The organism is Variovorax sp. Soil_C_19, assembly GCF_057657255.1.
Genome location: NZ_JBDGIV010000006.1, coordinates 226,124 through 271,007, shown reverse-complemented (window position 1 = coordinate 271,007; position 44,884 = coordinate 226,124). Strand labels below are relative to the sequence as shown.

At 70.7% G+C, this 44,884-nt stretch carries 38 protein-coding genes (1 of these 38 only partly in view); 11 read left to right on the top strand and 27 right to left on the bottom strand.

All coding sequences use genetic code 11. From position 1 onward, the window contains the following. Positions 1 to 70: 70 nt before the first annotated feature. From AC3A6R_RS15565 to AC3A6R_RS15535, 7 genes are all read right to left on the bottom strand, one after another. Positions 71 to 466, bottom strand: a complete 396-nt coding sequence (locus tag AC3A6R_RS15565) for a DUF4150 domain-containing protein (protein ID WP_487860368.1) — start codon at positions 464 to 466, stop codon at positions 71 to 73. Positions 467 to 474: 8 nt separating this feature from the next. Next, positions 475 to 1,116 (bottom strand): DUF3540 domain-containing protein, encoded by a 642-nt coding sequence (locus AC3A6R_RS15560; protein ID WP_487864812.1) that lies wholly within the window; start codon positions 1,114 to 1,116, stop codon positions 475 to 477. Between the two features lie 34 nt (positions 1,117 to 1,150). Continuing rightward, positions 1,151 to 2,203 (bottom strand): pentapeptide repeat-containing protein, encoded by a 1,053-nt coding sequence (locus tag AC3A6R_RS15555; protein WP_487860370.1) that lies wholly within the window; start codon positions 2,201 to 2,203, stop codon positions 1,151 to 1,153. Further along, positions 2,200 to 4,860, bottom strand: coding sequence for a DUF2169 family type VI secretion system accessory protein (locus AC3A6R_RS15550; protein WP_487860371.1), 2,661 nt, complete (start codon positions 4,858 to 4,860; stop codon positions 2,200 to 2,202). Before AC3A6R_RS15550 ends, AC3A6R_RS15555 begins: the two co-directional genes overlap by 4 nt. Positions 4,861 to 4,897: 37 nt before the next feature. Further along, entirely contained in the window at positions 4,898 to 7,909 is a 3,012-nt protein-coding gene (locus AC3A6R_RS15545; protein ID WP_487860372.1) for a type VI secretion system Vgr family protein, read from the bottom strand. Positions 7,910 to 7,994: 85 nt separating this feature from the next. Next, entirely contained in the window at positions 7,995 to 10,922 is a 2,928-nt protein-coding gene (locus AC3A6R_RS15540; RefSeq protein ID WP_487860373.1) for an ATP-binding protein, read from the bottom strand. Positions 10,923 to 11,114: 192 nt separating this feature from the next. Beyond that, positions 11,115 to 12,215, bottom strand: coding sequence for a helix-turn-helix transcriptional regulator (locus AC3A6R_RS15535; RefSeq protein ID WP_487860374.1), 1,101 nt, complete (start codon positions 12,213 to 12,215; stop codon positions 11,115 to 11,117). A 44-nt stretch (positions 12,216 to 12,259) separates the two neighbouring features. On the opposite strand from AC3A6R_RS15535, the gene AC3A6R_RS15530 reads away from it, so the two are divergent. Genes AC3A6R_RS15530 through AC3A6R_RS15515 form a run of 4 tightly spaced genes read left to right on the top strand, consistent with a single transcriptional unit; the run spans position 12,260 to position 16,729 of the window. Next, entirely contained in the window at positions 12,260 to 13,249 is a 990-nt protein-coding gene (locus AC3A6R_RS15530) for a Bug family tripartite tricarboxylate transporter substrate binding protein (RefSeq protein WP_487860375.1), read from the top strand. A 13-nt stretch (positions 13,250 to 13,262) separates the two neighbouring features. Then, a complete protein-coding gene (locus AC3A6R_RS15525; RefSeq protein ID WP_487860376.1) occupies positions 13,263 to 13,964 on the top strand; it encodes an aspartate/glutamate racemase family protein in 702 nt (233 codons plus the stop codon). Between the two features lie 42 nt (positions 13,965 to 14,006). Further along, positions 14,007 to 14,399, top strand: coding sequence for a Rid family hydrolase (locus AC3A6R_RS15520; RefSeq protein ID WP_487860377.1), 393 nt, complete (start codon positions 14,007 to 14,009; stop codon positions 14,397 to 14,399). Beyond that, positions 14,396 to 16,729 (top strand): penicillin acylase family protein, encoded by a 2,334-nt coding sequence (locus AC3A6R_RS15515; protein ID WP_487860378.1) that lies wholly within the window; start codon positions 14,396 to 14,398, stop codon positions 16,727 to 16,729. The genes AC3A6R_RS15520 and AC3A6R_RS15515 overlap by 4 nt, the downstream gene beginning before the upstream one ends. Positions 16,730 to 16,764: 35 nt before the next feature. Here the strand turns inward: AC3A6R_RS15515 and AC3A6R_RS15510 are convergent, their stop codons facing one another. The 8 genes from AC3A6R_RS15510 to AC3A6R_RS15475 all read right to left on the bottom strand — a co-directional run bounded on the left by AC3A6R_RS15510 (position 16,765) and on the right by AC3A6R_RS15475 (position 26,034). After that, on the bottom strand, positions 16,765 to 17,382 hold the full coding sequence (locus AC3A6R_RS15510) for a TetR/AcrR family transcriptional regulator (protein ID WP_487860379.1): 618 nt from the start codon (positions 17,380 to 17,382) through the stop codon (positions 16,765 to 16,767). Beyond that, positions 17,379 to 18,692 (bottom strand): flavin-containing monooxygenase, encoded by a 1,314-nt coding sequence (locus tag AC3A6R_RS15505; protein ID WP_487860380.1) that lies wholly within the window; start codon positions 18,690 to 18,692, stop codon positions 17,379 to 17,381. Before AC3A6R_RS15505 ends, AC3A6R_RS15510 begins: the two co-directional genes overlap by 4 nt. Next, positions 18,689 to 19,657, bottom strand: coding sequence for an NAD-dependent epimerase/dehydratase family protein (locus AC3A6R_RS15500; protein WP_487860381.1), 969 nt, complete (start codon positions 19,655 to 19,657; stop codon positions 18,689 to 18,691). The genes AC3A6R_RS15505 and AC3A6R_RS15500 overlap by 4 nt, the downstream gene beginning before the upstream one ends. A 113-nt stretch (positions 19,658 to 19,770) precedes the next feature. After that, positions 19,771 to 20,271 (bottom strand): pyridoxamine 5'-phosphate oxidase family protein, encoded by a 501-nt coding sequence (locus AC3A6R_RS15495; protein ID WP_487860382.1) that lies wholly within the window; start codon positions 20,269 to 20,271, stop codon positions 19,771 to 19,773. Positions 20,272 to 20,373: 102 nt separating this feature from the next. Continuing rightward, a complete protein-coding gene (locus tag AC3A6R_RS15490) occupies positions 20,374 to 21,768 on the bottom strand; it encodes a DUF3526 domain-containing protein (protein WP_487860383.1) in 1,395 nt (464 codons plus the stop codon). Next, positions 21,765 to 23,189: an ABC transporter permease gene (locus tag AC3A6R_RS15485; protein WP_487864811.1), complete on the bottom strand. Its 1,425-nt coding sequence runs from the start codon at positions 23,187 to 23,189 to the stop codon at positions 21,765 to 21,767. Before AC3A6R_RS15485 ends, AC3A6R_RS15490 begins: the two co-directional genes overlap by 4 nt. Then, the gene (locus tag AC3A6R_RS15480; RefSeq protein ID WP_487860385.1) at positions 23,186 to 23,923 is read right to left on the bottom strand and encodes an ABC transporter ATP-binding protein; all 738 of its coding nucleotides are present in this window, start codon (positions 23,921 to 23,923) and stop codon (positions 23,186 to 23,188) included. Before AC3A6R_RS15480 ends, AC3A6R_RS15485 begins: the two co-directional genes overlap by 4 nt. Positions 23,924 to 23,931: 8 nt before the next feature. Further along, positions 23,932 to 26,034 carry a TonB-dependent receptor gene (locus tag AC3A6R_RS15475; RefSeq protein WP_487860386.1) on the bottom strand — a complete coding sequence of 701 codons (2,103 nt, stop codon included), beginning with the start codon at positions 26,032 to 26,034 and terminating at the stop codon, positions 23,932 to 23,934. A gap of 124 nt (positions 26,035 to 26,158) precedes the next feature. Here AC3A6R_RS15475 and AC3A6R_RS15470 point away from each other — a divergent pair, with 124 nt between their 5' ends. Then, positions 26,159 to 26,662 (top strand): Fur family transcriptional regulator, encoded by a 504-nt coding sequence (locus AC3A6R_RS15470; RefSeq protein ID WP_487860387.1) that lies wholly within the window; start codon positions 26,159 to 26,161, stop codon positions 26,660 to 26,662. 48 nt (positions 26,663 to 26,710) lie between these two features. Here the strand turns inward: AC3A6R_RS15470 and AC3A6R_RS15465 are convergent, their stop codons facing one another. Then, on the bottom strand, positions 26,711 to 27,631 hold the full coding sequence (locus AC3A6R_RS15465) for an NADP-dependent oxidoreductase (protein WP_487860388.1): 921 nt from the start codon (positions 27,629 to 27,631) through the stop codon (positions 26,711 to 26,713). 8 nt (positions 27,632 to 27,639) lie between these two features. Then, a complete protein-coding gene (locus tag AC3A6R_RS15460) occupies positions 27,640 to 28,095 on the bottom strand; it encodes an ester cyclase (RefSeq protein ID WP_487860389.1) in 456 nt (151 codons plus the stop codon). A 98-nt stretch (positions 28,096 to 28,193) separates the two neighbouring features. Here AC3A6R_RS15460 and AC3A6R_RS15455 point away from each other — a divergent pair, with 98 nt between their 5' ends. After that, positions 28,194 to 29,120: a LysR family transcriptional regulator gene (locus tag AC3A6R_RS15455; RefSeq protein WP_487860390.1), complete on the top strand. Its 927-nt coding sequence runs from the start codon at positions 28,194 to 28,196 to the stop codon at positions 29,118 to 29,120. 13 nt (positions 29,121 to 29,133) lie between these two features. Here AC3A6R_RS15455 and AC3A6R_RS15450 read toward each other — a convergent pair whose 3' ends face one another. Then, positions 29,134 to 29,466 carry a hypothetical protein gene (locus AC3A6R_RS15450; protein WP_487860391.1) on the bottom strand — a complete coding sequence of 111 codons (333 nt, stop codon included), beginning with the start codon at positions 29,464 to 29,466 and terminating at the stop codon, positions 29,134 to 29,136. Positions 29,467 to 29,723: 257 nt separating this feature from the next. Here AC3A6R_RS15450 and AC3A6R_RS15445 point away from each other — a divergent pair, with 257 nt between their 5' ends. After that, positions 29,724 to 30,860, top strand: coding sequence for an AI-2E family transporter (locus tag AC3A6R_RS15445; protein WP_487860392.1), 1,137 nt, complete (start codon positions 29,724 to 29,726; stop codon positions 30,858 to 30,860). On the opposite strand, the gene AC3A6R_RS15440 is transcribed toward AC3A6R_RS15445, so the two are convergent. The 4 genes from AC3A6R_RS15440 to AC3A6R_RS15425 form a co-directional block, all read right to left on the bottom strand. Beyond that, positions 30,857 to 31,129, bottom strand: a complete 273-nt coding sequence (locus tag AC3A6R_RS15440; RefSeq protein WP_487860393.1) for a hypothetical protein — start codon at positions 31,127 to 31,129, stop codon at positions 30,857 to 30,859. The two genes, AC3A6R_RS15445 and AC3A6R_RS15440, sit on opposite strands and share 4 nt — an antisense overlap. A 106-nt stretch (positions 31,130 to 31,235) precedes the next feature. Beyond that, the gene (locus tag AC3A6R_RS15435) at positions 31,236 to 32,345 is read right to left on the bottom strand and encodes an FAD-dependent oxidoreductase (RefSeq protein WP_487864810.1); all 1,110 of its coding nucleotides are present in this window, start codon (positions 32,343 to 32,345) and stop codon (positions 31,236 to 31,238) included. Then, positions 32,342 to 33,109 carry a DUF3047 domain-containing protein gene (locus AC3A6R_RS15430; protein ID WP_487860395.1) on the bottom strand — a complete coding sequence of 256 codons (768 nt, stop codon included), beginning with the start codon at positions 33,107 to 33,109 and terminating at the stop codon, positions 32,342 to 32,344. The genes AC3A6R_RS15435 and AC3A6R_RS15430 overlap by 4 nt, the downstream gene beginning before the upstream one ends. A 17-nt stretch (positions 33,110 to 33,126) precedes the next feature. Beyond that, the gene (locus AC3A6R_RS15425) at positions 33,127 to 35,292 is read right to left on the bottom strand and encodes a dihydrolipoyl dehydrogenase family protein (protein ID WP_487864809.1); all 2,166 of its coding nucleotides are present in this window, start codon (positions 35,290 to 35,292) and stop codon (positions 33,127 to 33,129) included. 126 nt (positions 35,293 to 35,418) lie between these two features. On the opposite strand from AC3A6R_RS15425, the gene AC3A6R_RS15420 reads away from it, so the two are divergent. Genes AC3A6R_RS15420 through AC3A6R_RS15410 form a run of 3 tightly spaced genes read left to right on the top strand, consistent with a single transcriptional unit; the run spans position 35,419 to position 38,793 of the window. Then, entirely contained in the window at positions 35,419 to 36,474 is a 1,056-nt protein-coding gene (locus tag AC3A6R_RS15420) for a hypothetical protein (protein WP_487860397.1), read from the top strand. Next, entirely contained in the window at positions 36,471 to 37,811 is a 1,341-nt protein-coding gene (locus AC3A6R_RS15415) for a TIGR04283 family arsenosugar biosynthesis glycosyltransferase (protein ID WP_487864808.1), read from the top strand. Before AC3A6R_RS15420 ends, AC3A6R_RS15415 begins: the two co-directional genes overlap by 4 nt. Continuing rightward, entirely contained in the window at positions 37,801 to 38,793 is a 993-nt protein-coding gene (locus tag AC3A6R_RS15410) for a nucleoside hydrolase (RefSeq protein ID WP_487864807.1), read from the top strand. Before AC3A6R_RS15415 ends, AC3A6R_RS15410 begins: the two co-directional genes overlap by 11 nt. Here AC3A6R_RS15410 and AC3A6R_RS15405 read toward each other — a convergent pair. From AC3A6R_RS15405 to AC3A6R_RS15385, 5 genes are all read right to left on the bottom strand, one after another. Then, a complete protein-coding gene (locus tag AC3A6R_RS15405; RefSeq protein ID WP_487864806.1) occupies positions 38,765 to 39,406 on the bottom strand; it encodes an ATP-binding cassette domain-containing protein in 642 nt (213 codons plus the stop codon). The genes AC3A6R_RS15410 and AC3A6R_RS15405 overlap by 29 nt on opposite strands. Then, positions 39,403 to 41,067 carry an ABC transporter permease gene (locus AC3A6R_RS15400; protein ID WP_487864805.1) on the bottom strand — a complete coding sequence of 555 codons (1,665 nt, stop codon included), beginning with the start codon at positions 41,065 to 41,067 and terminating at the stop codon, positions 39,403 to 39,405. Before AC3A6R_RS15400 ends, AC3A6R_RS15405 begins: the two co-directional genes overlap by 4 nt. Continuing rightward, on the bottom strand, positions 41,046 to 42,260 hold the full coding sequence (locus AC3A6R_RS15395; protein WP_487864804.1) for an ABC transporter substrate-binding protein: 1,215 nt from the start codon (positions 42,258 to 42,260) through the stop codon (positions 41,046 to 41,048). Before AC3A6R_RS15395 ends, AC3A6R_RS15400 begins: the two co-directional genes overlap by 22 nt. Before the next feature lie 63 nt (positions 42,261 to 42,323). After that, positions 42,324 to 43,091, bottom strand: coding sequence for an alpha/beta fold hydrolase (locus AC3A6R_RS15390; RefSeq protein ID WP_487864803.1), 768 nt, complete (start codon positions 43,089 to 43,091; stop codon positions 42,324 to 42,326). A gap of 57 nt (positions 43,092 to 43,148) precedes the next feature. Continuing rightward, on the bottom strand, positions 43,149 to 43,718 hold the full coding sequence (locus AC3A6R_RS15385) for a TetR/AcrR family transcriptional regulator (RefSeq protein WP_487864802.1): 570 nt from the start codon (positions 43,716 to 43,718) through the stop codon (positions 43,149 to 43,151). Positions 43,719 to 43,808: 90 nt separating this feature from the next. Here AC3A6R_RS15385 and AC3A6R_RS15380 point away from each other — a divergent pair, with 90 nt between their 5' ends. Then, positions 43,809 to 44,884 carry the 5' portion of an FAD-dependent monooxygenase gene (locus AC3A6R_RS15380; protein WP_487864801.1) on the top strand. Its footprint extends 94 nt past the window's final position, so the window shows 1,076 of its 1,170 coding nt (coding positions 1-1,076); its start codon is at positions 43,809 to 43,811; the stop codon falls past the right edge of the window.

Genomic DNA, 44,884 nt, shown 5'->3' with positions numbered 1-44,884 from the left:
CGGTAAACATCCCCACGAACCACGTCGCCAGTACCAGCATCGGCGTCCAAGGCCGAAATTCAACAGCCTGCTAGGGCGCGAGGATCAGCACCAGCGTCTGGCTCGGCACGATGCGCGCGCCCATCGCGTTGGTGCTGTTCTGCAGCGTCGTGCTGGTGAGCCGCGTCGCGGGCATGCCGTGGAACAGCACGGTGTTCGCGCCCGTCGTGTGGCGGCTCGGGCCCATCACCGTGCCGGAGGCCACGCCCAGCAGCACGCCGGCGTTGTCGCCGTTGGTCATCGGGATGGTGGTGGCGAGGTTGTGCACCGGGCCGCCCATGATGAGCACGGTCGGGCAGTTGGGGATGGCCATGGGCCCCATCGCGATGTTGGGATAGGGCACCGGAATCGGCGATGGCGCGGCCGGCGTCATGCAGACGTCGGGAAACGCCATGTCGGTGCCCATCAACTGGCAGTTGGCAAACATGGGCGCTCTCAGCCGAAATGGATCTGGCCGCCGCGCGCCTTGACCAGCTTCTCGCCGTCGATCAGCGTGTGCTCGGCGCTCATGCGCAGCACGTGCGTCGCCTCCTGCTCGAAGTGGTCCGCATGCACGCGGTCCAGGCCTTCGGTGCGGCGCAGGTGGCTGCGGCTGAAGTGGCTGACCCGCTCGAACACGGTCTGCAGTGCTTCGCCCACCAGCTGTACCTGCCGGCCGAAGAACTTCATGCGTTCTCCGACGAAGCGCGTCTCGTCGGCAGTGAACGCCACGTTCTCGGCGCTGACCGCAAACGCCGCGCTCCGGACGTCCACTGCTTTGCTCGTCACCGTCAGATCGCCCTCCACCTCGAGGCGGACCGGGCCATCGCAGTGCCAGGTCTGCGGCGTGTCCGCCGCGCGTTCGAGCACGGCGGTGATCCATTGCTCGCCATCCGCGCCGCGCAGGCCAGCGACGGTGTCGCCGGCCTCGGGCTTCAGAAGGCAACTGGCGGCGCGGCGCGCTGCACGGCGCGCGCCGTCTTCCGCCACCGTCCATTGGTGGCCATGCACGCCGACGACCACGCCCACGAACGTGGCGGCGGTCTCCTTCTGGCGCGCGGCCGAGGAGGGACTTTCGAGGGTCAGTGAATTCAGCATCGCAGGGTTCCGTCTTTCATCGCGTGTCATTCGTTCAAGCGGCCATGGGCATCCAGGCATCGGCTCGGGCGCGGGCCTCGTCGATCTCGATGGCGCGCACCCGGTCCGGCAGCCGTGCCTCCTCGGTGCGCGCGCCATGCAGCAGGGTGCGCACGAGTGTTGCTTCCCGTCCGTCGGCGCCCCGCAGGTCCGCACCGCTGAGGTCGGCGTAGCTCAGGTCGGCAGCGCGCAGCGATGCGCCCGGTAAAGCGGCATCGGCGAAATGGCATTGGTAAAGGTTGGCCCGCTCGAAACGCGCGCCCGGCAGCGTTGCGCCCGTGAACAGCGCCTGCGCCAGGTTCGCGCTCGCAAAGCCCACGCCGGAGCCTGAAGCGCCGCAGAAGATCGCGCCGGTTGCCTGTGCGCCGGAGAAGTCGGCCCCTTCGATCTGGGCGCGCAAGAAGCTGCATTGCTTCAGCGGCACCTCGCGAAAGTCAGCGTTCGACAGCGCGGCCCCGCTGAACTGGCAGGCCTCGAGCGAGAGACCGCGAAACGACCTGCCGACGAGCGAGGTCTTGTCGAAAACGACCCGGCGCAGCGTCGCCCGGTGCCAGGTCAGGCGCGTCACGTCGCATTCGATCACCGCAGCGTGCGCCCAGTGCGTGTCGTCCGCGTTCACGTCGACAAGACTGCAGGTGCTGAAGCTGCTCGACTGCAGCTGCGCGCCCGCCATGCCGGCGTGGTCGAGCGTGCTCCCCGTGAATGCGGCCATCGACAGTGCGCTGCCGGCGAACTGCGCGTGGGTGGCGCGGCAACCCGAGAACACGGCGCCTTCCAGGTTGGCATCGCGCAGGTCCGCATGGTCGAGTTCACACTGGTTGAAGACCGCGCGTCGCAGGTTGGCGCCGGAGAAGAGAACGCCGCGCAGGTCGCAGCGTTCGAAAACGCATTCGCGCGCATCGGCGCCGCGCAGGTCCGCTTCGTTCAGCCGGGTGCGCGAGAAAACGCCGCCCCCGATGCGGGCGCCCGCGTAGTCGCCCTTGCGAAAGTCCTTGCCGTCCAGCGCCTCGCCGAGCAGGACCGCGAGCATCAGGAGGGTGGCGTTCATGCCGGCTGCTCTCCCGGCTGCACCGAAGCCCGCTCGGCCTCAAGGGCTGCGGCCGCCTGCTGCTCGGGCGTGAGGCGTGGATGCGTGCGGGCGCGCTCGAGCAGGGCGCCATCGAAGCGCGCGCTGCCATCGAGCAGGACGCGCGAGAGATCGGCACCAAACAGATTGGCGTTGCGGAAATCGCAGCCGCGAAGATCGGCATGCTGCAGGATCGCTTCGCGCAGGTTGGCGCCCGACAGCGCGGCGCCGGACCAGTGCGAATGCGACAGCTGGGTGCCGCGTGCACTCGCGAGCCTGGCGTCGCATTGGTCGAAGCGCGCGTGCGCAAGGTGCGCGCCGTCGAGCACCGCGCGGGTCAGCCTTGCGGTGCCGAGGTCGCACCCGGCAAGGTTGGCGCCGACCAACTGGGCGCCCGACATGTCGGCTCCGCGCAAAGTGCATGCATCGACGAAGGTGCTCCCGCACAGGTTCGCGCCGGCCAGGCCTGCGCCGTCGATCCGGCATCCCACGAAGGTGGTGCCGCTGAAGTCCGCGCCATGCGCGCGCACGCCCTCGAGGCGACATTCGAGGAACTGGCAGCCGGTCAGATGCGCGCCGTCGAGCACCAGCCCGCGCAGGTCGAGCTTGTGGAACAGCAGGCCGGCGCCGCGCACGCCGCTCCAGTCGGCCGGGCCCCAGGTCGTGTCCATCGACTGCAGCTTGTCGATGACGGCTTCGCGCAGCTGCGTGGAGACGAGCGCGGTACCGCCGAGCTGCGCTCCCGTGAGATCGGCACGGTCGAACACCGCGTTCGCGAGCCGCGTACCGCCGAGGTTGCTGCCTTGCAGTTGCGCCTCGATGGCCACGGCGCCTTCCAGGCAGGCGTGCGCGAGCACGCAGAAGCGCAGCACCGCGCCCGTCAGGTTGGTGTTCGTGAGGTTCGCGCTTTCGAGCCAGGAACCCGTCATGTCCACGCCGCGCAGGTCGAGATTGGACAGGTCGACACCGGTCAGATCGAAGCCGAGCCAGCGTCGAAAGCCGTGGGCCAGCATCCATTGCATTTCGCGACGGCGCTCGGCGGCCTGCGCCGCAGGCAGCGGATCCGCCGGCGGCTGGCGATGCGCCGATTGCAGATAGTTCGAGCGGTGAGCAGCTTCGGCCTGCTGCAGCTGGGGCAGGAAGTCCGCGCTCTCGAAGGGCTTTCCAGCGCGTGCATGCGCGGCCTCGAGCCGGGCGATCTCGTCGCGCGCACTGAACAGGGGCGGCCCGCGGTGTTGCGACTGCTTCAGATCGACCTTGTGCTTCCGTGCGAATTCCTTGGCGTTCTCTAGCAGCGTGACGGTGTCCTCCAAGGCGGCCCACTCCTGGGCCTCGATGTTCTTGATGGTGCGTGCGATGAACGCGGGCATCTCCTCGGGCTTGGGCGGCGGCTGGCGCGGCGGCAGCCGAAGCCCCAGCGCATCGGGATCCTTGCCCTGGGCGCGCACCTGGTCGCGCGCCATGTCCACGTCGATCGCGGCGCGGCGGTACTGCGCATCCTCCTGGAGGCCGTCGGTGCGCAGCGCGGCCTGCGCAGCTTCGGTGGCGGGATCGGTTGTGTGGATGCCGGGTGGCAGGAGTGCGCTGTCGTCGAGCGCATGGAGCGCGGCATGCCGGCCGGTCGACCGCTTGTCCAGCGTGTCGAGGTAGTGCTGCGGATCACGCGGTTCGCCGATGCGCTCGACCGCACCGACCAGTCGGGTGATGTCGGCGGCATCGTCGTGCGCGATCTGTGCCAGTCCGTGGAACACGAGCACAAGGCGCTCGGCGTGCGGGAAGCACCACACGGTCGTCAGCTGCATCGGAACTTCTTCGAGCGCCGCCGATCCGTCCGCGGCCGGTGCTTCATGCGAGGCGCGGCGTCCTGCGAACACCCGCACGCGCAGGCCCGGCAAGCGGCCTTCGAGATGCGGCGTGTCGGGATGCATGTGGTCGAAGGCGAAGTCCTCGTCGCCCACGAGCGGCGCGTCGAACCATTGGTCCTGGCTCGTGAGGTTGAAGAAGCGCCAGTCGGTGTCGGGCGCGAAGCCGGGCGCATGCTGTGTGAGCCAGTCTTCATCGTAGGTGCCGCGCCAGGCGGCACGCTGCGGATGATCGAGGTCGAGCGGGCCGAAGCCTGCGGGCGCAATCGCCTGGTCTCTTTCCAGCAGGCGGTCGCTGGGCAGTTCGAGATGGGGAAGAACCTGAATGCCGTCGACGACGGTACGGCCTCGGCCATAGGGATTCGCGGCAAAGTCGGGCCCGCCGTAGGCATTCGCCCAGTCGAACGCGATCTTGGAGAACGGCTGCGGCACAGTCGGGTCGCGCCCGTCCCATTGGCGATCGCCGAAGACCAGCACGGTCTTGCTGCGCGTGCCGATGCGCGCGCGGACGGCGACCGCGCGCGTGTCCGCCGCGGGCGAGTAGGCATGGCCGTGCACGAGGAACTCGGGGTGCAGCTTGACGATGCCTTCGTCGATGACGGGTTGGGCCATCTCCTTTGCAAGAAAGTCCCACATCGACTGCTCGGCCCAAAGCGTGCCGCGCGCGGCCTGGGCGAAGGGGACGTGGAGGTAGCCGGAGACGCACAGGCCGAAGCGCTTGCGGAACTCCATGGGGCGGAAGGAGAGGCCGAGGGCCTGGGGTTTGATGACCTGCATGGTGTTTGTCAGGGCCACATGGCCATGTTGGCACGTCTCATGGCGACACCCCACCTTCCGGCTCCTCGTCGGGCGGGGGCGTGGACGAAATGTTGCCTTCTGAACTCTGGAGCGGCGACTCCGATTCGGCGGCGCGCAGCGCGGCCTCATGCGCTTCGTATTCTTCCCGCAGCGCGGCGTCATAGTCGTCCTTTTGGTCCAGCATGAATAGCTTCTCTTCTTCGGCGTATGTCGCGATGCCGTCGTCGTATTCGATATCGATGCGCCTGGGTTCCTCGCCGGGCTCCCTGAGCTTGACCTCGTAGCGTTTGTAGTCGTCGGTGAAGTCATCCCCACGGGTTGCCCTGGTACTTGTGGGAGCCTTGCCGTCAGTCAACGGATCGACGCTGTGCCCAGGCATCGCCAGACGCCGAAGTCGTGCCGCCAAGCCAGGATGGCCGGCGCGGGCTGCCGCGACGGCTGCTTCCCGCAGTTCTTTCGTGGCCTCGTGGTTCTGGCTTGAGACTTCCCCACCACCGTAAGTGGTCGTGAAGATTCCGAGTCCGCTGCCGATGACCACACCAGCGATGGAGCTCTGAGTCCACCCGGGTGTCATCAGGTCCTTCGGGTTGGCGTTCGCCGTTCCCGCAGGAAGGTAGAGCTTCATCGCGTTCAGTTCCACGTTGGCACCAGCGCTGGCAGACATCTTCAGCCCTGCGAATGCCTCATAGACAAGGCCGAGGGTGTTGCTCACGACGGGCGCGATCGTCGACTCCATGACCAGCCCCAACGTGGTGCTGCGGCTCATTCCGATGGTCGTCTCGCTCGCGTTGCCGATGTAGCCGCTGCTGTTCGACCCGTAGACCGTCGTGTTGTTCTCGATCGAGGTCTGGTTGATCTTGCCGACCGCCAGGATGGAAGCATCCGTGTTGCTCATCAGCGTGAACTTGTTCGCCATGATGGTGTACGGCCCATCGGGTGACTCCAGCACCATCGAGTTCGCACCCGTGACCTTGAAATCGATGTGCTCGGCTTCGAAGGTCATGTTCGTGGCCTTGTAGCCCAGGTCGCCGTCGACCACGATGGTCTGGTTGCCCTTCACAAGACGCCGTTCGTCACCGTCCGTCATGTCCTGCCGCGACGACTGCGTATGGGTGAACAAGTTGCCCTTGACCACCGTCGACTGCTCGCCGTCCACCTGCGTCATCTGGTTCGACACCACGTGAACATGCTGCTCTTCGCCGATCTTCGTGCGCTGCGTCAGGTCGACCTGGTGCGACTCGTTCTTGCGAATATGCAGTTGGCGGTCGTTGTCCACCCGCAGGGTCTGGTCGTGCTGCACGTGAGTATGCTGGTCGCGATCAACCCGCAGCCGCTGGTCGCGCCCGATGCCCGTGGTGTCGTCGCGCTCGACCACGCGCCGCATGTCCCGCTCCGCATGCACCGACAGCAGCTCCTCGCCCTTGCGGTCCTCGAACTGGATCTCGTTGTAGTTGCTCGCGTCGCCACCGGGCGTGGAGCGCGTGCGAAAGCCGCTCTGCGTCGGCGACTTGTACGGGATCGGCTGGTCGTCGTTGTAGACGCGGCCCACGATCACCGGGCGGTCGGGGTCGCCGTTGAGAAAATCGACGATCACCTCCTGGCCGATGCGCGGCGCGAAGTAGCCGCCCCAGCCCTTGCCGGCCCAAGGCTGCGACACGCGCACCCAGCAGGTCGATGTCTCATTGCTCTGGTCGTAGCGGTCCCAATGGAAGTGCACCTTCACCCGGCCGTGCTCGTCCACATGCAGCTCGTCGCCGGCGGGGCCGACCACGATGGCGGTCTGTGGTCCGGGCATGGCCACGCGCGGCGTGAGCCGCGGTGGCCGGAACGGCAGCTGCATCGGCAGCGTCGTCAAGAAGAAGATGCAGAGGCCGCGCCCGGTGCGCTGCAGCGAGGGATCGCTGCGGATCAGCTCGGCGAGCGTGCCGCCGGCGCCTTCGTTCACCGCGTCGCCGGCGGCCAGCGCGCACAGGCGCTCGGCATGCGAAGTGCCGAAGTGCGGGTCGCCGATGCCCTCGTAGCCCGGGTGGCTCACGACGAAGCTGCACGCGCCGATCAGATGCTCGCCGCGCGGGAGCTCCGGCGCATCGCCTTCGAGCACGAAGCTGCGGCCCGCGGCCACGTCGGGCCAGTGCGTGACGGCCCAGTGGCGATCGCGGCGCGCGATCAGTTCCTCGCCCCGGATCCGGGCCATCGTCTCGGCGTCCTCGGCGTTGAAGTAGTCGCCGGGATACTCGAACTCCTCGAAGTCGGCCAGCGCGTGCGCGTCGGTGGCGTCGATCGCCGCGCCGAGGTTCTTGCGGATGGCCTTGAAGTCGCTGTCGCGTGCGGCGTGCCGGCCCGCGTCGAGGCGCTGCGCCGAAACCCATTGCGCGATCTCGTTGAAGCGCGCTTCGCCGGACTCGCTCGCGAAGCGCAGCACCGGCGACCCCGGCAGGCGCTTGTGGGCGACGAAGCTGGCGTCGGCCAGGTGCATGCGGCCGGGTTCGTCGTGCGCATCGAACCAGTAGTAGACACCTTCGGCTTCAAGCAGCCGCGAAACGAAATCGTGATCGCTCTCCTGGAACTGAACGCAATAGCGGTGCGGCGCGTGCGTGCCGATGACGCCATGCGCGTCCGTGCGCCGGATACCGCGCACCGCGCTGTCTTCGAGCACGCTGCCGATCACCTCGAGCAGGGGCTGGTCCTGGAAGATGCGCGAGTTGCGGCGCTTGGTCAGCAGCCAGAACCACGACGTGAGCGTCAGGCGGTATCGGTGGTAGCGGCCGATGCGGCCTTCGCGCGCGAAGCGCACGGCGTGCCCGTGGCAATGGCGCGCGTGCGGGCGATCGTCGGCATCGACGAAGTCGATGCGGACATCGAAGGCACGGCCCAGAACGTCCTTCGGCTGCACCTGGCCGTTCTTCGACAGCACCGTGAGCTCGTAGACAGCGGCCCGCGACAGCCCCTCATGCCCCACGATGCTCCAGAACATGAGCTCGCTGGCTACGGGGGCATCACTGTCGATGCGGATGTCGGGGGTCTGCATGGCGTGTTCGAGGTTCGGAGTGGCTTGGCCGCCGCGCGGTGCGCGCGAAAAGATCGAGCCTAGGCGGGCGCGAGCGCCTGAGCGGTCAGCGAACGGTAAGCGTGTGGGCGCTGCCGTCGCCCCGCAGCAGGGCCTTGGCGCGCAACACCCGCTCGAGCCCGTCGCCGCCGCGCACGAGCGCGAGCGCCTGCGCCAGTGCGTTCCGGTCCGACGCCGTGGCATCGTGCCGTTCGCAGGCATCGATCCACACCGCGAGCGCGGCCCAGGCGTTGTGCGATGCCTCCGCGTGGCGAAGCGCGCGTGCGAACGCGTGCCGCACGCAGGCGTCGTGCCGGTGCGCGGCGTGCCAGCGGGCATCGAGGCGATGGAGATCGGCAAGGTAGCCGTACTCGCCGAGTTGTTCGGCGCAGTGCAGGCCGGCATCGATCTCGGCACGGGCCTCGTCGAGCCGCCCTGCGCACAGTGCCAGGTCGGCCGCATAGAAGTGCACCTGGCTCGCACCTGCGCGCATCCCGCGTTCCTGGTGCCGGGCGAGCGCGGACCGCACCTCCTGCAGCGCACTTGCAGAGGGCCGGCGCGATTTCCCGGCGACCCAGGCTGCGAACCAGAGGGCGGGCCCTTCGGCCTGCCCGATGTCGTCGGCGCCCGCCGCCGCCTTCAGCGTGGGCAGCATGCGCGCCACGCGTACGGTGTCGTCCATGGCGGCGGCCGCGGTCGCTTCGCCCCAGGCAGCGACCATGCTGGCCATCGGCGCACCGAGCCGGGCGGCGCGCTCGCGCGCCCGTTCGAGGTGACGCAGTGCGGTGCCGATGTCGCCGGTCGCGACCAGCGGATGCGCCGAGTTGGCGAGCAGCGAAACCATCGGATCGACCGGCAGCGGCGCTCCGGCAATGCGCGCTTCCTGCGACGCGCAGATCGCCAGCCCTTCGCGCATGCAGTCCACGGCTTCGGCGTAGGCGCCCTGGAACGACAATGCGACGCCGCGCAGGTTCATCGCGCACACCACCACCGCAGGCTCGTCGAAGCGCTGCCCGATCTCCTTCACGCGCTCGGCCATTCGAAGCGCCAGCGCATGGTCGCCACGCGCCAGATGAACCCATCCGAGGCCGCCATGGGGCCAGCCATGCGCAGCCGCCGGGGCACCACGTTCGCAGAGCGCGAGTGCGCGCGTCAGCGACCGCTCGCGCTCCGGTGCCGCAAAGCCCAGGTACTGCGCGAAGGCGACGGCCTGATGGCCGTTCAGCGCAAGTTCGAGCGCGTCGCGTTCGGCGGAGGGCAGAGTGTTGCAGTGCTCGAGCAGTGCCAGCGCTCGCCGTGAGAGGCGGACGGCCTCCTGCGGCGCGAAGCGCGAGAGTGCCAGTGCCGCCGCCTCGGCGCTGTAGCGGACGGCGGCGGCCGGATCGTGGCTGCGTTCGTGGTGGTCGGCCAGTTCCGCCGGCGCCGTCGGGATGCCGATCCTTCCCGCTTCCTCGAGTGCCCGCGCGGCGCGCCGGTGGAGCTCGGCCCGACGGGCTTCGCCGATGCGGCGATAGAGTACATGCCGGTGCAACGCGTGGCGAAAGCCGTGGCGCGCGTCGAAGCTGTCGTCGGCCAGGCGCTCGACCGACAACGGCACCAGCCAGTGACCCACCCGGGCGAGCCTGTCGGTTTGCGCGCGCACCGACAGGCGCGGGCGCTGGAGCATCGACGCCAGGGGAACGCTCCAGAACTCCACGCCCAGGACCGATGCAGCTTCGAGGAGCGACTGGTCCTCGGCATCGAGCAGGCCGAGCTGGCGCTCGATGAAGTGGGCCAGTCCGTCGGTCAACCGAGCGGGCGGTTCGGTGCCGGCATCCAGCGGGTGCAGGCCCCGGTCGCGCGCGTGCTCGCGGTCGGCGGCCTCCAGCCAGCTGGCAAGGTAGAGCGGCAGGCCGCCGGTCTGCGCGTGCAGCCGCAGTGCCACATCCCGCGCTACGGCTCGCGGCGCATAGCGCGCGGCCATGTACGCGGCCACGTCGTCGGCGGAAAAGGGCGCCAGTTCGATGCCGCGCGCCAGGCCGCGCAGGCGCAGGCGCGCGTGCAGGTCGGCGGCTGCCATCGGACCGCCCGGCGCATCGGCCGGACGCAGCGTGGCCAGCAGCATCCATCGCGCGTGCTCGCGCTGGCTTCCGAGCTGCTCGAGCAGCTGCAGCGTGGGCAGGTCGCTCCACTGCAGGTCTTCGAGGATGAACAGGACCGGACCGGAACCTGCGAGGCGGTTCAGCAATTCGCGAAACTCGCGCAGCACGCGCCCCATGCCGACCCCTTCGATCTCCTGCCGCAACGCGAGCCGTTCGGCCTCGCTCGCGTGCCACGGCATCTGGGCCAGCCAGGTCGGCGCGATGCGGCGGATCTGCGGGATGGCGCGGGGGTGCTCGCGGCACAGTCCGCTGAGCGCATCGAGCACCGGCATGTGCGGTTCGTCCCGTCCGCCCTGTTCGACGCACTGGCCGCGGGCCACCATGGCCGCGCCGGCCCGCCGCGCGAAATGGTCGATCAGCGTCGTCTTGCCGATGCCGGCCTCGCCGACCACGAACACCACCTGCGCGATGCCGCCTTGCGCCGATCGCCAGGCCGAGCAAAGCGCCTCGCGCGCCGCTTCCCTGCCGATCAGACCGTCGGCCGCATGGCGCTCGCCGGCAGGCATGCCCGCGAGCGCGGCCGAAGGCATGCCCTCGATCGCGGCGATGAAGCGGTAGCCCCGGCGCGGCACCGTCTCGACATAGCCCGGCTTCGAGGGATCGTCGTCGAGCGCGCTGCGCAACTGGTTGATGGCCGTCTTCACCACGGCGTCGCCCACGGCCTGCCCGGGCCAGACCTCCTGCAGCAGCGTCTTCTTGGCCACCAGGCTGCCGGGACGCGTCGCGAGCGCGCACAGCAGCGTGAACACCTTGGGCTGCAAGGCCACCGGGTCGGGGCCGCGCATGAGCTGGCCGCCCGCCATGTCCAGGACGAAGGGGCCGAAGCACAGGGCGGACCGGTGAAGGTTCGCCATGGGTTTGGGCGATGGTGTTTGCGCCGGGGCGGCGGCGAGGCGGTGCGTGGTCGGCGAATGCTCTTTCGGCATCGGTGGCAGCTGGGTCGGGTCGGTGAAACTCCAGGACGAATCAGACGGGCGATTTTCGAAGAAAGAACAGCAAAATAATCGCTGGCGCTGCGCCTTGCCAAAGTCGGCAGCCGCGATGGCTCAGGGCGCGGCCGCTTCGGCGGTCTCCGCGGACCCCAGCCGGAACGCGCGCGGCGCCACGCCGTGCTGGCGCTTGAACGCGGCGGTGAACCGGCCGTGGCAATCCCAGCCGGCTTCGGCCGCGATCGCCTTCACGTCGAGCCGGGTCTCACGCAGCAGCCGCGCCGCAAGCAAGAGCCGCTCTTGCACCACCAGTCCATGCACCGTGCGCTCCGCGGCCGCGCGTACCAGCGCCTGGAGCCGGGTGGCGCGCATGTCCAGGCGGCGCGCCAGCGCGTCCACGGTCCAGGCGCGCGAAGGCGCCTCGGCCACCAGGTCGCGCAGCCGCTGCACCGTCCGCGCAGCCTCGTCGCCGCCATCGCCCGAGACCGCGCCCGAGCGCGCCGGCCGCAGCAGCTGCTGCAGGTCGAGCAGCACGCAGGTCAGCAGCTCGGTGGCGCGCGCATGGAACAGCGGCACGAAGGCCGCATGGTCGGCCGGTTCGTCGCGGATGCGCGCCAGGCAGTCGCGCACGCGTGGCGTGAGCGCCGCATTGCACAGCACGCGGCCGTCGTCGCGCTCGACCAGCTCGGCCAGCTGCCGTGCCCCGAGCCGCACGCCGAACGCCTGCAGCCAGCGCGGCAGCAGGCTGCGGCGCAGCCGGAACTGCACGAAGTTGTTGTGGCAGGCGCCGGGCACGTGGATGAGGTAGCCGCCATCGCGGTTGGGCGTGCGTAGAAGCGCGCGGTCGACGCGGAACTCGAGCGCCCGTCCCTGCGCGCTGCCGATCTGGCCCGTGACATGGCCCGCTAGAAAGAAGGTGAGCAGCAGTTCGTCGCCGGGCGGCAGCTGCACGTCGAGGTCTTGGTTGAGGCGGAAGTCGAAGTACAGCGCGCTCGCGCCTTCCCAGGGCGTGGTGCGCAGCCGCAGGATGCGCCCGCCGTCGCGCGGCCAGCGCACCGCGCGGCTGGCGCCGTCGTGCAGGCCGGGCAGCGCGAGCGGGCGCTCGACCGGCAGGCGCAGTAGCGCGGCGTTGAAGTCGTCCTCGCGCAGCGCATGGCCCGCGGCCGGCGAAGGAATCGGCACAGTCTGCGAACGGATCGGCATAGAAAACCCGGCCATCGGGCGTTAGCGTTGCAACACTTTGGTTTTCGCGGAGTTTAGGCATGAATGTTCGATGTGTCTGCCGTTTCCTGGCATTGGCTGCAACCGCCGCAGCGGCGCTGCTCGCAACGCCGCTTCGCGCGGCCGAGGCCTGGCCCGCGCGGCCCGTCCGGCTGGTGGTGCCTTTCGTCGCGGGCGGCGGCGCCGACGTGACGGCGCGCCTCATCGCCGCGAAGCTGCAGGTGCACCTGGGCCAGCAGGTGGTGGTCGACAACAAGCCGGGCGGCAACACGCTGATCGGCGCGAACGACCTCATCAAGGCGGCGCCCGACGGCTACACGCTGATGTGGTCCATCGACCAGACCTTCGTGCTCAACCCGACGCTCTACAACCGCCTGCCCTACGATCCGCGGCGCGACTTCACGCCGGTGGCGCTGGCGATCACCTCGCCCAACGCGCTGATCGTGCGTGCGGGCGCGCCGGGGTCGGTGGCCGACGTGCATGCGCTCGTGAAGCGCGCGAAGGCCGAGCCCGGCAAGACGAACATCGGCGCGGCCGCGATCCTCTCGCAGATGGCGCTCGAGGAGTTCAAGCACGCTGCCGGCATCGAGGCCACGCGCGTGCCCTACAAGGGCAGCGCCGAGGTCGCGCAGGCCACGATCGCGGGCGACATCGACGCGGCCTTCGACGGCATCGCCCCCTATGTGCAGTTCGTGCAGGGCGGCCGCGCGAAGATCCTTGCCTTCACCTCGCTGAAGCGCTTCTCGGGCCAGCCCGACGTGCCCACGCTCGACGAACTGGGCTACAAGGGCGTGGACTTCTCGGTGTGGTTCGGCATCGTCGGCCCCGCGGGGCTTCCGCCCGAGATCGTGCAGCGCGTGAGCGAAGGCGTGGACCGCGCGCTGCGCGACCCCGAGGTGGTGCAGAAGCTGCTGGTGTTCGGCTTCGAGCCCGCCGCCGAGACCAGTGCGCAGGCGCTCGCGCGCCGCATCGACGGCGACATCGTGCGCTACGCGCCGGTGATCCGTCGACTCGGCTTCAAGCTCGATTGAGGGCGCGGTGCGCATGAAAACCGCGGGCCTGATCGGAGGCGTCGCGTGGCCTTCCACGCTCAGCTACTACCGGCTTTTGAACGAAGGGGTGCAGCGGCAGCTCGGCGGGCTGCATTCGGCACGCTGCGTGATCGTGACGCTCGACTTCGCGCCGGTGCACGCGGCCATGGCGGCCGGGCGGCCGGGCGAGGCGAGGGCGCAGATGGAGGCCGCGGCGCAGCAGGCACGCGCCGCGGGCGCCGAGCTGATCGCCATCCTGGCGAACACGGGCCACTTCGCCGCCGACGAGGTCGAGGCCGCGGCCGGCGTGCCGCTGGTGCACGTGGCGCGCGAGACCGCCGCGGCCATCGCCGCCGCGCACCCCAAGCTGCGCCGCCTGGGCCTGTTGGCCACGAGCTTCGCGCTCGATGCGCCTTTCTTCGGCCAGATGCTCGCCAAGGACGCCGGCTTCGAACTCGTGCTGCCCGACGCGGACGAACGCCGCACGCTCGACGCCGCCATTTTCGGCCCGCTGGCGCACGGCCAGGCCACGCCGGAAGAAGGCCGGACCGTCTCGGCCCTTTGCCAGGCGCTGATCGCACGCGGTGCCGAGGGCGTGGTGCTGGGCTGCACCGAGCTGAGCGGCACGCGGCCCTGGCTGCACTGCGACGTGCCGCTCTTCGACACCACCGAGATTCATGCCCACGCCATCGTGCGTGAGATGACGCGCGCCTGAATCCTCGCCCATCCCCTTCATCGACCGAAAGAGAGACACCGCATGCAGACCGCCGAATTCCCGCTGCCTTTCGTGAACGCGCCCTACACCCGCGCGATGTTCGACGACGACTGGATCTTCGTCTCGGGCACCATCGGCATGGACTACGACACCCAGCAGCTCGCCGAGAGCGCCGAAGACCAGACCCGGCTGATGGTGCGCAACATCGCGCGCTACCTCGAGGCCTGCGGAGGCCGGCTGGAGCAGATCGTCAACTACACGCTGATCGTCGCGGGCGCCGAGCACCTCGGCGCGGTGGTGGCGACCCTGTCCGACGTGCTGCCCTGCAAGCCCACCGGCACCGCAATGCTCGCGGGCATCGCGGTGCCGAAGGCCTGGGTCGAGATGCAGGTGATCGCGCGCAAGAGCCATGCGCCGTCGGGGGGCGCGCAGTGAAAGCGGGCTGGCTGCGTGTGGCGGCATGCGCCCTCGCCGTCACAGGCGCGATCGCGGCATGCGGCGGCGGCAATGACGGCGGCGGGCGCGGCGGCTCTTTCCCTGTCGCACCGCCCGCGCCCGAAGACAGGTTCAGCGCCGAGGTGCGCTGGACGCAATACGGCCTGCCGCACGTGAAGGCCGCGGACCACGGCGGGCTCGGCTATGGCTACGGCTACGCGGTCGCACGCGACCAGCTGTGCCTGTTGGCCGAACGCGTGCTGACGCTGCGCGGCGAGCGTTCGGAGCGCTTCGGGCCCGACGGCATGGCGCTGGTGGCGTTCCTGCAGGCGCCGAATCTGGACAGCGACCTGTTCTATCGTGTGCAGCTGTCCGACGAAGAGGTCGAGGCGGCATGGCAGGGACTGTCGGCCGATGCCCGCGCGCTCGCCGAGGGCTATGCGGCCGGCTTCAACCGCCGGCTGCGCGACATCGGCATCGAGGCGGCCGCAACCGCCTGCAAGGGCATGGCGCCGCCGCCGATGAAGGCCAGCGACGTGGTGCGGGCCGTGATGCAGGTCAACTCGCTCTGGAAAGCGCTGGCGGTGGCGCCGTATGCGTCGGCGTCGACGTGGGATCAGCTGGGCGCGCCGCCGCTCGCGAAGGCCGCCGCAGACCGCCCCCCCGCGCAGCGCATGGCCAGCAACGCCTGGGCCTTCGGCGCCGACGCCACCGGCACCGGCAGCGCGATCATGGTCGCCAACCCGCACACGGTGTGGCAGGACCATTGGCTCCTGATGCACCAAATGCATCTCACGATTCCGGGCGAGCTCGACGTGATGGGCGCCGATTTCCTCGGACTGCCGCTGCCGCTCTCGGGCTTCACGCAGCACCTGGCGTGGAGCATCGAGGCACCGTCGACCGTGACCTACCCGCTGCTCGTCGCGCTCGACGTGCAGGACGGCGCGGCGCCGGGGTACACGGTCGACGGGCAGCGCCGCGCGCTCGTTGCCAAGACCATCGCGCTGCGCGTGCGGCAGGACGACGGCAGCGTGCGCCTGCAGCACTACCGCGTGCCGGTGTCGCATCTCGGGCCGCTGTACCGGCTGCCGGCCGCGCCCGGCCGCTCGGCCGGCTGGCATGCCATCACCGATCCGGGCACCGCGAATGCGCGCGCCCTCGACCAGATGCTCACGGCGGCCAAGGCGCGCGACGTCGCTGGGTTTGCGCAGGCGGTGGCGGCCAACCGAGGGATCACCGCGCACCTGATCGCCGGCGACAGCCAGGGCGGCGCGCTGTACATCGAATCGGGGCCGCTGCTGGACATCGACGATGCGACGCTCCGCGGCTGCGCCACCATGCCGCCGCCCGACGAGACGGCCGTGCCGGCCGCTCTCGACGGCAGCCGCAGTGCCTGCGCGGTGCGCGACACCGAGGGCCGCGCGAGGCTGGCACCCGCGGATCGGATTCCCGCCCTCGCCACGCGCGGCATCGTGCAGAACGCCAACGACAGCTACAGCCTCTCGGTGGTGGGCCGGCAACTCGACGGCTACTCGCTGCTGCTCGGCAGCCCGAAGTTGCCGCCAGGGCCGCGCACGCTGATGTCGCAGCGCCAGATCGATGACGGCCTGGCCGACGGCCGCATCGACAGCGCCGAAGCGCTGGACATGGTGTTCGGCAACCGCAGCTACATGGCCGAGACCCTGCTCGACGCGGTGCTCGCTGCCTGTGGCACCGCCATGGGCGACGCGCAGGTGCAGTCGGCCTGCGCCATCCTGTCGGCATGGGACCGGCGCCACAATGCGGAAAGCCGCGGGGCGCTGCTGTTCCACGAACTCGCGCCGCGGCTCGCCGCCGTGCCGGGGCTGCATGCGGAGCCCTACGACTCCGCGCAACCGTTTCGCGTTCGACCGGTATCGACGGCGCCCGGCGTGCGTGCGGCCATCGTGGCGGCGCTGCGCGAGGCGGCGCAGTCGCTCGATGCGCTCGGCCTCCGCGGCGACGAACTCTGGGGTCGCATGCTCGCGCGGCCTGCGTCGCAGGGCCGCGTGCCGCTGCACGGCGGCTCGGGCGAGCAGGGTGTGCTCAACGCGCTGCAGGGTGCGCCGCTCACGAAAGAGGGCTTCGGCGACATCGTGGCCGGTACCGCGTACATGCATGTCGTCACCTGGCAGGAGGGCCGGCTCGATGCGCGCGTGATGCTGGCATCCGGCCAGTCGGGCGATCCGGCATCGCCGCACCGGGATGACCAGTTGGCGCTGTTCTCGCGCAAACAGCTGGTGGTCCCGCCGTTCAGCGATGCGGAAATCGCCGCCGATCCGGCGCTCGAGACGATGGTGCTGCGCGAATGAGGTACGGGTGGCCGGCTCGGGCGGCCCTTGGGCCGCTACCGGGCGGCCAGCCCCAGCACCAGCGTGTCGACCATGCGCTGCGCGAGCCGGTCGAGCGCGACCTCGTCGTCGTCGTCGCGGCGCCGATACCAGATCAGCGACCACTGCAATCCGCCGAGCAGCGTCTTGACCGCGATCGACACGTCGAGGTCGCCGTCGACGCGCCCCGCCTTCTTCGCCGCGGCGAGCTGCTTCTTGAAGAGCTTCTCGAAGCGGTCGCGCGACGCGATCAGCGCGTCGAGCTCCTCGCGCTGGCGTGGCGTGAGCGCGCCGAAGCGGTGCAGCTGCACGCCTTGCACCACCACGCTGGCGAAGGTGTGATGCACGAACAGCGCCAGCGCATGCGCCTTCATCATCGCCGCGAGCACCTCGAGCGGGTCGCCACCGGCGCCCTGCGCGGGTTCGACCGCGTGGAAGAGCAGGTCCATCCCGAGCCGGTGCACGTCGAAGAACAGATCGACCTTCGACTGGTAGTGGTGGTACACGCGTCCCTTGGTCGCGCCCATGCGCCGTGCGACCACGTCGATGCTGGTCGCGTGGAAGCCCTGCGCCATGAAGCACTCGGCCGCGGCCTCGAGGATCTCGAGCCGGGCGGCGGTGAGTTCCGTCGTCATGCCGCCGCCTCGCCGCGCGCCATGTCGCGTGCGAGCTGCTTCGCGTAGCTGCGGGCATCGACCTCGAGCGCATAGCGTGCGGTGCCCACGTAGCGCCGCCGCACGGCCGCGGCATGGTGCTCGATCTCGCGCGCCATGGCCGCTTCGGCCGGCAGCCGCATCGCGCCGCCGAGCAGCGCGGCGAGCCAGCGCGACTGCACCTCGACCAGCGGAATGGTCGGCCCCACCGGCTGCACCAGCCCGAGGAAGAACAGGCCCGGCAAGTGCGGTGGCGCCATGCGGCGGTAGAGGGGAGGTACGTCTTCGCCCACCTCGAACAGCGCGGGGTCGAGGAAGGCGAAGCTGGGGCGGTAGCCGGTCGCGAGGATGATGGCATCGACGGGTTCGCTGCTGCCGTCGTCGAATGCGACGCGCTCGCCCTGCAGCGCCTGCACGTTCGGCTTCATGCGGATCCAGCCGTGGCCGCAGTAGGGCAGCAGCTCCTGGCTCAGCGTGGCGTGCTCGCGCCAGACCGCATGCGCGGGCCGCGGCACGCCGAAGCGCGCCTGGTCGCCCACCACGAGGTACGAGAGCCAGCGCACGAGCGTGCGCGTGACCGGCGTGGGCAGGCGCAGCGTGCGCGCGAAGAGAGCCGACCACCGGTCCACGGGCCGGCCCATGATGTACTTCGGCAGGATCCAGGCACTGCGCCGCGTCGACAGGAAGGTGCGGCGCGCGTTCTTGCAGACGTCCACCGCGATGTCGACCGCGGAGTTGCCGATGCCCACCACGAGCACGTTCTTGCCCGCATAGGCTTCTGCCGTGCGGTAGTGGTGCGAATGCAGCTGCTCGCCGTCGAAGTGCCCGGGAAAGGCCGCCATGCGCGGGTCCCAGAGATGCCCGCTCGCGACGATCACCGCGCGATAGCTGCGCGCTTCGCCGCCCGCCAGTTCGACGCGCCACAGGCCGTCGGGCGTGCGCGCCACGTTCGTCACGGTGGTGCGAAAGCGGAAGTGGCGCTTCAGGTCGAAGCGGCTGGCGTAGCTCTCGAGCCATTCGAGCACTTCGGCATGCGAGAGAAAGTCGGGATAGCTCTCGGGGATCGGATGATCGGGGTAGCCGAGATTGCCGCGGCTGGTGTCGATGTGCAGGCTGCGGTAGGCCGACGAGAGCCCGTTGTCGTTCTCGTAGCGCCACATGCCACCGATGTCGGAGCCTATCTCGAAGCCTTCGAACGGCACGCCGCGCGCATGCAATGCCTTCGCGGCGGCCATGCCCGAGGAGCCGGCGCCGATGATGCAGACCGGGTGTTGGTCAGGTGCGGCGCTCATGCTTGTACGCCTTCGTGTGCGAGAAAGGCCGCGACCAGCGCATCCGCCGAGTCGTCGGGCTTGAAACCGAGCGCCAGCGCACGCTCCGACGTGAAGCCCGCGGGCCAGCCGTCGACGATGCGCTGGACCTGCGCATCGGGCTGCCATGCGACGCGGTCGCCGATGCCGCCGGAGAGCCGGCGCGAGACCGCCTCCACGAGCTGCGCGGGTGTCACCGACAGGCCCGGTAGGTTCATCGTGCGGTGGCCGGCGATCGCCTCGGCCGGCAGCGCGGCCAGCCGCAGAAAGCCCTCGATGACCTTGTCGACCGAGGCCAGCGCGAGCGCACTGTCCGGCGCCATGCGGCAGGTGGTGCGCTGGCCGCGCAGCGGCTCGCGCACCAGCGACGCGACCTGGTCGGAGATGCTGCCGCTCGGCGGCCCGGGGTGCGTAACCACGATCGGCAGCCGCAGCGCGCGGCCGTCGACGAAGCCATGCCGGCTGTAGTCGGCCAGCAGCAGTTCGGTGACGGCCTTGTGCGTGCCGTAGGAGGTGCTCGGCGCCTGGCGCACCTCGTCGCCCACCACCGGCGGGAGCGTGCCGCCGAAGGTGGCGATCGAACTCGCGAACAGCAGCAGGGGCGCGGCGGGCTGCACGCGGCAGCGCTCGAGCAGTTCAATGAGCGAGAGCAGGTTGGTCTCGAGGCCGCGGCGGAAATCGGTCTCGGCGTCCACGGTCAGCGTGGCGGCGAGGTGGAAGATCGCGTCGGGCGGGCGCGCGAACAGGCTGTCGAGCAGCGCGCTGTCGCGCAGGTCGCCGTGCACCGTCACGATCTTGCAGGCGGCATCGGCCGGCGCGGGCACCGGACGCAGGTCGGACAGCACGAGTTCGTCGATCGGCTGCGTGCCGAGCCGCGCATCGCTTGCGAGCCGGCGCGCGAGCCTTGCGCCGAGAAATCCGCCCGCACCGAGGATCAGTACGCGCATGCCAGGGCGTGCTCAGGCGGGCGGCGGGCGAATCGGTTCATCGGCGGGCATCTCCATAAAAAGATACCCGGTAGTATGTCGACGAAAGATCGGCGCGTCAACGCGCCGCAGGTTCAGCGCATGTCGAGCTTCTTGTGTTCGCCGAGCGACGGCGTCTCGTTGCCGGTAATGGCCGCCTTAGCCATCTTCAGCAGCTGCACCATCTTGCTTTCCTTCACGTCCCAGTATTCGGCGCCGACGATCTCGACCGCGAGCAGGCCCAGGTTCGGGTCGGTCACACCGCCCGGGAACCAAGCCTTGGCTGCGGGGTTGAAGAGCTTCTCCTTGAGGGCCTGGTCGTCGCGCAGCATGGCGCGGCCCACTACCGAGACGTAGTGGTCGTCGTCGGTGTTGGCATACGCGATGTTCACGCTGGGGTCGCTGGCCACATGGCGCGCGATGTCGCCGTTCTTCGGCACGAAGAAGTAGAGCGTCGAGGCTTCGTCGATGCCCTTGCTTTGCGTGGTCAGCGGATGGCTGTGCAGCTGGCCATCGCCATGGCGATGGGTCAGCATGCCGTAGCGCGTGTCCTTGATCATGTCCCAGAGCCTGGCGTGTTCGTCGTTGGTGGTCATGTGTGTGCACTCCTTGAAGAAGAGACCACCGTAGCCAGCCGCGTGCGTTCGCCATGCGGCGTTTGGGCGCATGCGCGTGTCATCCGATGCCGACGACGGCTGCTAGGGTTTTTCGAGCGACCGGCGTGCGAGCGCGATGCAGCCGCACAGTGCCAGCGCCAGCAGCCCGAGCCACAGGATCGGCCGGTACATGCCGGCAGGCCGGCCGTCCGCCACTGGCTCGAAGCGCGGCAGCCGGTCGAAGTCGCCGGCCGAGAGCCCGCGGTAGGCCATGACGCGCGGCACGAAGAAGTCGCGCCAGTCGTCCTCGTAGGCATTCACGCGCTCGACGTGCTGCAGGTGGCGCGGCGCGTCGATGCCGGCGAGTCGGTCGGCGAGCACCGCGAGCGCGAGGCTCGGGGAGAGCCAGCTCCGGTCGGCGAGCCACGCGAAGCGGCGCGCGCGCACCGTATCGAAGTGCAGCATCAGCGGCCGGACCATGCGCTCCTGCGCCAGATAGCGCGGCAGGAAAGACACCGGCCAGGTGTGGCTCGTGCGCCCCGCCGGAACGGCTTCGGGGTGCGCGGCATACCAGTCGGCGAGATGCTCGTCCATATGGACTTCGGCCTCCTGCTGGGCCTGGCGCACGGCCGCGATGGCGGCCAGGCGCGAAGGCATCGGCGCCTCGCGGTCGGCCCATGCGGCCAGGGCCGCGGGCACCGCGAAGGTCGACATCAGCCAGCACGCGAGCAGCCCGAGCGCGGCCGAACCCGAGGACAGCGGCAGCAGGTTGAACAGGCCGGCCAGCGCGGTCCAGCAGGCGCAGAACATCGCCACGGCGGCGAGCCAGCCGAGCAGGGCCTGGGCCGTGGCACCGGGATCGAGCGCAAAAGCGAGCGCCGAAGCGGCTGCCGCCACGCACCATGCCGCGGCGCCGCGCAGGGCCAGCGCCACGGCCAGCACACGACCGGGGCGCGCGCACTGCGCCACCACGAGCCGCCATTGGCCGTGCTCGCGCTGCTCCTGCACCAGCCCGTGGCCGAGTGCGAGGATGGCGAGCGGCAGCAGCAGGGCGAGCACCGTGGAGAAATCGGGCAGGCCGAAGCCCTCGAGCAGCGGGTTGCCGAGGCGCTCGGCCTTGCGCGCGTCGGTGTGGCGGCTTTCCACCGTCACGCGGGCGTCGGGTGCGAGCAGTTCGAAGCCGCCAGTGCCGAGCGCGAGGCCGCCGAGCGCCGGCAGCGTGGCCGGCGGCGCGTCGCCGCGCGCGAACTGGAACGCGTCCATCATGGCCTTCGCGGCATCGCGCGAGGCCCCGGCCTGTGCCTGCACCGTCACGCGGCGCTGTTCCCAATGTGCCTGCTGCGCCGCGGCCGCTGCCCGATGCTCCCGTGCAGCGAGGCCGGACCACACCGCACTCGCGCCGAGCAGCAGCGCGAACACGGCGAGCACCCAGAGGTTGGAGCGCTGCCGAACCAGGCGGCGCCATTCGGCCCGCACGCATTGCATCGCGGCCTTCATGGCTTCAGCTTCCGCAGGCTCGCGATGCAGAGCGCACCGGCGGCCAGCGCCCAGGCCAGCAGCAGCGCGATGTCGGGCAGCGCGGCCTTCCAGGCGAAGCCGGTGGCCGGCGCCGCATAGCGAAAGGGCTCGACCGAGCGCCACAGCGAATCATCTGCGTAGCGGTCGTCGAACGAGGTGAGGCCGCGCGTGTGGTCGGCGTCCCAGCGGTCGATGGCCGTGTTGACGCGGCGGCGGTAGGCTTCGGCGGCCTCTTCGAAGTGGCGCTGGTGCGCGAGGTCGGTGCCTGCCATCTTCATCGAGATGGCGCGCATCGCGACCGCAGGACTCAGCGCCCCGGCCGCGCGCAGCCAGCGCTCCTGCAGCGCATAGCGCGCCCAGAGCGCGTCGAAGTGCAGCGCGTGCACGCGATCGGCATAGGCGTCGCGCGCCAGGCGCCGCACCGCCGCCACGCCGAACGGCAGGTCTTCGAGCCGCGTGGCGCCGTGGCGGCGCAGCAGCTCGGCTTCGAGCGCCTTGCCGCGCGCCGCCAGGTCGGCGTCGCCCGGCAGGCCCTGCGTGTAGTCGCGCTGGATGTCGCTCCAGAAGCGTTCGGCCGTGGGCAGCGGCACGGCCTGCGCGGCCGCTGCGGCGCCGAGGCGCGGCACGACGAAGACGAAGGCGACCCAGAGGCCCAGCAGCACGAACAGGCTGGCCCGGCGGGTCGGGAGCCAGGCCGACACCGCGAGCGCCAGCGCGGCGATCACGCCGTAGTAGACGAGGAACGAGCCGGCCAAGAGGGCGCCGCGGCCGAGCGCATCGATGCCGGGGACGGCAGCGCTGCCCGCCGCGAGCAGCAGCCCGCCGCCGAGTGCGGCCAGCAGCATCAGTGCCACCACCGCAAGCAGCGCGATGAGCTTGCCGGCGAGAAGCCGGCCACCGCGCAGGCCCGCGCTGTGCAGCATGCGCAGCGTGCCGCTCTCGCGTTCGGCGCTCACCGCGTCGTAGGCGAGCGCGATGATCAGCAGTGGCATCAGTGCCAGCAGTGCGAAGGCGGGCGTCATCTGCCCGAAGCGCACCGACGGCGCTTCGTCGGCCGCGGGCTGGAAGCGCGTGATGTTGCGGCGGTGGGGCTCGAGCCAGAGCGCCTGTCCGAGGTAGGGCTCCAGGCCGGGATCGATGCCCGCGAGCGGCGAGTCCGGCCGCAGTGCATAAAGCCCGAAATGCGCGCCGCGGTGCGGATGCTTCTCGCCCTGCGCATCCCATTGGCTGCGAACCACCGCGGCGATCTCGGCCTTCTCGGCGGCGAGCCGGCGGTGCTGCTGCGCGGACACGGCGAGCAGGCCGGCCAGCAACAGTCCCGTTGCGAGCGCCAGCACCGCGAAGCGTCCGTCGCGCAGCAGCGCCCGCAGCTCCTTTCGCACCACCGCGAGCAGCATCATGCGGGCACCCCTGCGCCGCGCGTGTGCGCAAGGTAGGCGCGCTCGAGTTCGGCATGGTTCACGGTGTGCGCGTCGAACTCGGCCACCAGCCTGCCTTCGCGCAGGATGCCGATTCGGTCGGCGACCTGACGCGCATTGAAGAGGTCGTGCGTGGCCATCAGCACCGCCATGCCGCCGTCGGCCGCGGCGCGCACGCGCTCGGCGAAATCGTTCGCGGCACCCGGGTCCAGGCCCGAGGTCGGCTCGTCGAGCAGCATCGCCCGCGCCGCCTTGGCATGGGCGATCGCGAGCCCGACCTTCTGCCGCATGCCCTTGGAATAGGTCGACACGCGCGCCCCGTGCGCCTGCAGCTGCAGGCCGGCCTGCGCCAGCAGCGCGCCCGCGGGTTCGCGCGCCAGTTCGATGCCTGCGAGGGTGCAGAAGTACTGCAGGTTCTCCACGCCGCTCAGGTACGGGTAGAGCGCCACGTTCTCGGGCAGGTAGGCAAGCCTGCGGCGCACCTCGGCCGCATCGCCGGTGGGCGAGAAGCCTGCGACGCGCGCCTCGCCCGAGGCCGGCACGACGAAGCCCAGCAGCACGTCGAGCGTGGTGGTCTTGCCCGCGCCGTTGCCGCCGAGCAGCGCAAAGACGCAACCCGAGGGCACATGGAGGTCAAGGCGGTCGATGGTGCGCCGGCCACCGCGCTCGACCGTGAGCGCGCGCAGCGCGAGGATGGGTTCGTCGCCGGCGGTCATCGCGGCCTTCAGAAGAAGTAGCGCACCGACGCGCCGAACTGCGTGCGCGGCTGCGGCGAAAGCAGCAGCCCCGCGGCCGACCCGTAGGCAATGTCGCTCGCGTAGCGGTGCGGCTGGAACACCGCGAACACGCTGAACTGGAACTGGTCGCGGTCGTAGGTGGCCTTGAGGTCGTAGCGCGTGTAGGTCGGCATCATGCGCAGCTGCGTCTGCGGCGTGCCGACGTAGTACGGATTTTTGGCCGTGAGGTAGGCGTCGGCATTGAGCGTGAGGCGCCCCGCCCCGAGGCGCTGGCGGTATTCGACCCCGAGCTTCACCTGGTGCTCGGGCACCGACAGGCGCGCCCCGGTGTTGGGCAGCGGGTTGTTCACGCGCGCCTCGATGATGCGGCCGTAGCTGCCGTAGGCCGACCAGCGCGGACCGAAGCGCAGCCGCGTTTCGAACTCGAAGCCCTTGCGCGTCGTCTCGCCGACCGACTTGAAGGAGCCGTCGGGCTGCGCCACGATCTCGTCCTGGTTGAGCGTGTGGTAGACCGCGCCCGAGGTGGTCCAGTCGGGCGAGGGGCTGAAGCTGAAGCCGAGGTCGCGCGACTTCACCTTCGACGGTGCCACGTCGAACACCGTGCCGCCGGCGGCACCGAGCGGGCCGGTCGCGCCGCTGCTGCTGATCTGCTCAGCGGCCGGCGAGCGGAAGCCTTCGGCCAGGTTGGCGAACACATCGAGCGTGGGCGTGATGCTCCAGACGGCGCCGAGCTTCGGCGTCGTCACTGCGTCGTCGTAGGACGTGGAGGCGCCCGGCAGCTTGCGGTTGCCGATGTCGTAGTCGAACGCATCGCGCCGCACGCCGCCGAGCAGCTTGAAGCCGGGAGCGAGCTGGTACTGGCCCTGGGCGAACAGGCCGTAGGTCAGCAGGTCGAGCTTCTGGGCGTTGATGTAGTTCGCTGTCGGCTGTCCGTTGCGCCAGATGCGGCGCTCGGCATCGCCGCTGTCGCGGCGCAGCTCGCCACCGACCACCAGTGAAGCGTGCTCGCCGAAGACGAAGTTCTGCGCCAGCCGGCCGCCATAGAAATGCCGGTCGTCCGAACCCACCGTGTGCTGCACGCTGCTGTTCGCGATGCCGCGCACGCGCTCGAAGCGCTCGGCATAGGCCGTGGCCGACCAGCCCGCCTCGCCCGTGGCCGGCGTGCGGTTGAACACCAGCCCCGTGCGCTGGCCGCTGCCGTAGCCCGGCAGGTTGAACTGGGTCGCGCGCGGGTCCAGCGCGCCGCGCTGCAGGTCGGGCAGCAGCAGGTAGCCGGGCGCCGCGCTTTCGGACCGGTAGTGGTTGACGCGCAGGCTGTAGAGCCCGTCGCCGACACGCCTGGAGAGCTTCCAGAACAGGTTGTCGCGCTCGGTCCGGCCCGCGAAGCGGAAGCTGTCGGTGCGGTAGCTGTCTGCGACGAGCAGCGACTGCATCTCGCCGAAGGGCTGCGACGACAGCACCAGCGATGCGCGGCGCCCGCCGTAGCGCTCGAGCGAGAGCGCCACGCTCGAAGGCACTGCAACGGTCGGCGTCGCCATGTTGACAGCGCCGGCGCGGTTCTGGTCGCCGTAGAGTGCCGAGATCGGTCCCTTGATCACGTCGACGCGGCCGATCATTTCGGGCGTGAGCCATTCGAGAAAGGCCGGTCCGTGGCCCGCGCCGGCCTGGCTCGAAGGCATGTTCTGCGGCACGCCGTCGACGTAGACGGCGGTGTCGGCGCCATGCGTGCCCTGCGTGGCAAAACCCCGCATGCGAAAGCCGTTGCCGGTGTCGCCCTGGTCGATGTTGTTGGCGACCACGCCGGGCACGCGCCGGAACACGTTGGAGATGTCGCGGCCCACGTTGAGCGTGCCGATCTCTTCGGCCGTGATGACGCTGAGCGCCGCGGGCAGGCCGGTGCTGTCGTTCGTGACGCGGGTGCGGCGGATCTGCCGCGGCGCGTTGTCCTCGCCGTCGGCGGTGACGCTGATTTCGCCGAGCGTCTGCACCGGCCTGTCGTCGGCAGCGGCGCCGGCCGAACAGGCGACGCCGACACTCAATGCCAGTGGGAGGGAGAGGCGAGGTCTGGATTTCTTCGGGCGCGTGTTCATGGTCGGCAAGGGGTGAGCGGAACGTAATGATATTGCAATCGCAATAGCGGTTCAGTTCCTCTCGTCCTGGCGCAGCGGCCCGAGCGGGATAGACTCGCTTTCCTTCTCGCCCCGTTCAGCCCCGATGGCCGCCTCTTCTTCGTCCCGACCCGTTCCAGCAGCCCGCGCCGCGGCGGCGTCCGCCGTGGTGCAACGCGGCACGCGCCAGAAGGCCGCGATCCGAAGCGTGATCGATGGCTCGGCGCGGCCGCTGCTGCCGCAGGAGATCCTCGAGGCCGCGCAGCAGGAGGTGGCGGCGCTGAGCATCGCCACCGTCTACCGCAACCTCAAGCTCCTGGCCGAAGCCGAGGAGATCCGCGCGGTCGAGCTGCCGGGCGAGGCGCCGCGCTACGAGTCGACGCGGCACGGCCATCACCATCACTTCCAGTGCCGCACGTGCGCGCGCGTGTTCGACGTGCACGCCTGCCCGGGCAACTTCTCGGCCATGGCACCGAAGGGATTCCGCGTCGACGGGCACGAGCTGACGCTCTACGGGCAGTGCGCCGACTGCCGCGGGCAGGCTGCCACGCCGCGCGCGGCCGAAAAAGGGCCGGTTTCAAGCCTTTCGCGCAAATCACGCAAGGCTTGAAACCTGATATGGGCACGGCATCCGTGTTGCGCGGCGAGCCGCCGGGAATCAGCTGCCCACGTGGATGAGGACCTTGCCGCGCGCGTGTCCAGTGGCCAGCTTCTCCAGCGCCGAACGCGCTTCGTCCAGCGGGAAGATCGAGTCGGTGATGATCTGGATCTGCCCGGCCTGGAACTGTCGGATCGCTTCCGGCAAAAAGGGGGTCGCGCTCGTGAAGAACACGAACTCGCCCGTGTGTCCGTCCTTGGGCTGGATGCCGAACGCCACCAGGCTGGCGATACGCCCACCGGTGCGAAGCACCGACCACGACTTCTCCAACGTCTCGCCGCCGATGGTGTCGAGCACCAGGTCGATGTCGCGCACCTGGGAAAAGTCCTGGGTGCGGTAGTCGATGACCTCGTCCGCACCCAGACTCTTCACCAGTTCGATGTTCCTGGCAGACGCCGTGGCGACAACATGCGCGCCCGCATGATGGGCCTGCTGGACGGCCATGCTGCCGACACCACCCGTCGCCGCATGAATCAGAACCCGCTGCCCGCGCTGCAGACGGCCAACGTCGAAGAGGCCTTGCCAGGCGGCACCAAATGCAGTTGGCATGGCTGCCGCCTGCTCGAAGCTCATCTCTGCCGGGATGACGCACAGATCCGCGGCGGCTGTCACCAGACGCCTGCCGAGCGCGCCTCCCGTGCTGGGCGCGGTACGCCCCACCACGCGGTCACCCGCATTCAGGCCAGTCACCTGCGCGCCGACCGCCTCGACCACGCCGCTGAAGTCCGTGCCCGGTGCATAGGGGAACTCGACCGGGAAGACCTGTTGCATGTAGCCAGCGATGATCTTCAGGTCCAGCGGGTTGATGCCGGCCACTTCGACGCGAACGACGACGTCGTGTGGCTGTGGATCGCGCAGACGGGCTTCGCCGATCGCTACGACATCGGGGCCGCCGAAGGCACGGACAAGAGCGGTTTTCATGGATGACTTCATTCCTTCCTGGCTTGCGGCGGAAACTGCCCGAGCTGGAGGAACAGACCGAACCAGTCCTCCATGTGCCATGTCGTGGTCACGCGCTTGCCGTCGAGCGTGTGGAACTCGTGCAGGCGGAAGCTCACCTTCTTGCCCGTGGGGGCGATGTCGAAGAGTTCTCCCTGATGGGTGCCGCTGATCTCGGCGCGAACGCCGATCTTGCCGGGCTCCTGGACCATGTCGTGGACAGTGATCCGAACGTCCGGGAATGCCTGCACGACGCTTTGGATGATGGGCTTGATGCCTTCCGGTCCGGGGCCTTGCCCAGGCGCCAGCGGAATGTCGTCCCAAGTGGGCGCAAGGACTTCGTCCACCAGATCGGGGTTCCTGTCGCTGAAGGCGCGGTAGAAAGTTTCGACCGCCAGGCGCTCCGCGCGAAGCCGATCAGAGAGGTCGATGCTGGATGTGCTCATGGTGTTGCCCGTGGATGTGTGATTCGTGACGACGCCAATTCTGTGCAGGGCAGTAAGATCCGTCCAACAAATAAGCCATATATAGAGTTATTCGTCCTATGGATTTCCATGGCATCGACCTGAATCTGCTCGTGGCCTTCGACGCCCTGATGAACGAGCGCAACGTGACCCGTGCCGCCACCCAGGTCGGGGTCAGCCAGCCGGCCATGAGCGCGGCGCTGTCGCGGCTGCGCACGCTCTTCGGCGATCCGCTGTTCCTGCGCAGCAGCGATGGCTTGCTGCCGACGCAGCGAGCACGGGACATGGCCGAACCAATTTCGCAGGCCTTGCAGCAGATCGAAACCAAGCTGGTGAAGAAGCCCGAGTTCGTGCCCGGGACGGCGTCGTTGACGTTCAAGCTGGGGCTGTCGGACTACCCGGCCTTCGTGCTGCTGCCTTCACTGCTGCAGGCGCTTGGAAAGAAGGCGCCGGGCATATCGGTGAACGTGCATGCGTTCAACAACCGGGATCATGCGGTCGACTTGCTGGATGCTGGCGCGATCGACGCGGCCATCGGCGTGCCACCTACGCATGCCGATGGCCGGATACTGACGCGCCCCGTGCTCCGGGACGAGTTCGTCACGATCGTCGCCAGCGGCCATCCGGCGGCCAGAATGCGCAGCGCCAAGGATGCACCAGTGAGCATGAAGACCTACCTTGAGTTGTTCCATGTTCTCGTGTCTCCCGAAGGAGAGCTGTACGGGCTCGTGGATCAAGCTCTCGCGCAACAAGGCAAGAAGCGCAAGATCGCGTTGACGCTGCCGCAGATGTTCGCGGTGCCGGCGATCGTGGCTCGAACAAGCATGACGGCCACGGTGATGAAGCGGGTTGCATTGCATTCGCCAGCCGGTCGAAAGTTGGTGCTGTTCCCGCCGCCTGTTGCATTGCCCGAGGTCGTATTCGACCTGATCTGGCACAGGCGCAGCGACGCGCATCCTGCCCAGCTTTGGTTCAGGGAATTTGTCGCCGAGCACGCCGCGTTGTGATTTGGCGCCCGGCTCAGCGCCCGGTCACGGCCGCGAGCAGTTCCTCGTCGAGCCAGCGCTGCAGCCAGCGGCCCGCGGTCAGGTCGGCGAAGCGGCTGCCGCCGTGCAGCATCTGCAGCGCATCGCGCTCGTCCGCGGCGATGCTGCGGAAATGCGGCTGCAGGTCCTTGCGCCACACCATCACCGTCTGCGGCGCGGCCAGCGCCTGCACGGGCGACGGCGGCTCCTCGGCGTCGAGCGCGAGCCAGAGCGCGAGCTTGTTGTGCCGCTGTTCCAGCAGCGTCCAGTTCGGTACCGGCATGAAGCCGGGCGCCGTGCCCGGCCGCAAGGCAAACGCCGTGCGCATGGCTTACTCCCGGCCGTGATGTCGCCGATGACGCCGTTCTTCGACGGGCATTCGCCCGCGGGCGCAGCCTTGAGGCTGTGGCCCTTGCAGGCGCTCTGGACCTTGCAGGTTACACGCGGCCCTCCCGCTCCCGGCTTTCGGAGCAGAAGATTTTTCAGATGTTAGAAATGCGCTTTGGCTGCGAATATCTAGCCAAGTTGTTAAACACGGGCCGGCACCGCTATGCTGCTCCCGTTTTTTCCACGAGCCCGTCGCCCATGACCGTTCCAACGTCCAGCTCGCCCGTCCCCGACAACGCAGCGCCGCGCCGCGACACCGGCTGGTTCACGCGCGCAAGGACGTCAGCACTGCTGCTGATGGCGGTCACCGCGCTGGCGCTCTACCTGTGCTGGAAGATGGCCGAGCCCTTCATGCCCGCGATGGCGTGGGCGCTGACGCTCGCGATCCTCGGTGCGCGCCTGCACCGGCGGCTGTGCGATCGCTTCCAGAAGCCGAACCTCAGCGCCGGCCTGGTGACCGGCCTGCTGTGCGCGCTCGTGGTCGCGCCGTTGGTGGCCTTTGCGCCCACGGCAGTGGACAGTGCGGTCGAAGGCTGGGACAGCCTGCGCTCCGAATCCGTGCGAAGCCGCGTCGACAAGGCGGTACAGGCCCAGCCGGCGCTGGCGCCGGTGGTCGACTGGGTGGCGCGGCAGGCGCCGTCGGGCGAAGAACTCGCCAAGCAGGTCGCGCCGCGCGTGTCGGGGTTGCTCACGGGATCGCTCTGGGCCGGCGTGCAGCTGCTGGTCACGTTCTTCGCGCTGTTCTACCTGCTGCGCGACCGCGAGCAGGCACTCGCGTATGTGCGCACGCTGCTGCCGCTCACGGGCGCCGAGACCGATCGCATGTTCCAGCGTGTCTCGGAGGTGGTGCGTGCGAGCGTGCTCGGCACGCTGCTGGTGGCCGCGGTGCAGGGGCTGCTCGGCGGCCTGATGTTCTGGTGGCTCGGCCTGCCGGCGCCGCTGCTCTGGGGCACGGTGATGTTCCTGCTGTCGATCCTGCCGCTCTTGGGCGCGGCGGCCGTCTGGGTGCCCGCGGCCCTGTTCCTGCTGCTCGAAGGCAGCTGGGAGAAGGCGCTGGTGCTGACCTTGTGGGGGTCGGTGGTGGTCGCGCTGATCGACAACCTGCTCTATCCGATTTTGGTCGGCGACCGGCTGCGGCTGCACACACTCGCGGTGTTCGTCGCGATCTTGGGCGGCCTCGTGGCGTTCGGTGCGCCCGGCGTGGTGATCGGTCCGCTGGTGCTGGCGCTGACCGTCGCGCTGGTGGAGATCTGGCGCGACCGCACGCGCTTCGGCCGGGCGGCCGATGCGGCGCCCACGACGGGCACCGGCAGCGGCAGCGGGGGCAGCGGCTAGGCCCGTTCGCGCAGCGGCTTCAGCGGGCGGTTGAGCGCTTCGAAGTCGAGGTTGTCCACCTGCGCGAGCACCGATTGCCTTGCGCTCGCGGTGCGTGCATCGGGGTCGGGGCCGACCACGGTCCCGCCCTCGAGCTCGTGCCGCACGTTGCCCGCGAGCAGCACGCGGGCGCTGTAGGTGCTGGACTCCAGGCCATGGATCAGGCTCATTTCGTAGGTCACCGTCTCGCCGGTGCCGCTCTGCACATGCTGCCCATCCATCGTGATCATGGTGTCTCCAGTCGATCAGCCCAAAAAAATGCGGGGCCGATCACCTTGCGACGGTCCTGCGCAAGGGTGTGTAGGACAAACACCGGAACTTGCACGGACGCTTCTTTCACCGGCCCGCGGCGCCGACGAAACGCCGGTCGATCGCGTCCTTCCAGCGCCATGGCCAAGTGCCGTGCCAGCTCCACGGTCCCCAAAGCGCGATGGCGCGCCGGTCGGCGGTGCTCAGCAGGTTCAGCGCGCGCACACGCGGCGTCCATGCAGGCAGTGCCTGCCCGGCGCACCAGGCGCGCAGGCTGCGCGCGAGCGGCGCCCCCGCGCGCACCGCGTGGACCCCCGAGCGTGGCAGCGGCTGTGGATGCGCGGCCACGTCGCCGGCCGCGAACACCGCGGGGTGCGACACGCTCTGCAGCGCAGCATTCACGCGCACGAAGCCGTCGGCATCGAGGGCGAGCCCGCTCGCCGCAAGCCAGCGCGGGGCGGCCGCGCCGGCCGCCGTCCAGCACAGGTCGAACGGCAGCGCGCCGCCGTCGTCGAGATCGATCTGCCCGGCGCGCAGGCACGTGGCGCGGCGCGCGCCGAGCCAGCCGATGCAGCGCTGCGCCAGCAGCCCCTGCACCGCGCGGCGCGCACGCGCGGGGGCGCCGTCCAGCGGCAGCGCATCGCTTCCGACCAGGGTCACGCGCAGGTGCGACCAGCCCTCGCGCATGCCGCGGTGGCGCACCGCGAGGGCGAGCTCGACGCCTGCAGCGCCGGCGCCGACGATTACGACATGGAAGGGGCGGCACTGGCTGCCGATCTGTGCCTGCGCCGCCAGCCACGACGCGGCCAGGCGCGACAGCGGGCGCACCGGCACGCAGGCATCTGCGGCCTCGAGTGCGGCCTCGATGGCGCCCACGGAGCCGACGTCGAGCGAGACCGCGTCGAAGGCGATGCGCTGGCCGTCGTCGCAGTGCAGGGCCTGGCCCACGAGATCGAGCGCGACGCCGCGCGCCTCGTGGAACGCCACGCCGGCTCTGGCCGCGAGCGCGGCCACCGGCAGTAGGATCTCTGGCAGTTGGTAGTGGCCCGCGATCCAGCCCGGCAGCATGCCCGAGTAGATCTGCTGCGGCCCCGGCGAGACGAGCTGCACTTGCCAGCCGGGGATCGGCCGGGCGGCCAGCGCGCGCAGCAGGCCCAGGTGCGCATGTCCGCCGCCGACCAGCACCAGCCGCTTCATGGCGCGGGCGCCAGCACGAGGTCGGTGAACCAGGCCTGCACGCTGTCCGCGGTGTTGTCGGTGTCGGCGCCCACGGCAACCGCGGCGATGGGCGGCATCGCGCCGCCGAACGCGGCGTCCCAGTCGGCGCGCAGGTCGCGCCGCACGCTGCGCCACTGCTGCGCGAAGGCGTCGCCGCTGTCCACCACGAATATCCGCAGGCGGTCGGTGTAGGGGTTCCAGCCCGCCGCGCCCGCCGGCTGCGCGCGTCCCCAGACGTAGCACAGCGCCGCCGCGGGCAGTTCGGCATCCGACAGCGCCCGGGCCGCCGCCAAGCGCAGGCGGTCGCCCAGCGAGAGCCGCTCCGACGGCAGGTCGAACAGCACATAGACGCGGGCCGCATAGTCGTCGCCGTCCTTGCTGCCGAGGTCGGAGCCCGCGAGCGCGCGCGAGACCTTCCACTGCCATTCGAGCAGGGGCCGCTCGGGCGTGTCGCCTGAGAGCCTGGCGATCCAGATCGATGCGGCGGCGGCGGAATGCACGTGCAGCACGCGGCGGCTGCCGTCCTGCACGATCTCGAAGCGGTTGGTTTCGGGCACCTTCGGCAGGCGCTGGTGGGCCCAGGCCGGCGCGACGGCGCTGCCCACGGGGGCGGTGGAGAAGGGCGGGATTGCGATGGGCGTGCCAGCGCGCGTGGGCAGCGCAACGCCCGCGGCGGCGAGCGCGCCCGAGAGCAGCAACCCGCGCCGCGCGATGCCGCTGCTTGCTTTGATCGTTGTCGTCATCTGCATCGAGACCTCTTTCATCCGCGCCGCCATGCGTGGTAGCGCGCCACCCACCGCAGCAGCCGCGCGGGCTGGTGCGCGCGCCGCCATTCGCCCGCGGCGTACTTGTTGCCTTCGGACCAGGTCGGGTAGGTGTGGATCGTGCCCAGGATCTTGCCGAGGCCGAGCCCGTGCTTCATCGCCAGCACGAATTCGGCCAGCAGCTCGGCCGCATGCGGGCCGACGATCGTGGCACCGAGGATGCGGTCCTTGCCGGGCACCGTCAGCACCTTGACGAAGCCCCGGGCGTCGCCGTCGGCTATCGCGCGGTCGAGATCGTCCAGGTCATAACGCACCACCTCGAAGTCCACGCCTTTGTCCTTCGCCTCGCGCTCGTTCAGCCCAACGCGCGCGACCTCGGGGTCCACGAAGGTGGCGGCCGGGATGGCGCTGTGGTCGACCTTGAACCGGTGCAGGCCACCGAACAGCGCATTCACCGTGGCGTACCAGGCCTGGTGCGCGGCGGTGTGGGTGAACTGCCACGGGCCGGCCACGTCGCCGGCCGCGAGGATGTGGGGGTAGCGCGTCCGAAGGCAGGCGTCGGTCTCCACGGTGCGTTCGGTGGGAATGCCGAGTTCTTCCAGGCCGTAGCCCGCGAGGCGGGCGCGGCGGCCGACCGCGCAGACCAGCATGTCGTACGGGATCTCGATCGCCTCGCCGCCCTCGGCGCGCGCGACAAGGAACCGGTCGCCGCCCCGAGTCTCGCAACGCAACGCCTCGTGGCCGGCCAGCACGCGCACGCCGTCGGCGGTGAGCGACTGCTGCACCAGCGCAGACACCTCGTCGTCCTCGCGGGCGAGCAGGCGCGCAGAGAGTTCGACCTGCGTCACCTGCGAGCCGAGCCGCGCGAAGGCCTGCGCCAGCTCGCAGCCGATCGGCCCGCCGCCAAGCACGACCAGCCGCGCGGGCGGGCGATCCATCGTCTCGAGCGCCGCCCACAGCGTGTCGCTCGTGACGTAGCCGGCTTCTTCGAGGCCGTCCAGCGCGGGCACGACCGGCTCGGCGCCCGCCGCGATCACGATGCTGCGCGTGGTGATGCGGCGCGTGCCGCCGTCGTTCAGCGCCACCTCGACGGTCCACGGGTCAACGATCTTCGCGTGGCCCTCGACCACGTCGACACCGAGGCCGCGGTAGCGCTCGGCGCTGTCGTGCGGCTCGACCGCGCGGATCACGGCGCGCACCCGCTGCATCACTTCGCGGAACGCGAAGGGCGGCGCGCTGGGCGCGAGGCCGTAGCGGTCGGCATGGCGCATCTGGTGGGCCAGCGTGGCCGAGCGGATCAGCGCCTTGCTCGGGATGCAGCCGTAGTTCAGGCAGTCGCCGCCCATCTTGTGGCGCTCCACCAGCGTGACCGATGCCTTGAGTGCCGCGCCGATGTAGGCCGAGACCAGTCCTGCGGCACCGCCGCCGATCACCACCAGGTTGCGGTCGAAGCGCCGCGGCCGCATGCCGCGCCGGCGCGCGTGCGCCTTGCGTGCCTGCAGCGCGGCCACGCCCCGGCGCGCCAGCCACGGAAAGAGCCCGAGCAGGACCAGCGAGCCGAGGATCGACGGCGTCAGGATGCCGCCCAGCGTTTCGAGCCTGGCGAGCTGGGTGCCGGCGTTCACGTAGACGACGGTCGCGGGCAGCATCGCCGCCTGGCTCACCGCGTAGTAGGTGCGCGCCCGGATGCCCGTGAGCCCCATCGCCAGGTTGATGACGAAGAACGGCACCACCGGCACCAGCCGCAGCGTGGCGAGGTAGAGCGCGCCGTCGCGCGCCACGCCGGCGTCGATTTCTTCGAGGCGGCGCCCGAAGCGCTTGCGCACCGTTTCGCGCAGCAGGGTGCGCGAGGCGAAGAACGCGAGCAGTGCGCCCAGGCTCGACGCGAACGAGACGAGCAGCGTTCCGGTGAAGAGCCCGAACAGGGCGCCGCCGGCGAGCGTCAGCACGGTCGCACCGGGCAGCGACAGCGCGGTGACCGCGACGTAGACGACGAAATACGTGGCGGCGACCTTGACGGGGTGCTCGGCGTAGACCTCGGCCAGCTCGCGGTGCGCCTCTTTCAAGAAGTCGAGGCTCAGCACGCGGTCCAGGCCCAGCGCGAAGAAGGCGATGATGGCCAGGACGATCGCGGCGGCAATGGCCGCATTTCTTCTGCTCATGGGTCTTGTTCGCGCCAGGGCCGCGATAAGTTACAGGAATGCGCGGGCGCTGCGCGGCCAACGTGTAACTTCGCATCTTGCGGCAACGAACCAACAGCATCACCACCGAACCCGTCAGGAAGCGCCATGCAAGGAGTCTGCCCCGAAGTCGAAGCCGGACTGCGCACCGCGCTGCGGGCCGGCGGATGGCCCGACACCGCGCTGCAGCCGCTGCCCGACAAGGGGCTTGCGCACCTGCACGTGCGCCTTGCCGGCACCGGCGCGCTCGCGCGCATTCCCAAGCAAAGCCAGGTGGCGCTCGGCCCTGAGGCCAACTTGCTTCACGAGGCGGCCTGCTTCGACCGGGCCGGGGCCAGCGGCCACACGCCGCGGCTGCTCGGCACGCTGCCGGTCTCTTCGCAGCTGCCGCGCGGCGCGCTGCTGGTGGAAGAGATCGAGGGCCGCGCCGCGGCCCTGCCAGCGGACCTGCCGGCCATCGCCGCGGCGCTCGCGGCGGTCCACCGGCTGCCGGTGCCGGCCGCTTCCGGGCGCGCGCCGCTCGCATCGCCGCGCGACCCCCTTCACGCGCTCGTCCGCGAGATCGATGCGCAGGCCGTGCACCTGCCGCGCGCCAGGCTCGCGCCCGAGGTGCGCCGCGCGCTCGAGGACGAACTGCATGCGCTCGGCCGGCTCGCGGGCGAGCCCGGCCGGCCGGGCGTGCACCTCATCGCCTTCGATGCGCATCCCGGCAACTTCGTGCTGCGCGCGCGCGGCGATGCGGTGCTGGTCGACCTCGAGAAGTGCCGCTACAGCAGCCCGGGCCTCGACCTGGCGCACGCCACGCTCTACACCTCCACCACCTGGGACGTGGCCTCGCATGCGGTGCTGCAGGTCGATGAGGTGGCCGGCTTCTACCGCGCGTGGGCCCGCGCGGCCGGGCCGGCGGTCGCCGATGCTGCCCAGCCATGGCACGTCGCGCTGCGGCGCGCCATGTGGCTGTGGTCGATCACCTGGTGCTGCAAGTGGCGCATGCTGTCGGGCGAGGCGCCGCTCGCGGACCATGGCGGCGAGGACTGGTCTTCGGCGCACAGCGACGCGCAGCTCATCGCGCATGTGCGCGGCCGCGTCGACCACTACCTGTCGCTGCCCGCCATCCGCCACGTGCGGGACGAGCTCGTCGCGCTGCAGCAGGTACTGGCATGAGTTTTCTGTGCATCGTGGTGCCCGTGCTCAACGAGGGCGCGTCGCTCGCCGACCGCCTCGCGGCCCTGCGGCCGCTGCGCGAGCGCGGCGCGCAGGTGGTGGTGGTCGACGGCGGCAGCACCGACGAGACCTGGGCCATCGCCTGCCGGCATGCCGACCGCGTGCTGCTGGCGCCACGCGGGCGCGCCGCGCAGATGAATGCCGGCGCCGAAGGCGCGATTGCGCAGGTGCTGCTGTTCCTGCACGCCGACACGGCGCTGCCGCCGCGCGCCGACGAGGCGATTGCCGCGGCCATGGCCGGCGGTGCCGACTGGGGCCGCTTCGATGTGGGCATCGATGGGCGAAGCTGGTTGCTGCGCATCGTGGCGGGCGCGATGAACCTGCGCTCGCGGCTGACCGGCATCGCCACCGGCGACCAGGCCATGTTCGTGCGGCGGCAGCGCTTCGAGCAGCTCGGCGGCTTCGCGCAGATCGCGTTGATGGAAGACATCGCACTGAGCGCGGGCCTGCGGCGCATCGGGCGGCCGGCCTGCCTGCGGCCTCCGGTCTTCACCTCGGCCCGGCGCTGGGAGCGCCACGGCATCTTCAGGACCATCTTGCTCATGTGGCAGCTGCGAGCGCGCTACTTTCTCGGCGCCGACCCGTCGCAACTGGCACGCCGCTACGGCTACGAACCAAGCGAGACACCTCCGCAGGCGGCCATCGCCATCCTTGCGAAGGCGCCCGTGCCGGGCTTGGCGAAGACGCGCCTCGCACCCGGCATCGGTGCGCAGGGCGCGGCGCGGGCGCAGCGCCTTTTCACGCGGCTCTCGCTCGGCGCGGCGCGGCAGGCGGGGCTCGGGCCGGTCACGCTCTGGTGCGCGCCCGATGCCTCGCACCGGTTCTTCCGCGCGCTGGCACGCGTGCATGGCACGAAATTGCTGGCGCAGCCGACGGGCGACCTCGGCGCGCGGCTGCGGGCGGCCGTGACGCATCATTTCGCGCAGGGCGGCGATGCACCGCCGCTCCTGATCATGGGCACCGATTGCCCGCTGCTGTCGCCGGGCCACCTGCACGAGGCGGCGCGTGTGCTGGCCCTGCACGACGCCGTGCTAATGCCGGCCGAAGACGGCGGCTACGCGCTGCTGGGCATGCGGCGGCCGCTGCCCGAGGTGTTCGCCGGCATCGACTGGAGCACGCCGCAGGTGCTGCAGCAGACGCGCGAGCGCCTAGCCTCGCTCGGCGCGCGCTGGCGCGAGCTGCCCCCCGTGTGGGATGTGGACGAACCCGCCGACTGGCAGCGTTACCAGAAACTCATCGGCCGAACCGCCGGCATGGAGCCTTCGCATGACGCCTGAATTTCCCCCGACCGATTGGCTGCACGCCAGGCTCGCCGAACCGAAGGGTCCGGTGCGCGTGGTGATCGACACCGACGCCGCCAACGAGATCGACGACCAGTTCGCGCTGGCCTGGGCGCTGCTCTCGCCCGAGGCGCTGCGCATCGAGGGGCTGCATGCTGCGCCGTTCTCGTTTGCGCACCGGCGCGCGCAGCTCGCGCGGGCGCCGGCCGATGCGCCGCCTTTCAATCCGCCGGCCGAAGGCATGTGGCGCAGCCACGGCGAGATCCTGCGGGTGCTCGACAAGCTCGGCGGCGGGCCGCACCCGCCGGTGCATGCAGGCAGCGAAGGCTATCTGCCGGGCCCTGCGACGCCGCTTCCGAGCCCCGCGGCCGAGCACCTGATCGCGCTCGCGCGCAGCAGTGCCGACAATGCGCCGCCGCTCTACGTGCTGGTGCTCGGCTGTCCGACCAACGTGGCGAGCGCGCTGCTGCTCGCGCCCGACATCGCGCGCCGGATCGTGGTGGTCTGGACCAGCGGCTATCCGTCGTGCGCGCCCCATGTGAACGACTCCTTCAACCTCGAGCAGGACCTGCATGCGAGCCGCGTGCTGCTCGACAGCGGCGTGCCGCTCGTGTACCTGCCCGGCTTTCACGTGGGCGCGCAGCTGCGGCTGTCGCTCGCCGAGGTCGATCGCCACGTGCGCGGGCAGGGCGCCATCGGCGACTACCTGCACCACCTGTTCACGCACAACCCGCTGTGGACCATCCTGCCGGTGGACACCGCCGGCGCCTACAGCTGGGTGATCTGGGACCTCATCTGCGTCGCCTGGCTGATCGATCCGCGCTGGGTGCCGAGCACGCTGGTGCCGACGCCACGCCTCGCGGACGACCGCCGCTGGCAGGCCGCCGCACACCGGCCGCCGATGCGCGAGGCCCATTCGGTCGACCGCGATGCGATCTTCAACGACCTGTTCAGGAAGCTGGCGCGGCCAGCCGCGTGACCGCCGACGCATCGGCCACGTCGGCCGCATCGTGCGTGACGAGCAGCGCGGGAATGCCGCGCGCGCGCACCGTCTCGAAGACGTAGGCGCGCATGCGGTCGCGCAGGGCCGCATCGAGCCGCGCGAAGGGCTCGTCGAGCAGCAGCGCCTTCGGTTCGGCGAGCAAGGCCCGCATCAGCGCCACGCGCGCGCGCTGGCCGCCCGACAGCGTGGCCGGGTCTGCGTCGGCGAAGCCGGGCAGTTCGAGATCGCGCAGCGCCTCGCGCACCGCGCGCTCGCGTGTCGCCCGTGCGCCGGCGGGCACCGCGAACAGCAGGTTCTCGCGCACGGTCATGTGGGCGAACAACAGGTCGTCCTGGAACAAAATGCCGATGCGTCGGCGGCGCGTGCTCCAGCCGTCCACGCGCTGACCGTCGAGCGTGACACTGCCTTCGAAGCGCACCGCGGGCGGCGCCGTGCCGCAGATCGCGGCCAGCAGGCTGGACTTTCCGCTGCCGCTCGCGCCCATGAGCGTGTGAACCGTGCCGCCGGGCACGGCCAGCGAAAGGTCGTGCACCAGCGCCTGGCCGGCCACGCTGAGCCGCGCCACATGGACCGAGAGCTGCGCCGTCATGGCTTCGCTCCGCCGCCGAAGCGCCGCGGCCGTCCGGCCCAGGTGGCGACCGCGAAGGCCAGCGCCGGCAGCAGCCACTGCAGCCAGGCATACGCGGCCAGCACCGAGCGCTGGCCGCCGGCCGAAAGCGCGACGGCTTCCGTCGTCACGGTGGCGTAGCGCCCCGCGCCGATGAACAGGGTCGGAAGGTACTGCGCGACGCTCACCGCAAAGCCGATCGCCAGCGCGCCGCCCAGGCTCGCGCGCAGCAGCGGCCATTTCACGCGCAGCAGGAAGGCGAGGGTGCCGCGCCCGAGGCTCGCGGCCACCTGTCGCTGGCGCGGGTCGAACGCGAGGTAGGCGGGGCTCAGCGTGATGAGCACGTAAGGCACCGCGGCCAGCGTGTGGGCGAGCCACAGGCCGGCCCAGTGCGTATCGAGCCGCCAGGCCAGCGCCAGCCGGTGCAACCCGATGACCCACAGCACCGACGGCAGCAGCAGCGGCAGGTAGCTCAGCCGGCGCAGCATCGGCAGCCATGCGGGGGGCGCGGTCTCCAGCCATGCCACGGCCCAGACGAGGGCGGTGGCGCCGCTCGCCAGGGCCAGCACCGCGGTCAGCACCACGATGTCGGCGCTCGCGGCCACCGAGCGCCAGCCATCGAAGCTCCAGTTCTGCGGCCAGAAAAGAGGAAACGGCCAGGCGCCCGAGAGGCTCGCCACGCCGGTGGCGGCCAGCACCAGCGCGTAGACGGCGCCAAGCGCGAGCAGCGGCGCAAAGTCGGTGGCCGGTGCGGGGTCGGCCCGGCCGCGCGTGCCGCGCGTCCAGCGGGCGCGCCAGTGCAGGCGGTCGCGCAGCGCCCAGAGCACACCGGCCATGGCCGCCACCACCGCCGCCAGCAGCCAGGCGAGCGCGGCGCCGCGCGCGTTCACTGCCGTGTCCGCGTCGAGCAACCACTGCCACGCGAGCACGGCCGCGGTGGGCGTGGCGGCCGGGCCGATGACGATCGCCATGTCGACGACCGTCAGGCTGTACGCGAGCACCGCGATCAGCGGCGCATGCAGCCGCGGCCACAGCTGCGGCCACACCACGCGCCACCATGCGGTGCGACGGCCGTAGCCCATCGTGCAGGCGATGGCGAGTTCGCGCTGCCACCGTGCGCCGACGTCCGCGCGCTGCAGCTGGGTGGCCGCGGTCCAGAGCAGGAAGGGCACCTCCTTGCCGACCAGCGCGGCGACGAGGCCGATGCCCCACCGGTCCTGCGTGGTCTCCCAGGCCGGCGGCCACTCGAAGCCGGTGGCCCAGGGCGAGAGCGCGCGCAGGATCCAGCCGCTCGGCGCGACCAGGAACGCGAGGCCGACCGCGAAGGCGACGTGCGGCACCGCGAGCATCGGCGGCAGCATGCGCATCGCGGCGCCCCAGGCGCGGCTGGCAAAGGCGCGCGACAGCAGCCACGCAGCGAGCGCGAGCGAAATGCCGGTGGCTGCCAGGCCCGTGAACAGCGACAGCGCCAGCGCGTGCAGCCACTGCGGCTCGGCGCCGAGCGCGCGCCAGGCAGCGGCATCCGTTCCGGCGGCCACCGCGGCCACGGCGGACCACAGCAGCGGCACGGCCACGGCCGCGCCCAGGGCGAGCGCAAGCCACTGTGCCGGTGGAAGCGCGGCTAGCCGTAGCGCCGCTGCCACTCGCGCTCCAGCGGATCGACCCAACTGCCGTGCGGCTCCAGGATCACTGGCGCGGGCATCGCGACCTGCCCTGGGTGCGCACCGGCCGCGAAGAGGGCGCGCTCGGCCCGCGGCAGGCGGTCGAGCGCGAGCACGGTGCCATCGCCCCACACGCCGATGTCCGCCTTGCGTGCCTGCGCTCGCGCCGACAGCATGAAGTTGATCACCACCTGCGCGCCTTCGGCCGCATTGGCATTGAACGGCACCGCGAGGAAGTGCGTGTTGCCGATGGCCCCGCCCGCGTTCTGCCAGCTGTGCACCCTGGCCGACAGCCGGCCCGCGGCGATCTCGTTGGCCGCCTCGCTCGGGTTGAAGGTCAGTGCGAGCAGCAGTTCGCCGTCGGCCATCATCTGGCGCTGCGCCGCGGCGTTCTGCGGGTATTGCCGGCCTGCGCGCCACAGCAGCGGACGCAGCGCGTCGAGCCAGGCCCAGAGCGGCCGTGTGGCCGCGTCGAACGCATCGGCCGCAAAGGGGCGGTAGAAGACGGTGCGGTCGGTGCCGAGCTCGAGCAGCGCCTGCTTGAGGAAGGTCGTGCCGACAAAATTCGGCGGCCGCGGGTAGGTGATGCGCCCCGGGTGCAGGCGCGCCAGTTCGAGCAGTGCGGCCAGGTCGCGCGGCGGTTCCGGCAGCCTGTTGCGATCGGCAAAGAAGGTGAGCTGCGCCATGCCCCAGGGCGCCTCCAGGCCATCCACGGGCTCGGAGAAATCGGTGCGCGTGGTGGGCTTGCCGACCGTGTCGACCCAGCGGTAGTTGGGCAGTTGTTCGGCGAAGGGGCCGAACAGCAGGCCTTCGTTCTTCATCGTCAGGAAGTTCTCGCCATTGATCCACACCATGTCGACGCTGCCGCCGGCGAGCCTGCCCGCGGCCTTCTCGCCGCGCACGCGCTTCACCGCCTCGGCGGTGTCGGTGATCTTCACATGCTGGAGCGCCACGCCGTGGCTGCGCGACAGCTCGCCCGCGGCCCACGCCAGGTAGGCGTTGGTGCGCTCGCTGCCGCCCCAGGCGTTGAAGTACACGGTCTGGCCGCGTGCCTTGCGCTCGATCTGCGTCCAGGCGGCGGGCGACCGTGCCAGGGCAGGCAGGCCCATGCCGGTGGCGGCGACAGCGGCGCCGGCTTGCAGGAAAAGGCGGCGGCGTGGGGGGATGGCGTGCATGGCTTCTTCTGGAAAAGTGGCGGTGAGTTCCGTTGATTCGAAGCGCAGGCCCTCCGGGTTACATCAGCGCAGGCCGGGCTCGCCCGACGCGGCCATCCAGTCCCACAAAAGGCCCGGCGCTTCGACCATCACGTTGTGCCCGTGCGGGCCGATGTCGCGCGCCGCCGGGTCGAGCGTGCGGGTCTGCGCGAGCGTGACCAGCGCATCGCTGCCGCCGCGGCCGAGCTGCACCGGACAGCGCGCGAGCCCGGCCAGCTCGGCCAGCGGCGGCTTGCCGACCGCATTGGCGCCAGGGTCCATCGCGAGGCGCCAGCCGTCGGCCTCGTGCACGATGCCGCGCGCGGCCACGGGCGATCCGGCGGCTGCGAGGCCGGCCAGGCCCGAGACCTTGAGGTAGCGCTCCCACGCTTCGCCTTCGGTGGCGAACCGCTTGGCGGGTTGCGCGGCGAGCGTCGCCATGCGCTGGAGTTCCTCGTCGCTCCACGCCGCCTTGATGCCGGCACCGAAGACCCGGTGTGGCAGCACGCCGAACCAGCCGGTGGCCAGCGCTAGGCCGACCACGCCGCCCAGCGAATGGCCCAGCACGACCAGGCGGCCGGCGGGGTCGGCATGCGGCAGCACCGCGCGCGCCACGGTCGCGGCCAGCTGGCCGATGGCATACGACGCCTGCCGCGCGGAGTGGCCGTGCCCCGGCAGATCGACCGCGAGCCAGCGGCCATGCCAGTGCGCGCCGGCCTCGGCCACGAAGGGCGACCAGACCGCGCCGGTCGCGCCCATGCCGTGCAGCAGCACGAGCAGGTCGGGGCCTTGGCCGCCTTGTTGGGTGTGCATCTCGACGGTCTCCATGCGGGTTCGATGGGGGAAGAATAGTCGAGGCCGCAGCGACCGTCAGGCATCGAACAGGTACGCCTGAACCGTCGCCCCGACACGCCGCACCAGCTCTGCGCGCTTCAACCCCACGACCGGCGGCAGCCGGAGCACGTAGCGGCACAGGGCCAGGCCCAGGATCTGCGTCGCGATCAAACCCGCGCGTGCCGCCGCCGCCGAACGCGGCTCGCCGCGCAGCCGGGCGATCAGCGGCACGAGCTGGGTCGAAAAGATCGACTGCATGCGCTCGGCGGCGGCCTCGTTGGTGACGGCCGCTCGCAGCAGGGCCATCAGCGTTTCGTCGCCGTCCCAACGGTCGAGGAAATGCGTCACCAGGGCCGCGCCGACCTGTTCGCGCGCCAGCGCGCTGAGGTCGGGCAGGCGCAGGTCGAATTCTGCGGCCGCTGCGAACAGCCCCTCCTTGTTGCCGTAGTAGCGCATCACCAGGGCGGGATCGAAGCCCGCCGCGGTCGCGATCGCGCGAATGGTCGCGCCTTGGTAGCCATGGGCCGCGAAGTGCTCGCGGGCCGCCGCAAGGATGGCGGCGCGCGTGGCGTCGGAACGGCGAGGTGATGCAGCGGTGTCGGCCATGCCGAAGTATATGTCAACGGGTGTTGACAAATGCCGAGGGCGGCCTACCATGTCAACAACCGTTGACTAAAATGCTGAAAGGAAACCGCCATGCCAGACACCGCTTCCGCCGACACTGCCTTCGACGCCGACGTCCTGATCGTCGGCGCCGGTCCCACCGGCCTCACGCTGGGGCTGGCACTGGCCGCGCGCGGGGTGCGGGCGCTGGTGGTCGATCGCCTTGCCGAGGGCGCCAACACCTCGCGCGCCGCCGTCGTGCATGCCCGGACATTGGAGGTGCTGGAGCCGCTCGGCGTTGCCGCCACGCTCGTCGCGCAGGGCCTGAAGGCGCCGCGGTTCACTGTGCGCGATCGCGACCGCGTGCTGGTGCCCATCGCCTTCGACGGGCTGCCGACCCGGTATCCGTATGCGTTGATGATTTCGCAGGCCGAGACCGAGCAGGTGCTGCTGGCGCGCTTCATGGCGCTCGGTGGGGGGGTGTTGCGCCCGCGGCAGCTCGTCGACCTGGCGCAGGAGGCATCGGGCGTCAGCGCCACGCTGGACGACGGCAGCCGGCTGCGCGTCCGCTACGCGGTGGGTGCCGACGGCATGCACAGCACGGTGCGCGAGCGGGCCGGCATCGCGTTCGACGGCGGCAGCTATGGCGAGTCGTTCCTGCTGGCCGACGTCCGCCTCGGCGGCAACCTGTCGGCCGACGAGGTGATCCTCTATTTCTCTCCGGCCGGCATGGTGGTGCTCGCGCCGCTGCCGGGCGGCATGCACCGCATCGTGGCGACGGTGGCCGACGCGCCCGAGCAGCCCGACGCGGCCTGCGTGCAGGCGTTGCTCGACGCGCGCGGCCCGCAGCGCGTGCGTGCGGTGGTGCAGGAGGTGGTGTGGGGCTCGCGCTTTCGCGTCCACCATCGCATTGCCGAGCACTATCGCGTGGGCCGGATCGTGCTTGCCGGCGATGCGGCGCATGTGCACAGCCCCGCGGGTGGGCAGGGCATGAACGCAGGCATTCTCGACGCCGTGCGACTGGCCGCGGCGCTGGTGGATGCGCTGGCCGGCGATGCGTCGGCGCTCGACCGCTACGGGCGCGAGCGCCGCCCCATCGCGCAGCAGGTGGTTGCGCTGGCCGACCGGCTCACGCGGCTGGCGACCGTGCGGCCGGCCTGGCGCATGCC

What these genes read in the sequence shown, in the direction of transcription:
- AC3A6R_RS15565 (WP_487860368.1), bottom strand. Translation starts at nt 466, where the DNA reads ATGTTTGCCAACTGCCAGTTGATGGGCACCGACATGGCGTTTCCCGAC.
- AC3A6R_RS15560 (WP_487864812.1), bottom strand. Translation starts at nt 1,116, where the DNA reads ATGCTGAATTCACTGACCCTCGAAAGTCCCTCCTCGGCCGCGCGCCAG.
- AC3A6R_RS15555 (WP_487860370.1), bottom strand. Translation starts at nt 2,203, where the DNA reads ATGAACGCCACCCTCCTGATGCTCGCGGTCCTGCTCGGCGAGGCGCTG.
- AC3A6R_RS15550 (WP_487860371.1), bottom strand. Translation starts at nt 4,860, where the DNA reads ATGCAGGTCATCAAACCCCAGGCCCTCGGCCTCTCCTTCCGCCCCATG.
- AC3A6R_RS15545 (WP_487860372.1), bottom strand. Translation starts at nt 7,909, where the DNA reads ATGCAGACCCCCGACATCCGCATCGACAGTGATGCCCCCGTAGCCAGC.
- AC3A6R_RS15540 (WP_487860373.1), bottom strand. Translation starts at nt 10,922, where the DNA reads ATGGCGAACCTTCACCGGTCCGCCCTGTGCTTCGGCCCCTTCGTCCTG.
- AC3A6R_RS15535 (WP_487860374.1), bottom strand. Translation starts at nt 12,215, where the DNA reads ATGGCCGGGTTTTCTATGCCGATCCGTTCGCAGACTGTGCCGATTCCT.
- AC3A6R_RS15530 (WP_487860375.1), top strand. Translation starts at nt 12,260, where the DNA reads ATGAATGTTCGATGTGTCTGCCGTTTCCTGGCATTGGCTGCAACCGCC.
- AC3A6R_RS15525 (WP_487860376.1), top strand. Translation starts at nt 13,263, where the DNA reads ATGAAAACCGCGGGCCTGATCGGAGGCGTCGCGTGGCCTTCCACGCTC.
- AC3A6R_RS15520 (WP_487860377.1), top strand. Translation starts at nt 14,007, where the DNA reads ATGCAGACCGCCGAATTCCCGCTGCCTTTCGTGAACGCGCCCTACACC.
- AC3A6R_RS15510 (WP_487860379.1), bottom strand. Translation starts at nt 17,382, where the DNA reads ATGACGACGGAACTCACCGCCGCCCGGCTCGAGATCCTCGAGGCCGCG.
- AC3A6R_RS15505 (WP_487860380.1), bottom strand. Translation starts at nt 18,692, where the DNA reads ATGAGCGCCGCACCTGACCAACACCCGGTCTGCATCATCGGCGCCGGC.
- AC3A6R_RS15500 (WP_487860381.1), bottom strand. Translation starts at nt 19,657, where the DNA reads ATGCGCGTACTGATCCTCGGTGCGGGCGGATTTCTCGGCGCAAGGCTC.
- AC3A6R_RS15495 (WP_487860382.1), bottom strand. Translation starts at nt 20,271, where the DNA reads ATGACCACCAACGACGAACACGCCAGGCTCTGGGACATGATCAAGGAC.
- AC3A6R_RS15490 (WP_487860383.1), bottom strand. Translation starts at nt 21,768, where the DNA reads ATGAAGGCCGCGATGCAATGCGTGCGGGCCGAATGGCGCCGCCTGGTT.
- AC3A6R_RS15485 (WP_487864811.1), bottom strand. Translation starts at nt 23,189, where the DNA reads ATGATGCTGCTCGCGGTGGTGCGAAAGGAGCTGCGGGCGCTGCTGCGC.
- AC3A6R_RS15480 (WP_487860385.1), bottom strand. Translation starts at nt 23,923, where the DNA reads ATGACCGCCGGCGACGAACCCATCCTCGCGCTGCGCGCGCTCACGGTC.
- AC3A6R_RS15475 (WP_487860386.1), bottom strand. Translation starts at nt 26,034, where the DNA reads ATGAACACGCGCCCGAAGAAATCCAGACCTCGCCTCTCCCTCCCACTG.
- AC3A6R_RS15470 (WP_487860387.1), top strand. Translation starts at nt 26,159, where the DNA reads ATGGCCGCCTCTTCTTCGTCCCGACCCGTTCCAGCAGCCCGCGCCGCG.
- AC3A6R_RS15465 (WP_487860388.1), bottom strand. Translation starts at nt 27,631, where the DNA reads ATGAAAACCGCTCTTGTCCGTGCCTTCGGCGGCCCCGATGTCGTAGCG.
- AC3A6R_RS15460 (WP_487860389.1), bottom strand. Translation starts at nt 28,095, where the DNA reads ATGAGCACATCCAGCATCGACCTCTCTGATCGGCTTCGCGCGGAGCGC.
- AC3A6R_RS15455 (WP_487860390.1), top strand. Translation starts at nt 28,194, where the DNA reads ATGGATTTCCATGGCATCGACCTGAATCTGCTCGTGGCCTTCGACGCC.
- AC3A6R_RS15450 (WP_487860391.1), bottom strand. Translation starts at nt 29,466, where the DNA reads ATGCGCACGGCGTTTGCCTTGCGGCCGGGCACGGCGCCCGGCTTCATG.
- AC3A6R_RS15445 (WP_487860392.1), top strand. Translation starts at nt 29,724, where the DNA reads ATGACCGTTCCAACGTCCAGCTCGCCCGTCCCCGACAACGCAGCGCCG.
- AC3A6R_RS15440 (WP_487860393.1), bottom strand. Translation starts at nt 31,129, where the DNA reads ATGATCACGATGGATGGGCAGCATGTGCAGAGCGGCACCGGCGAGACG.
- AC3A6R_RS15435 (WP_487864810.1), bottom strand. Translation starts at nt 32,345, where the DNA reads ATGAAGCGGCTGGTGCTGGTCGGCGGCGGACATGCGCACCTGGGCCTG.
- AC3A6R_RS15430 (WP_487860395.1), bottom strand. Translation starts at nt 33,109, where the DNA reads ATGACGACAACGATCAAAGCAAGCAGCGGCATCGCGCGGCGCGGGTTG.
- AC3A6R_RS15425 (WP_487864809.1), bottom strand. Translation starts at nt 35,292, where the DNA reads ATGAGCAGAAGAAATGCGGCCATTGCCGCCGCGATCGTCCTGGCCATC.
- AC3A6R_RS15420 (WP_487860397.1), top strand. Translation starts at nt 35,419, where the DNA reads ATGCAAGGAGTCTGCCCCGAAGTCGAAGCCGGACTGCGCACCGCGCTG.
- AC3A6R_RS15415 (WP_487864808.1), top strand. Translation starts at nt 36,471, where the DNA reads ATGAGTTTTCTGTGCATCGTGGTGCCCGTGCTCAACGAGGGCGCGTCG.
- AC3A6R_RS15410 (WP_487864807.1), top strand. Translation starts at nt 37,801, where the DNA reads ATGACGCCTGAATTTCCCCCGACCGATTGGCTGCACGCCAGGCTCGCC.
- AC3A6R_RS15405 (WP_487864806.1), bottom strand. Translation starts at nt 39,406, where the DNA reads ATGACGGCGCAGCTCTCGGTCCATGTGGCGCGGCTCAGCGTGGCCGGC.
- AC3A6R_RS15395 (WP_487864804.1), bottom strand. Translation starts at nt 42,260, where the DNA reads ATGCACGCCATCCCCCCACGCCGCCGCCTTTTCCTGCAAGCCGGCGCC.
- AC3A6R_RS15390 (WP_487864803.1), bottom strand. Translation starts at nt 43,091, where the DNA reads ATGCACACCCAACAAGGCGGCCAAGGCCCCGACCTGCTCGTGCTGCTG.
- AC3A6R_RS15385 (WP_487864802.1), bottom strand. Translation starts at nt 43,718, where the DNA reads ATGGCCGACACCGCTGCATCACCTCGCCGTTCCGACGCCACGCGCGCC.